This window comes from Paenibacillus sp. 01L418, assembly GCF_056400045.1.
Genome location: NZ_JBFTSN010000002.1, coordinates 1 through 57671 on the forward strand (window position 1 = coordinate 1; position 57671 = coordinate 57671).

At 45.0% G+C, this 57671-nt stretch carries 55 protein-coding genes and 1 pseudogene (1 of these 56 running past the window's edge); 35 read left to right on the forward strand and 21 right to left on the reverse strand.

The genetic code is table 11. The annotated features are described in order from the left end of the window. The 3 genes from AC1DSE_RS00360 to AC1DSE_RS00370 all read right to left on the reverse strand — a co-directional run. Positions 1–2070: YhgE/Pip domain-containing protein (locus AC1DSE_RS00360; protein ID WP_477527308.1), on the reverse strand; the 2070-nt coding region annotated here is incomplete at its 3' end. Between the two features lie 153 nt (positions 2071–2223). Beyond that, positions 2224–3243, reverse strand: coding sequence for an LLM class flavin-dependent oxidoreductase (locus tag AC1DSE_RS00365; protein WP_477509500.1), 1020 nt, complete (start codon positions 3241–3243; stop codon positions 2224–2226). Positions 3244–3344: 101 nt separating this feature from the next. Then, positions 3345–4064 carry a 3-ketoacyl-ACP reductase gene (locus AC1DSE_RS00370; RefSeq protein ID WP_477527309.1) on the reverse strand — a complete coding sequence of 240 codons (720 nt, stop codon included), beginning with the start codon at positions 4062–4064 and terminating at the stop codon, positions 3345–3347. Between the two features lie 276 nt (positions 4065–4340). Between AC1DSE_RS00370 and AC1DSE_RS00375 the strand changes: the two genes are divergently transcribed. The 3 genes from AC1DSE_RS00375 to hxlB all read left to right on the forward strand — a co-directional run bounded on the left by AC1DSE_RS00375 (position 4341) and on the right by hxlB (position 6006). Then, complete coding sequence (locus tag AC1DSE_RS00375; RefSeq protein ID WP_441910001.1) at positions 4341–4676, forward strand: winged helix-turn-helix transcriptional regulator; 336 nt, start codon at positions 4341–4343, stop codon at positions 4674–4676. 131 nt (positions 4677–4807) lie between these two features. Beyond that, the gene (hxlA, locus tag AC1DSE_RS00380; RefSeq protein ID WP_477509498.1) at positions 4808–5440 is read left to right on the forward strand and encodes a 3-hexulose-6-phosphate synthase; all 633 of its coding nucleotides are present in this window, start codon (positions 4808–4810) and stop codon (positions 5438–5440) included. 8 nt (positions 5441–5448) lie between these two features. Next, on the forward strand, positions 5449–6006 hold the full coding sequence (gene hxlB, locus AC1DSE_RS00385) for a 6-phospho-3-hexuloisomerase (protein WP_477509497.1): 558 nt from the start codon (positions 5449–5451) through the stop codon (positions 6004–6006). A 72-nt stretch (positions 6007–6078) separates the two neighbouring features. Here the strand turns inward: hxlB and AC1DSE_RS00390 are convergent, their stop codons facing one another. Then, positions 6079–7749, reverse strand: a complete 1671-nt coding sequence (locus AC1DSE_RS00390; protein WP_477509496.1) for a PucR family transcriptional regulator — start codon at positions 7747–7749, stop codon at positions 6079–6081. Positions 7750–7993: 244 nt separating this feature from the next. Here AC1DSE_RS00390 and AC1DSE_RS00395 point away from each other — a divergent pair, with 244 nt between their 5' ends. The 5 genes from AC1DSE_RS00395 (at position 7994) to AC1DSE_RS00415 (ending at position 12061) form a co-directional block, all read left to right on the forward strand. Then, the gene (locus tag AC1DSE_RS00395) at positions 7994–9241 is read left to right on the forward strand and encodes an amidohydrolase family protein (protein WP_477527310.1); all 1248 of its coding nucleotides are present in this window, start codon (positions 7994–7996) and stop codon (positions 9239–9241) included. Between the two features lie 98 nt (positions 9242–9339). Continuing rightward, positions 9340–10521 (forward strand): amidohydrolase family protein, encoded by a 1182-nt coding sequence (locus tag AC1DSE_RS00400; RefSeq protein ID WP_477509494.1) that lies wholly within the window; start codon positions 9340–9342, stop codon positions 10519–10521. Positions 10522–10722: 201 nt separating this feature from the next. Then, positions 10723–11049, forward strand: a complete 327-nt coding sequence (locus AC1DSE_RS00405) for a FlxA-like family protein (RefSeq protein ID WP_477509493.1) — start codon at positions 10723–10725, stop codon at positions 11047–11049. Between the two features lie 201 nt (positions 11050–11250). Next, complete coding sequence (locus AC1DSE_RS00410; protein WP_477509492.1) at positions 11251–11679, forward strand: SRPBCC family protein; 429 nt, start codon at positions 11251–11253, stop codon at positions 11677–11679. A 1-nt stretch (position 11680) separates the two neighbouring features. After that, positions 11681–12061, forward strand: a complete 381-nt coding sequence (locus tag AC1DSE_RS00415; RefSeq protein WP_441878476.1) for an ArsR/SmtB family transcription factor — start codon at positions 11681–11683, stop codon at positions 12059–12061. A gap of 324 nt (positions 12062–12385) precedes the next feature. On the opposite strand, the gene AC1DSE_RS00420 is transcribed toward AC1DSE_RS00415, so the two are convergent. The 8 genes from AC1DSE_RS00420 to AC1DSE_RS00455 form a co-directional block, all read right to left on the reverse strand. Continuing rightward, entirely contained in the window at positions 12386–13216 is an 831-nt protein-coding gene (locus AC1DSE_RS00420; protein WP_477527311.1) for a 1,4-dihydroxy-6-naphthoate synthase, read from the reverse strand. A gap of 1 nt (position 13217) precedes the next feature. Next, a complete protein-coding gene (locus tag AC1DSE_RS00425) occupies positions 13218–13925 on the reverse strand; it encodes a futalosine hydrolase (RefSeq protein ID WP_477509490.1) in 708 nt (235 codons plus the stop codon). Positions 13926–14012: 87 nt separating this feature from the next. Continuing rightward, on the reverse strand, positions 14013–15380 hold the full coding sequence (locus AC1DSE_RS00430) for a TrkH family potassium uptake protein (RefSeq protein WP_477509489.1): 1368 nt from the start codon (positions 15378–15380) through the stop codon (positions 14013–14015). Positions 15381–15416: 36 nt separating this feature from the next. Further along, a complete protein-coding gene (locus AC1DSE_RS00435) occupies positions 15417–17012 on the reverse strand; it encodes a histidine kinase N-terminal 7TM domain-containing diguanylate cyclase (RefSeq protein WP_477509488.1) in 1596 nt (531 codons plus the stop codon). 145 nt (positions 17013–17157) lie between these two features. Next, complete coding sequence (locus AC1DSE_RS00440) at positions 17158–19425, reverse strand: PAS domain S-box protein (protein WP_477509487.1); 2268 nt, start codon at positions 19423–19425, stop codon at positions 17158–17160. Positions 19426–19592: 167 nt separating this feature from the next. Further along, on the reverse strand, positions 19593–20078 hold the full coding sequence (locus AC1DSE_RS00445; protein ID WP_076266379.1) for a hypothetical protein: 486 nt from the start codon (positions 20076–20078) through the stop codon (positions 19593–19595). 173 nt (positions 20079–20251) lie between these two features. Next, positions 20252–20755, reverse strand: coding sequence for a hypothetical protein (locus AC1DSE_RS00450; protein ID WP_339205534.1), 504 nt, complete (start codon positions 20753–20755; stop codon positions 20252–20254). Positions 20756–20893: 138 nt separating this feature from the next. Beyond that, positions 20894–21655: a hypothetical protein gene (locus tag AC1DSE_RS00455; RefSeq protein WP_477509486.1), complete on the reverse strand. Its 762-nt coding sequence runs from the start codon at positions 21653–21655 to the stop codon at positions 20894–20896. Between the two features lie 284 nt (positions 21656–21939). Here AC1DSE_RS00455 and AC1DSE_RS00460 point away from each other — a divergent pair, with 284 nt between their 5' ends. From AC1DSE_RS00460 to AC1DSE_RS00540, 17 genes are all read left to right on the forward strand, one after another. Continuing rightward, the gene (locus AC1DSE_RS00460) at positions 21940–22158 is read left to right on the forward strand and encodes a hypothetical protein (RefSeq protein WP_477527312.1); all 219 of its coding nucleotides are present in this window, start codon (positions 21940–21942) and stop codon (positions 22156–22158) included. Between the two features lie 454 nt (positions 22159–22612). Beyond that, entirely contained in the window at positions 22613–24016 is a 1404-nt protein-coding gene (locus AC1DSE_RS00465; protein WP_477509485.1) for an MATE family efflux transporter, read from the forward strand. A gap of 196 nt (positions 24017–24212) precedes the next feature. Next, entirely contained in the window at positions 24213–24746 is a 534-nt protein-coding gene (locus tag AC1DSE_RS00470; RefSeq protein WP_441874582.1) for a YceI family protein, read from the forward strand. A 130-nt stretch (positions 24747–24876) separates the two neighbouring features. After that, positions 24877–26880: a GTP-binding protein gene (locus AC1DSE_RS00475; RefSeq protein WP_477509484.1), complete on the forward strand. Its 2004-nt coding sequence runs from the start codon at positions 24877–24879 to the stop codon at positions 26878–26880. Positions 26881–27018: 138 nt separating this feature from the next. Further along, positions 27019–28416 carry a UDP-N-acetylmuramoyl-tripeptide--D-alanyl-D-alanine ligase gene (locus AC1DSE_RS00480; RefSeq protein WP_477509483.1) on the forward strand — a complete coding sequence of 466 codons (1398 nt, stop codon included), beginning with the start codon at positions 27019–27021 and terminating at the stop codon, positions 28414–28416. 18 nt (positions 28417–28434) lie between these two features. Beyond that, positions 28435–28887 carry an NUDIX domain-containing protein gene (locus AC1DSE_RS00485; RefSeq protein ID WP_477527313.1) on the forward strand — a complete coding sequence of 151 codons (453 nt, stop codon included), beginning with the start codon at positions 28435–28437 and terminating at the stop codon, positions 28885–28887. A gap of 362 nt (positions 28888–29249) precedes the next feature. Continuing rightward, positions 29250–29708, forward strand: a complete 459-nt coding sequence (locus tag AC1DSE_RS00490; RefSeq protein ID WP_477509481.1) for a hypothetical protein — start codon at positions 29250–29252, stop codon at positions 29706–29708. Positions 29709–29735: 27 nt separating this feature from the next. Next, positions 29736–29909 carry a hypothetical protein gene (locus AC1DSE_RS00495; RefSeq protein WP_179089745.1) on the forward strand — a complete coding sequence of 58 codons (174 nt, stop codon included), beginning with the start codon at positions 29736–29738 and terminating at the stop codon, positions 29907–29909. A gap of 27 nt (positions 29910–29936) precedes the next feature. After that, the gene (locus AC1DSE_RS00500; protein WP_477509480.1) at positions 29937–30614 is read left to right on the forward strand and encodes a hypothetical protein; all 678 of its coding nucleotides are present in this window, start codon (positions 29937–29939) and stop codon (positions 30612–30614) included. After that, positions 30611–31267 (forward strand): ATP-binding protein, encoded by a 657-nt coding sequence (locus tag AC1DSE_RS00505; protein ID WP_477509479.1) that lies wholly within the window; start codon positions 30611–30613, stop codon positions 31265–31267. The genes AC1DSE_RS00500 and AC1DSE_RS00505 overlap by 4 nt, the downstream gene beginning before the upstream one ends. A gap of 132 nt (positions 31268–31399) precedes the next feature. Further along, a complete protein-coding gene (locus AC1DSE_RS00510; RefSeq protein ID WP_477509478.1) occupies positions 31400–31690 on the forward strand; it encodes a GNAT family N-acetyltransferase in 291 nt (96 codons plus the stop codon). A 283-nt stretch (positions 31691–31973) separates the two neighbouring features. Next, on the forward strand, positions 31974–33779 hold the full coding sequence (locus AC1DSE_RS00515; RefSeq protein WP_477509477.1) for a sensor histidine kinase: 1806 nt from the start codon (positions 31974–31976) through the stop codon (positions 33777–33779). Beyond that, complete coding sequence (locus AC1DSE_RS00520; protein ID WP_477509476.1) at positions 33757–34518, forward strand: response regulator transcription factor; 762 nt, start codon at positions 33757–33759, stop codon at positions 34516–34518. Before AC1DSE_RS00515 ends, AC1DSE_RS00520 begins: the two co-directional genes overlap by 23 nt. Before the next feature lie 105 nt (positions 34519–34623). Further along, positions 34624–35940, forward strand: a complete 1317-nt coding sequence (locus AC1DSE_RS00525; protein WP_441874592.1) for an ABC transporter substrate-binding protein — start codon at positions 34624–34626, stop codon at positions 35938–35940. Positions 35941–36019: 79 nt separating this feature from the next. Next, the gene (locus AC1DSE_RS00530; RefSeq protein WP_339205520.1) at positions 36020–36904 is read left to right on the forward strand and encodes a carbohydrate ABC transporter permease; all 885 of its coding nucleotides are present in this window, start codon (positions 36020–36022) and stop codon (positions 36902–36904) included. A 15-nt stretch (positions 36905–36919) separates the two neighbouring features. After that, positions 36920–37747, forward strand: a complete 828-nt coding sequence (locus AC1DSE_RS00535; RefSeq protein ID WP_076266365.1) for a carbohydrate ABC transporter permease — start codon at positions 36920–36922, stop codon at positions 37745–37747. Between the two features lie 29 nt (positions 37748–37776). Next, positions 37777–40017 (forward strand): FAD-dependent oxidoreductase, encoded by a 2241-nt coding sequence (locus tag AC1DSE_RS00540; protein WP_477527314.1) that lies wholly within the window; start codon positions 37777–37779, stop codon positions 40015–40017. An 86-nt stretch (positions 40018–40103) separates the two neighbouring features. On the opposite strand, the gene AC1DSE_RS00545 is transcribed toward AC1DSE_RS00540, so the two are convergent. Both AC1DSE_RS00545 and AC1DSE_RS00550 read right to left on the reverse strand, forming a co-directional pair. Continuing rightward, positions 40104–40331: a hypothetical protein gene (locus tag AC1DSE_RS00545; protein WP_477509474.1), complete on the reverse strand. Its 228-nt coding sequence runs from the start codon at positions 40329–40331 to the stop codon at positions 40104–40106. A gap of 14 nt (positions 40332–40345) precedes the next feature. After that, on the reverse strand, positions 40346–40666 hold the full coding sequence (locus AC1DSE_RS00550) for a heavy metal-binding domain-containing protein (protein WP_076266362.1): 321 nt from the start codon (positions 40664–40666) through the stop codon (positions 40346–40348). Between the two features lie 236 nt (positions 40667–40902). On the opposite strand from AC1DSE_RS00550, the gene AC1DSE_RS00555 reads away from it, so the two are divergent. Together AC1DSE_RS00555 and AC1DSE_RS00560 are read left to right on the forward strand one after the other, a co-directional pair. Continuing rightward, positions 40903–41412, forward strand: a complete 510-nt coding sequence (locus AC1DSE_RS00555; RefSeq protein WP_477509473.1) for an N-acetyltransferase family protein — start codon at positions 40903–40905, stop codon at positions 41410–41412. Between the two features lie 45 nt (positions 41413–41457). After that, entirely contained in the window at positions 41458–41898 is a 441-nt protein-coding gene (locus AC1DSE_RS00560) for a hypothetical protein (protein ID WP_477509472.1), read from the forward strand. A 151-nt stretch (positions 41899–42049) separates the two neighbouring features. Here AC1DSE_RS00560 and AC1DSE_RS00565 read toward each other — a convergent pair whose 3' ends face one another. From AC1DSE_RS00565 to AC1DSE_RS00575, 3 genes are all read right to left on the reverse strand, one after another. Next, positions 42050–42655, reverse strand: coding sequence for a YdcF family protein (locus AC1DSE_RS00565; RefSeq protein ID WP_477509471.1), 606 nt, complete (start codon positions 42653–42655; stop codon positions 42050–42052). A gap of 161 nt (positions 42656–42816) precedes the next feature. Continuing rightward, the gene (locus tag AC1DSE_RS00570; protein WP_477509470.1) at positions 42817–43290 is read right to left on the reverse strand and encodes a GNAT family N-acetyltransferase; all 474 of its coding nucleotides are present in this window, start codon (positions 43288–43290) and stop codon (positions 42817–42819) included. 117 nt (positions 43291–43407) lie between these two features. Beyond that, positions 43408–43677 carry a GNAT family N-acetyltransferase gene (locus tag AC1DSE_RS00575; RefSeq protein ID WP_477509469.1) on the reverse strand — a complete coding sequence of 90 codons (270 nt, stop codon included), beginning with the start codon at positions 43675–43677 and terminating at the stop codon, positions 43408–43410. 518 nt (positions 43678–44195) lie between these two features. Here AC1DSE_RS00575 and AC1DSE_RS00580 point away from each other — a divergent pair. Beyond that, positions 44196–44459, forward strand: coding sequence for a helix-turn-helix domain-containing protein (locus tag AC1DSE_RS00580; RefSeq protein ID WP_477527315.1), 264 nt, complete (start codon positions 44196–44198; stop codon positions 44457–44459). 346 nt (positions 44460–44805) lie between these two features. Then, positions 44806–45018: pseudogene (locus AC1DSE_RS00585) on the forward strand (IS3 family transposase); the annotation flags it as partial. 22 nt (positions 45019–45040) lie between these two features. Here AC1DSE_RS00585 and AC1DSE_RS00590 read toward each other — a convergent pair. The 3 genes from AC1DSE_RS00590 to AC1DSE_RS00600 form a co-directional block, all read right to left on the reverse strand. Further along, positions 45041–45625: a hypothetical protein gene (locus tag AC1DSE_RS00590; RefSeq protein ID WP_477511276.1), complete on the reverse strand. Its 585-nt coding sequence runs from the start codon at positions 45623–45625 to the stop codon at positions 45041–45043. A gap of 109 nt (positions 45626–45734) precedes the next feature. After that, positions 45735–46283, reverse strand: coding sequence for a hypothetical protein (locus AC1DSE_RS00595; RefSeq protein WP_477511275.1), 549 nt, complete (start codon positions 46281–46283; stop codon positions 45735–45737). 205 nt (positions 46284–46488) lie between these two features. Further along, on the reverse strand, positions 46489–46947 hold the full coding sequence (locus tag AC1DSE_RS00600) for a hypothetical protein (protein ID WP_477511274.1): 459 nt from the start codon (positions 46945–46947) through the stop codon (positions 46489–46491). A gap of 380 nt (positions 46948–47327) precedes the next feature. Here AC1DSE_RS00600 and serS point away from each other — a divergent pair, with 380 nt between their 5' ends. The 6 genes from serS to AC1DSE_RS00630 all read left to right on the forward strand — a co-directional run bounded on the left by serS (position 47328) and on the right by AC1DSE_RS00630 (position 57325). Continuing rightward, positions 47328–48611 carry a serine--tRNA ligase gene (gene serS, locus AC1DSE_RS00605; RefSeq protein WP_477511273.1) on the forward strand — a complete coding sequence of 428 codons (1284 nt, stop codon included), beginning with the start codon at positions 47328–47330 and terminating at the stop codon, positions 48609–48611. Between the two features lie 227 nt (positions 48612–48838). Continuing rightward, positions 48839–49087 (forward strand): hypothetical protein, encoded by a 249-nt coding sequence (locus AC1DSE_RS00610; protein WP_477511272.1) that lies wholly within the window; start codon positions 48839–48841, stop codon positions 49085–49087. 69 nt (positions 49088–49156) lie between these two features. Next, the gene (locus tag AC1DSE_RS00615; protein WP_477511271.1) at positions 49157–53452 is read left to right on the forward strand and encodes an endo-1,4-beta-xylanase; all 4296 of its coding nucleotides are present in this window, start codon (positions 49157–49159) and stop codon (positions 53450–53452) included. A gap of 206 nt (positions 53453–53658) precedes the next feature. Continuing rightward, positions 53659–54624, forward strand: a complete 966-nt coding sequence (locus AC1DSE_RS00620) for an ABC transporter permease (RefSeq protein WP_477511270.1) — start codon at positions 53659–53661, stop codon at positions 54622–54624. Between the two features lie 18 nt (positions 54625–54642). Then, positions 54643–55521, forward strand: coding sequence for a carbohydrate ABC transporter permease (locus AC1DSE_RS00625; RefSeq protein ID WP_477511269.1), 879 nt, complete (start codon positions 54643–54645; stop codon positions 55519–55521). A 106-nt stretch (positions 55522–55627) separates the two neighbouring features. Next, positions 55628–57325 (forward strand): extracellular solute-binding protein, encoded by a 1698-nt coding sequence (locus AC1DSE_RS00630; protein WP_477511268.1) that lies wholly within the window; start codon positions 55628–55630, stop codon positions 57323–57325. Positions 57326–57384: 59 nt separating this feature from the next. Here the strand turns inward: AC1DSE_RS00630 and AC1DSE_RS00635 are convergent, their stop codons facing one another. Continuing rightward, a protein-coding gene (locus tag AC1DSE_RS00635; RefSeq protein WP_441874611.1) for a response regulator transcription factor crosses the window boundary here: on the reverse strand, positions 57385–57671 show its 3' end. Its footprint extends 1327 nt past the window's final position; the window shows 287 of its 1614 coding nt (coding positions 1328–1614); its start codon lies off the right edge, out of view; it ends in the stop codon at positions 57385–57387.

Consider the following 57671-nt stretch of genomic DNA (forward strand, 5'->3'; position numbering starts at 1 on the left):
CAGCAGTGCAGCACCAGCAAAAAGGGCAAGAGCAATTAAATCTCTGGCAACGATATCCCATAAGATACCGCCCACCGCTTCGCGCATCATGCTGATCGCGTAGGTGAAGGGCAGGAAGGGGTGAATCGCTTGAAAAAATGGCGGTGTAACTTGAATTGGGAACGTGCCGCCAGATCCTGCAAGCTGAAGCACGAGCAGAACAATAGCCATCGCCTTGCCGACATTGCCAAATACGGATACAAGCGTGTACACAATCAGCATGAACACCGCGCTCAAAATAACGCCAAACAGCACAAACCATATTTTGTCGGCGACATAAGCCTTTAGCAGCCATATATCGCCGATCGTAACAAGCAGCGACTGTACAATCGCAATCGTAAGGAAGGTCAGGTAACGCCCAAAATAGACGTGATAGCTGCGGTATGCGGTTTCTGCTGTCGAATGGACGTCCACACTAAGCAGTGAAACGAGCAGYAGCGCACCAACCCATAGCGATAACGTTGTGAAAAATGGGGACATGGCTGAACCGTAATTCGGTATCGGATATAGGCGGTTCTCCTTCAATATAACCGGCTCAGCGAAAAAAGCACCCTCGCGTTCGGCGTCATTTTTGAGCAAATCAACAAGCTCATTTAAATTGCCTTCCTTCTCCAAGTCACGAATCCGCTGTGCGAGCCCTCTGATTTTTTGCTCTGCTGCGGGTAAGTTTTTTTGAATGTTGGCCATTTCCTTGCCGCCAAGCTCTAGTCCCTTAGCGGCGTCGCTTACGATGGATGCAGCACTCGGAATGACCTTGTTTGCTTCCGCTAATATGGACTCTGCGGTTGCAGCTGATTTTTTCGCTTTGTCAGCTGCTTGTTTGATATGCGGCAAAATTTCACTGTCATAACGGCCTAGCACATCCGTTAAGAACGAAGAGGTTTCCTTGGATAAGGTGCCGAGACGATCAATTAGCGTTTGCGCTGGCTTCTCGCCCTTTTCGACTGCTGACCGGATTTGCTTAACAATCGTAAGCTGCTGCTGAAACCTTGTGTTCACCTGTTTTAGTCGATCAATGGTCGACACGATTACTTTACTTGGTGCCAAATCATTCAAGCGATCGAGCAAATTCAGCATCCCATCAATGACGATGATGGAGCTTGTCAGGCGCTGCTCTGCCAGCTCCAAGCTCTTTTTTACCACTTCAGGATCTATATTCGTATCTTGTAATATGCCGACAAGCTCCTCCACCGAATTGGCCGTTTGCAGCAGCAGCTGCAAATCCTGCTTAATCAGCGGGCCAGCCGTGTCGAGGGACGATTTGCTTTGGTCAAAAAAAGTACCAAGCTGCTTGGAGAAAGCTTCGCCGTCCTTGGCGAGCTTGGCAGCTTTTGGTAGCTCCGTTTGAACGGTTGCAACGATTTTTTTCGATTTTTCAATATCGGTAACCGCTAGTGCGACGGCGTCATTAATCTGAGGAAATAAGGTTTCCAGCTTGAATACAGTACTGCGAACCTGCTCAATCGCTGGTTTGTTCTCCTCGAGCTCAATGCCTATTTGATTGAATATACGAAAAATCGTTTCGTTAGCGGTTTTGACGAAGCTTGCGCGAACCTGCTCAATGATGCCGCTCGCACCCTTCTGGGCGATTTTTGGCGATACGGCATTGATCTTCTCATTTACCGCGTAATCGAGCTCTGCTTGTTGAAGATTGTTCGATAGCACCGTGGCCATTTTGGCAGAAAAATCGGGCGGAATGGTGATGCTGGCATAATAGTCGCCATGCTTAACGCCTTCAATGGCCTTGTTGCCCTCTACGAACACCCAGCCAATTTTTTTATTTTCCTTCAAGGAGGCTATAATTTCGTCTCCAACTTTGATGGGCGTCCCATGCAGCACAGCGCCTTCATCGTTGTTCACGACGGCAATAGCAAGTGAACTGGTCTGGCCGTATGGGTCCCAAGACGCTTCAATGTTGAACCAAGCATATAAAGACGGCAAAAAAGCGAGTCCGACGATGACGATGGCAGCTGCGCTGTTCCGGAAAATACTGCGAAGATCTTTGGCGTAAATAGCGAATATAGGCCCCATGTTCTCCCACCTTCAACAATGATTTACTTAGTATTGCTGAATAGTCCAAAAACTACACCACAGAATTGTCGCTGGTATCCATGGGAGTACAGGTGAGCATAGAAAAAGCAGCATCCAAAGCGTTTTACGCCTCGGATACTGCTCTTGATTTGATTACTTCGCTGCTGAGCTTTCATTAAAAATTTCAGCGAGTAGCTCATAGGAGCGAAGGCGTGCCGCTTGATCATAAATTTGGCTAACGACAATTAACTCGTCAGCGCCAGTCTGTTCAATTAAGGCGTTCAGCTTGTCCCTAACCGTTTCTTTGGTGCCGGCAATGGTGAAGCTGAGCTGCTTTTGAACGATCATTTTCTCCTGCTCGTTCCATAGGCCATCCATGCTGTCAACTGGCGGGTTCAGCTGCCCCATGCGTCCTCTTATCAGGTTCAGGAAGGCTTGCTCCTGAGAGGTAGCTAGGAATTTAGCGGCTTCATCGGAATCAGCGACAATGACGTTCAAGCCAACCATCGCATATGGCTTATCCAGCACCTCCGATGGACGGAAGTTGTCGCGATACAGCTTCAATGCGGGCAGCAGGAAATCCGGCGCAAAATGGCTGGCAAAAGCAAACGGGAGGCCATGGTGACCAGCAAGCTGTGCACTAAAGCCGCTGGAGCCAAGCAGCCAGATCGGAACATCTAGACCCTCGCCGGGAACAGCCCTTGGCAATACGCCGCGTGATTCAGCGCTCGGATGGAAGTAATGGCGCAGCTCGTTCAGCTGCTCTGGGAAATCCTCGCCGTTGCTGCCAAGTCCGCGGCGCAGCGCGCGGGCTGCCACTTGATCAGAGCCTGGCGCTCTTCCAAGCCCAAGGTCGATACGGCCTGGATACATGGATTCGAGCGTACCGAACTGCTCGGCAATGACGAGCGGTGCGTGATTCGGAAGCATAATGCCGCCAGAGCCCACGCGGATTTTTTCTGTTCCAGCAGCTACGTAGCCTATAACAACTGAAGTGGCAGAGCTTGCGATGCCAGGCATATTATGATGCTCTGCCAGCCAGAACCGATTGTAGCCCCATTTATCAGCGTGCTGGGCTAGCTCAAGTGTGTTGCGGAACGAATGAGCGGGCGAGCTGCCGGTTACGATTGGTGCAAGATCTAATATCGAAAAGGGAATATTGTGTATAGACATCGTTGAATTTACCTCCCATGTAGCGCACAGCGGGATGCTGCTGTACGGATAGTTTAAAACCCCAGCGCCAGCAAGGGCGTGGGGCAATATGCTTAAGTCTATTATTGTGGGTTTGTTGTCCAGATTCCTGCGGCTTTAATAAAAACGCGGTCAGGCAGCTTCAACGTTGCAAGAACCAGCGCAGCCATATCCTCAGCTTGCATCATGCGATCCTCGTCACCAATTTTCAGGCCAGCGTTTGAAGCAAGCTCTGTGTTGACTGTGCTTGGTGTTAGGGCTGTTACACGAATATTGGATTTACGGACCTCTTGCATAAGCGCCTCAGTCATGCCCATGACAGCAAACTTGGACGCACAGTAAGCGGAGCCGGTTGCAAAGCCGCGTTCGCCAGCCGTAGAAGCGATATTGATGATGCTTCCGCCGCTTTGCTCCAGCATAGTTGGAAGTGCAGCGCGGGTTACATAATAGGTTCCGAGCACATTCGTTTGGATGATGCGCTCCCACTGCTCGTGATCCATTTCAAGCAAAGTGCCGAATGTACCGATTCCTGCATTGTTAATTAGAATATCGATGGAGCCTAAGTTCTCTTTGAGTGATGCAATCGCTTGATCGACATCCGATTTAACAGCGATATCGGCGGTTGCAATAAAGACCTTAATTCCGTAAGTGCTTGTAAGCGAGTCTTTCAACGTTTCCAAGTCAGCGCTCGTACGAGCAATGATGCCAAGGTTGACGCCCTCTGCAGCTAAAGCAACAGCAATCGCTTTGCCGATGCCTTTTCCTGCACCGGTAATGATAGCTGATCTATTTTTTAATTCCATGGTTATCTCTCCTCTATTCATTGTAGATTGCTTGATTCGTATGAAGCGGCATAGATATGATATCCTCATAACAAGGAATTTACTACGTTGTGTCTTATTATTGAGCTATATTCTAAGGATTGCAAGTACCAACTTAATATTTGAAAATAGGACAGAATGATGATGGCGCTTTCTCATAATGCCAGTTATCATGCGATTTTCTGGTGAATTAGACGGGCAGCGTAGTGATTGCATATGTAGATTTGTATAATGTTTTGACGAAAGGAGCCTCTCACATTGGGAGATCAGCATTTTAAAGAAACTGTAGAGTTGACTTTGAAAGTCATAGGCGGGAAATGGAAGCCAGTTATTCTTTGTCATTTGACTGCAGGAACGCATCGATTTGGCGAGCTGAAGCGGGAGATGCCGGCCATTACCCAAAAAATGCTTACGCAGCAGCTGCGAGAATTAGAGGAAGACGCGATCATTGATCGCAAGGTGTATGTTCAGGTGCCGCCTAAGGTAGAGTACTCTTTAACAGAGTACGGCTTAACGGTGAAGGAGCTGCTGAACGTCATGTCGAAATGGGGCGAGCAGCATCAAGAAAGAACGGCTGAGCTGCACGAAAAATGACAGAAATGGCTGCTCATAGTTCCCGAATGGGTACTACGTTACATAAAAGTGCGTACTTTTTTTTTCATCCGTAATCCTCTAGAATAGGCCTTGTCAGTGAAACAAACAGAACCTATGAGGAGTGAATATAGATGAAATTGCAATTAGCGCTGGATCTTGTTGATATTCAAGGGGCTATTGAAGTTGTGAAGCAGGTTGAATCTTATGTAGATGTCGTGGAAATTGGTACGCCAATCGTAATCAATGAAGGCTTGCATGCGGTCAAAGCGCTTAAGGAAGCTTTTCCTAACCTGACCGTACTTGCGGATTTGAAAATCATGGACGCAGGCGGCTACGAAGTGATGAAAGCTTCTGAGGCTGGTGCGGATATCGTAACAATTCTTGGTGTTGCAGAGGATGCGAGCATCAAGGGTGCCGTCGATGAAGCGAAGAAACAAGGAAAACAAATATTGGTTGATATGATTGCCGTTAAAAACTTGGCGGAGCGTGCGGCTGAAGTCGATGCACTCGGCGTTGATTATATTTGTGTTCATACGGGCTACGATCTGCAAGCGGCTGGTCAGAACTCCTTCGAGGACTTGCGCACTATTAAAGCAGTGGTAAAAAATGCGAAGGTAGCTGTGGCAGGCGGCATTAAGCTGAACACCTTGCCGGAAGTTATCGCTGCTGGTCCTGATCTTGTCATCGTAGGCGGCGGCATTACGGGACAAGCCGATATTAAAGCAGCAGCTGCCGAAATGCAGCAATTGATTAAGCAAGGTTAATTCGAAGGATGCCAAAAGAGAATAATCTAGCTGCTATCATGCAGGAGCTGAATCAAGCCTCGGGTCAGCTGTCAGAGGATCAATTGGAGCTGTTTTCTGAAGCTGTTGGCTCGGCAAGACGCGTATTCGTGGCAGGAGCTGGCCGCTCGGGACTGATGATGCGGGCGTTCGCGATGAGACTGATGCATCTCGGCTTGGATGTGTATGTCGTTGGTGAGACGGTTACGCGCAGCTTGAGCAAAGGTGATTTGCTTCTAATTGGCTCCGGCTCTGGCGAGACAAAATCGCTGGTGCCGATGGCGGAGAAAGCGCGAAGCTTGGAAGCTGCGGTAGGCGCGTTAACCCTCTCGCCGGCATCGACGATCGGCAATTTGGCTGACATCGTCGTCAAGCTGCCTGGCGCCCCGAAGGATCAGGCAGCGAATGAAGCGGCTACGATTCAGCCGATGGGCTCATTATTTGAGCAAATGCTGCTGATTGTATGCGACGCTATTATTTTGCGATTGATGGAGAAGCAGGCGTTAAGCGGACAAGCGATGTATGGCAATCATGCGAATTTAGAATAGCTGTAGTTTAGAAGGGACTTTCTCTAGGGCGCAATGCGGCCGGGGATCGTCCCTTTTTTTATTTCTAACTTTCTAACGACTAGGATCTATTCGCAATAGCGGCTCGATAGCGAAGGCGATACGGAAGCGAAGGCTTTCAGTGGGATCTTTGAGCTTGATGCCCATCAGCTTCTCGCATTTGTCCAATCGATAAATAACCGTATTGCGGTGCACAAAAAGCCGTTTAGACGTTTCGACGAGCTGGCATTGTGTATCGTAATACATATTCAGCGTCCGCGTCAGCTCCTTTTGCTCGGCTTCATCAATAGAAGAGAAGCACTGAAACGTTTCCTCGTAAAACTGCTTCAGCTCGTCATCGGGAATCATACGGAAGAGATAGCTGATATCCTTGGATTGATAGGACTGAACAAACCTCGTTTTTTTCATTTGGTAACCGATTTGCAGCGCTTTGACTGCCTCATTATACGACAGCCCGATATCAAGTACGTTAGTAACCGGATTGCCGACGCCAAGCGAGATGCTAAGCTGGGATTGCTCAAACAGCAAAGACGTCATAGCGGATAAATGCTTGAGGAACGTATCCTCCTCCCACTTGGACTCTTGAATGAACAAGAGCATCCCAAACAAATCATTTTTGGTAAACATAACAAACACTTCACCCAGCAAGGAAAAATGGCGCTTAATCAGCTCATATTGCACATCCCGCTCAGAGATCAGGCGCTCGTCGAACAGAGCCGCAGCATTAGTTGTTTGGCTCTCTCTAGGATTTGTCTGCTCATCCTTCTTTGCAGCTAAAAGCAGATATTTCCCTTTTTGCTTAAGGCCGTATTTTTTGCCGCGATGCAAAGCCTCTTGTTCAGAACCGATAAAACCATCAATTAAATCGGAGAAAAATTCATTTTTGTACCGACGTGAACGCTCCTTTACCGCCTGCAGCTTCGACATCTCCATGCCTATGACGTTCGAGGCCTGCTCTAGCGTTAAGTCATGTTGGTTTGATGGGGCTTGTTTTGGCTGAAAGGTAATCAAATAACCCTCATGCCTATAGGTGAATATCGGATAGATCGCTACATGGCGGTATTCGTGTAAAGCGGGATCAAGCAAGCAGTGGTGTGCTGCAGTTTGAAGAGAGGGCCGGCTGCTTAGAATGGTTTCGACTGCTGATACGAGAGGCAGAAACTTAGGCAGCTTGAAGTGATGCGAGTGAGACGTAACCTGCAGCTTGCTGTTAAGCAGCACAACAGGCGAGTGAAGCAGCTGCGTAAGGGCAGTTACAATTTCGGGAATACCGTTTCCTTTCATGATCATTGAAGCAAATTGTTTGTGGACGGTCAGCGAATGCTGCAGTTCATCATTTTTATTATCTAAAATAACGCTGGTCGAGCGCTGCAAGATTTCTCCGAGCGAATGTTCAACCGAAGAGATTTCGATAATCGGAAACGGGATACGATCGGCCGCATCCTTGATCTCTTGGGGAATGTCGAGGGCAAAACGTCTCGTCTTTACCGCCAGGCCAGAGCATTTCAATTGATTCATCTTCAATATCAGATCGAGTAGAGCTTCAGGATTTTCCTTCATAAAGTAGCCGTTTGTAAGCAGCAGCTCGCCAGGCTTTAAGAAATGAATGATGTCGGGGGCATCCATAATATTAACGGTTTCAACGACACGGGATAAGCCGCTGTGGCCTGCAATGACCGTTGATCCAGAAAATATTGGGTGTAACAGCAATTGTTCGAGCAGCATTCTTATTCATCCCTCTCCGGTTTAGTTCCTGATATAAAAGCTAGCAGTATTCAAGAATGCTGTAAAGATTATGTTAGACGTTTCATCTAAAAATATAATTAAGATTTGTATTGAACGTACAATGACAGTTCGTAGGCAAGCAGGTATGCTCTTTTCAAGGGTTTACATGCCAAACAACAACTGATGGGTGAGCCTCTCCGCAAGGTTTGTCTCATCGTCCACATGATAATCGGAGGTGAGGACAATGCTGGATTTACTTCTCACACAAGTTCGTTTACAGAATGAAACAAGGCTCATGGATATTGGAGTGCAGCAGGGAAAGATCGAGTATCTAGCGCCAAGCGGGAGCGAATGTGTACCCGAAGCACAGCTCATAGAGCTCGCTGCTGGCGGGATGCTGCTGCCGGGTTTTGTAGAGCCACATATTCATTTGGAAAAGTCTTGTCTGCTCTCGCGAATGACTCAGGAAGCAGCCTCTTTATCTGGGGCGATTCGCATGACCGCAGATATGAAGCATGACTTCACCCCGGCAGATATGAAGTCGCGTGCGCTTGCTGTTATTCGTGAAGCGATTCGCAGCGGTGTCACGCATATGCGCTGCCATGTGGAGATTGATCCTATCCTTGGTTTGACAGCCTTTGAGGCTGTGCTTGAGCTGAAGGAGAAGGTGAAACACGCCCTTGATATACAAATTGTAGTGTTTCCTCAAGAGGGTATATTCAAAAGTCCAGGTACGGCTGAAATCATGGATGAAGCCATGCGTTCAGGAGGCGATGTGGTAGGCGGCATTACGTATCAGGATGATGACCTTGAAGCGCATCTGCAGTATGTATTCGAACTTGCGGAGAAATACGGCAAGCCGATCGATTTTCACGCTGATTTCTCGGATAACCCCGAACAGCTTGCAATTGTTAAAATTGCTGACAGAACGATTGCAGCAGGGATGCAAGGCCTTGTATCCGCAGGGCATGTAACCTCGCTCGGTTCGCTGGAACGCAGGCAAGCGGAAGTTGTTGCTGATCTGATTAAGGAAGCCGATCTTCATATCATGACACTGCCGGCCACCGACTTGTTTATTGGCGGCAGAGGTGATCAGGAGAAGCAGCGACGCGGGTTAACGCCAGTAGGTATGCTGCTTGAGAAGGGGGTGAACGTTGTTGTCGGTGTTAACAATATACGCAACCCGTTTACTCCGTTTGGCAAAGCCGATCCGCTGGAGATCGCATGGCTGCTTGCAATAACCGCATATATGGGCGGTGAAGGCGATGCTCGCCAATTGATTAAGATGCTGACAGAGGGAGCCGCAAGAGCGCTCGGGATCAAGAGCTATGGACTGCAGCTGGGCTCAGAAGCTGATATGGTGTTATTTGCAGAACCGTCCGAACGGGACATTCTACTCGGTAAGCCGGAGCACAGAACGGTATGGAAACGTGGTGTTAAGGTGGCAGAGACCCATGTCACGAGCAGCTTGCAAGGTTTTTTACAAKCCTAAGCTTTGATCTCGAATGTCCGTATAATTACAAGGTATTCGTATGATAACAGCCTAACTAGGCACATATTAATCCAATAAAATGGTAGAGGGTGGAAAAGATGAACATCACACAACTAAATCGAGTTCTTATTAATGATCGTTTATTTGATATGACACTAGACTTGCAGAAGGGTACGATTTCAAAACTAACGCCAAGCAATAATGATTCTGCTGGCGTGAACACGGGTAGCGTAAGGGATGCTGAGGGATTGCAGTATTTGCCGGCGATGACCGATATGCATATCCATTTGGACAAACATTTTTTGGGTGAGCCGTGGAAGCCGCTGCAGCCTTTTATCACATTGCCCGGACAATTGGCGTTTGAGAAGTCCATGCTGGCTTCACTGCCGACTACGGCAGCCGAGCGTGCGCGTCGTCTTATCGATTTGCTCCTCAGCCATGGCACCACCAAAATTCGGACGCATGTAGATGTTGATCCAGAGCTCGGCATCTCCCATTTGGAGGATGTGCTAACCGTACGGGAAGAGTACCGAGGAATTATGGAAATGGAGATCGTAGCTTTCCCGCAGCAGGGACTACTTCGATCGGATTCCTTGCAGGTGATGAAGGAAGCTTTGCGTGCTGGAGCCGAATATGTCGGCGGTGTTGATCCGGCGGGGCTTGATCGCAAAGTCGATCGGAGTCTTGAAGCTATGTTTGAGCTTAGTGCAGAGTTTAATGCGGGCGTTGACCTTCACTTGCATGATCCCGGCCACTTAGGTCTATATACGATAAGCCGCTTTGCTGAACTGACGGCACAAGCGAATAAAGGCGGAAGAACAGCAGTTAGCCATGCGTATTGCTTAGGGCAAGTGAGCGAAGCAGAATCCAAAGAGCTCGCTCAGCAGTTGAAAGCAAATGACGTAGCAATCATTACGAGCGTTCCACTCGATAGACCAATGCCTCGCGTAGATCAGCTTGTAGCAGAAGGCGTTCGCGTACACGTCGGCTCGGATAATATTCTCGATGCTTGGAGCCCATTCGGCAACGGCGATTTGCTAGCAAGAGGTGCGAAGCTGGCAGAAAAATTCGGCTGGATACTTGATGACGAGCTACTGCAAACTTATCCGCTTATTTCAGCGGGGCCACTTGCGCCCAAGGCAGGCGATCCTGCCAGCTTTATGCTGGTAGCTGCGCTGAATGCGAAGCATGCACTGGCTTATGCTCCGGCTCGCACCGCGGCTTTCTCTAACGGGAAGCTGGTAGGCGGCAAATGGGCGGAAGCGATGACCAAGGCATAGGAATAGGAATAGGAATAGGAATAGCCTTAGTTAGAGATAGAGTCAATGGCAATGACAGAGTCAGAGACAATCACAGAGACAAAGGACTCACAATATAAGGCTGGTTCACTGCTCAGTACTGCCGCTCGTTCATATGGTGTTCATTATTTTTCTGTATGCTTGGCTTTCAAAGGTAAAGCGAGCATAGAGAGGAAGTAAACGATGAACCTATCATCTGTAACGAGCGGCAGCAAAGTATCCTATTCGGCGGTATCAACGGATACATCAAGCTTGGAGAAGCAGGTGACGAGCCTGCAGGCAGAGCTGGAAAAAGTAAATGACAGCAAGGATGACCAAGCGACCAAGGACAAGAAAGCGCAGGTTATTCAGCAGCAGATTCAGCAACTGGAGCAGGAGATTTTAAAGCAGAAGGGGAAGACAAGCGCTGCTTTGGCTGCTCCTTCCGAGGAAGCTGTCAGCGCACTGGCGCCAAAAGCTGCGATAGGGCAAGTGGCAAATTCGGATCGGACGTTCGACATGCGTGTTTAGTTTAAAATAAGCAGTCGTTTGGTGCACTTCACTAATAATACGATATGAAATAAGGGAAGAGTTAAATGGGTAAACTAGCGATTGGCTTGGTTTACCTATTTGACGTGCAACCAAAAGGTGTTATATAATCTCGTTACGAAACCAAATGGTTTCATATCGTTGTCTATAAACTGCCAAGATACATTAAATGGAGGTCATGAGTTGGAAAACAATAATACACAAGGTACGCTGTCTGATATTAGACAAACGCTGATATTTAACGCGCCGATTCAAAAAGTATGGGACGCTGTTGCAACATCCGAGGGTATTGCCGCATGGTTTATGCCGAACAATTTTCAAGCGGAGCTCGGTTATGAATTTCATTTGGAAGCGGGGCCTTTCGGAAATTCCCCTTGCAAAGTAACCGTGCTTGAACCGCCGACGCGCCTTACCTTTGAATGGGGCAAGGATTGGTCGCTCAGCTTCGAACTGTCTGATTTGCAAGGTAAAACGGAATTCACCCTTGTTCACTCTGGCTGGGATGCGAACAAAGTTACTGAGTTCGGACAGTCGCATGCAGAGGTTCGTGATCGCATGTCAGGCGGCTGGGTTGGTCTTGTTCAGAAACTTAGCACTTATGTAGAGGCCTAATATGGCTAAGCCCGCACCAAAGCATGATGTGTTTCAGGCTATTGCTGACCCAACGCGTCGCAAGCTGCTGCATTTGCTTGGGGATGAGGAGCTGCCGGTTACCGTTATAAGCGGTCATTTCACGATGAGCCGTACGGCGGTTTCGAAGCATTTGCGTGTTTTGGCGGATGCTGGGCTTGTGAAGGATAGGAAGGTTGGGCGGGAAACGCGTTACCGGCTCGATCCTGAGCCTCTCCTTGAGCTGAAGCGATGGCTGGCCTATTATGAGCGTTATTGGGAAAATAAACTGTTTGCGCTTAAGCGCTTTGTCGAAGCAGATGAAGATTCATCTGCGGACCCGTTTGGCCCGCTTACGGTTATAGAAAAGGATTCCAGCAAGTAAGGTCAGAGTGCAGCTGTGGTAGAAGAGGATGCTCCTAACGTAGATTTTTCTACTTTAGGTGCAGCCTCTTTTTTTAGTGCGGACTAAACAGATCGGTTCGCGTGCGAAAACAAGGTTAGTGAAAAGTAAGGCAGCGCTTTTGCTCTGTTGAGGCCATCATAATAGAAAACCCCCAATTCGTCGGAATTGGGGGTTTTGTTGTTCATTTTGCTGCAAAAAGCGCAGCTCACAAGCAGCCTGCAGATGAGTTTCTACATTGCAAGAAAATGCAGTGTAGATGGGAGCGGGTCTGCTGCGAAGCCTTCGTTTCTAAATAGCTTTACACTAGCGCAGCAGTGACAAGTCGAAGCTTGGGACGAGCCCTTCTTCAGCAGCACGGCCAAGCAGTGCAGTTATCGCGGCATACCCGTCGTCACCTAGATTTCCAGTAAACTCATTGACGTATAAATCGATGTGCGCCTGCGCAACGTCTGGTGAGAGCTCCTGCGCATGCATCATAATATAGGGGCGAGATTCCTCGGGATTAGCCCAAGCATATTCAAYGGATGCGCGAACCCAATTGGTAATCGCATCTGTGTCCAATGAGCGCTTAGCGATGATGGCCCCAAGCGGAATAGGCAAGCCTGTGTCTGATTCCCACCAGCTGCCAAGATCAGTCAGCATGCTGAGTCCATATGTGGGATAAGTGAAGCGGGCTTCATGAATAACGAGCCCCGCATCGATTTGACCATCGCGAACTGCAGGCATAATTTCGTGGAAGGGCATGACGACAATTTCGAGATCCCCGTTCGGAATATGCTGAGCCGCCCATAATCGGAATAAAAGATAAGCGGTTGAGCGCTCACTTGGTACAGCTACTCGTTTGCCTGCTAGATCAGCAGCACTTTTTATTTCCCCAGCAGTTAATACGAGTGGCCCGCAGCCTCTGCCCAGCGCGCCTCCACAAGGTAGAAGCTTATAATCTTCCAATACCCAAGGGAGTGCAGCGTAAGATATTTTCATGACTTCGGGCCCTTTGCCTTTTGCAGCCCAATTGTTCGTAATATCGATATCGGCATAGGTAACGACCAGCTCAGGTGCACCCGGAATAAGCCCGTGCGCCCAAGCATGGAAAACGAAAGTATCATTTGGACAGGGTGAATAAGCGATATTCATTTTAAAAAACCTCCCGTATGGCTTTACTAGCTGCTTCTAATGAGGCTAATGCTTCTCCAATGCGCCACGCGGAGCGATCCCGCGGTCCAACCGCATTGGATATCGCGCGAATTTCAGTAACTGGAATACCAAGTGCGGACGCAGCTACTGCTACGCCATGGCCTTCCATTCCTTCCGCAGACGCACCGCTGATTCGCTTGCTTAGCGCAGCAGTGGTCTCAGCCGTACCTGTTGCTGTTGTAACGGTAAGAATAGCGCCGCTGCAAACCGTTAAGCCCGCTGATTGAATAGCAGCATACAAACGATCATTCCAAGTCGTGCTTACTGCAATACGTGCTGATCCGAACCCCAGCTCGTCCAAGCTAAGGAAACCATCCTGCGTCTCGGCACCTAGGTCAGCAGCAACAATGAGGTCGGCAACGACTAATGAGCCTATCTCTGCTTTTCCGACAAAACCGCCGCCAATGCCTGCGCTTATGACCAAATCGTAGGATTCAGCTGCAGCAGTTAAGTACGCCGCTGTGCGTGCTGCCGCCGACGCTGCGCCTACTCCAGCTGTTATGACGTCGACACGGTTTAACCCATCTAGCCCACGGAGAACCGCATCGCGCTCGGCATCAACCGCAGTCACGATCAGCACTCGTTTACTGCTATGGCGCCATTCCTCACGAGATTCCAGTATCGAATCGTTATGTGAATTTTTAATCATGATGACGTTAACTCCTTTAGTAGCCTTCCGGAACGACTAGCCTTTAGCTATCGTATCATTCACTAGATTATTGATGCAAATGCGAGCTTACCCAATCGTGATCTTGCCTTCAGGGTAGCGGTAGAGCTCTTTTTTGGTACGTGTGTTAAGCGCAAAGGCCAACGTGACAGGCCCTAGCCGTCCGACAAACATAAGCAAAATAATAATAATTTTTCCGATTTCGCTCAAGTGGCTCGTTAGTCCTGCTGACATGCCCACCGTACAGTAGGCTGAGGTCGCTTCAAACAATATGGCAAGAAAAGACCCTGTCTCCGTGATGGAGAGGAGCATGGTCGCCCCGCAAATAATCGAGAACGCAATCATGGTGAACATAATCGCTTGATGAATTTGGGTTTTGGAAATGCGATAACGGAACAAGACGACATCTTCTTTTCCTCTCATCATCGCTACGATTGCTCCAATGAGAATAGCGAAGGTCGTTACACGAATACCGCCGCCCGTTGAGCCGGGGCCCGCGCCGATAAACATAAGCAGGATGATGAAAAACTGTGTAACCTCTCGCAGCATGCTGGGATCAACCGTACTTAAACCAGCTGAACGAGCTGTAACCGATTGGAACAAGGCGCCAAAAATTTTTCCGATTGCGGATAGCGGGTGAAGCGTACTGGAATTGGAAAACTCCAAGGCAAAAATAACAATCGCGCCAACTACGGTGAGAAGGCCGGTAACTGACAAGACAACCTTGCTATGTAAGCTGAGCTTTCTGTTTTTTGGATAGTTCACGAGCTCTGATATGACGATAAACCCGATTCCGCCAAAAAAGATCAGCAGCATCGATACGATATTTACAAACGGGTCCTCCACGTAATGGATGAGACTACTTGCCCGTTCGGGAAATTGGGAAAACAAATCAAAGCCAGCATTGTTGAAAAAAGAAATACTATGGAAAATGCCAAAATAAATCGACTTCCCGACCGGCATTTCCAGCATGAAATAGCTGCTAAGCAGTACCGCTCCGGTTAACTCGATGACTAGAGCGTAGAGTAGAACTTTACGAATCATGCGTACGATGCCTTCTGTCGAACCATAGTTCATGGATTCTTGCAGCACGAGCCGCTCCCGAAACGAAATACGCTTGCGAAACAGCAAAGCAAATAAGGTTGCCATCGTCATAAAACCTAATCCGCCGATTTGGGCTAATGCGATGATGACAACCTGACCGAATGTGGAAAAATGAGTGCCGGGATTTAATACAGTAAGTCCTGTTACGCAAATTGCGCTGGTGGACATAAACAAAGCATCCAGATAAGAAAGCGAAACGTCACTCGAATAAGATATAGGCTGCGATAAGAGCTCGGCGCCAATCAATATAAGAAATATAAAGCCGAAGGTCATCACTTGCGGAGGACTTGGCCGAAAACGCAAAATGTCGCGCAAGGCGGCAAATTTAAACATGAAGTCATCCCACCTATCTCTTTCATGCTAGTATGGTTATTTTTGTTGATTTGCATGTACACGGTCCTGATTGGATAAATGCACAGCGTTTCTTCCGCTATGCTTGGATTGGTAGAGTGCCACGTCTGCTTCACTTAATAGCGCTTCAAGCGGAACATCGGCGGATTTTGCCTCAGCGACCCCGAAGCTAGCGGTTATGGATATCGCTCTAGCCGCGCTGTAGAGCGGATTTCCGGCAATGGCTGCACGGAGCTGCTCAGCGATTTGACCAGCTTGTACAAGTGATGTATTCGGCAAGCTTATAGCGAACTCTTCTCCGCCATAACGTCCGAATAAGGCATCAGCCGGGAGCGTTTGCTGGCAAATCATTACGACATGCTGTAATGCAAAATCGCCTAAGCTATGCCCATAACGGTCGTTGATTTGTTTGAAATAATCGATATCAAACAAAATAAACGAAAGCGGCTGCTTCGTTTGATGGGCAGAGGAAAGAAGCTGTCTGCTTTTTTCCATAAAGAAGGTTCGATTATAAATAGAAGTAAGCCCATCAATTTCCGCGAGATGGCGCAGTTTATTCTGAAGCAGCGTGTATTCCGTCACATCGATCATCACGATGGTTCTGCCAGCAAGCTGGCCATTTGGCTTTAATAGGTTGGAGGCTCTTATCCGGTAGTAGAACGTTTCCCCGCCTCGAATCCATTTGAACTCCTGCTCGTACTCTCCGGTTTCGTCCATTCCGAAGGAAAAGGCGCCTGATTCGGCTCCGCGCTTCCAAATGTGATCCAGCTTCTGGCCAATCGCCAAAGGAGTAAGCGCAGGAATAATCGTTGTGGCTGCGCCATTAAAGTCCATGATTTGGTTTTCTAAATTAAGAACGAGAACGCCGTCGCGCATGCTCTCAAAGATATGTTCCCGCGCGATAGGCGCAACGGTCAGCAGCGCAGTCGAGAATATGGATGTGACATACAATATGGAGGTCACACACATAAGAATCGGAACAGGGTCCATCCCAAGCGGAGTTTGACCAAGCACATACATAAGTGCCCCTAACATAGGGAGCGAAATGCCTACTGCCAGTGTGAGCATTTGCTTGCGATAAATGGATTTTGTCTTCTGCCAATGACGCGCCAATATAAACAAGCTGGCGAGCATAGATCCAAAAGTGTATCCGCCATGTACGTAATACCAGATGCCAGGCACTACATCCACCACTGTTGTAGCAACATGAGGCCGCAAATATAAGTTTTTATAAAAGAGATTATGATATTCGTTGGTTGTGACCATGAGCAGCGTTATGGCAGGAATAACGAATAAGACCCATGATTTTTTGAACGTATTGAATTTATTTAGCCCAACATAGTGCATGATGAGCAGGAGGCTGTAAGGAGCGATAAAGGGCATGCCTATATATTCAATGTTTAACCAAAAGCGAATTTCTTGAAGCGAATCGCTGGCAAGCTCAAATGCGAAAGCAAAGGTGTATACGGCTGATAGAACGGTCATCCACATAAACACGCTCATGCCTGAAAATTTATTCTTGTTGTAATAAGCATATATGGCAAGCAGCACGCTAAGAACGCCTGAAATAATGACAATAATAATGTACTGTGACATAGGGGAATTCATAGTCATGACATAAGCGACTCCCAATGTAGCGGAATGATAATACGTACTTATTAAAAAAAACTATGGATGGGTAATAGGCTACGGACACATTTTACCATAGTAGCTTAATTTTCTACAAAATAATATAAAACCGGACAGCAAGGTCGTTATCCTAGCTGTCCGTTGGCAATGATATTTCAACGCAGGTGCCTGAGCCGAGCTCGCTGTGGAACACAATGGTGCCCTTATGCGCAGCGATAATCTGTTGGCTTACCATAAGGCCGAGACCATTTCCGCTCGTTTTATTCGTAAAGAAAGGCTCTCCTAGGCGAAGCAAATCACTCTCGGCAATTCCGCAGCCTTGATCGATAAATTGCAGGATGATTACTCGATTTGCATCACACGCCACCTTCACGGAGAGTACGCCGCCGCTGGTCATCGATTCAATGCCGTTTTTCATAATATTTACGAAAACCTGCTTCAGCTGATTAGCCTCGCCAATCACCTCAGGAAGCTCGGCTTCCGCGAGCAGGGCAAGCTGCACATTGCTCATCTTTGCCTCTGAATCGAGCAGCATCATAATATCGCCAACGAGGCGGATGATATTCACAGGCTGATAGATCGTGGCCTGCGGCTTAGCGAATACGAGAAACTCGCTGACGATCATATTAATCTGATCGAGCTCGCCAAGCATAATCTCAAGATGAGCTGGCGATAACGAGCCGGTCTGCTTGTGCAACTGTACAAAGCCACGCAGTGTCGTAAGCGGATTGCGAACCTCATGCGCCACGCCCGCAGCAATTTGCCCAACGACCGATAGCTTCTCAGACCGCCTAATGATCTCTTCTGTTTGTTTGCGTGAAGTAATATTCCGAGATATAGTGGCAATCGCAATAATGGTGCCCAGCTCGTCGCGAATAGGAGAAATCGTAATGCTGAGATCGATGAGATTGCCGGATTTACTGTAACGCACTGTTTCATAATCCGTTACAGAGCCGCCTCGCAGTACAGTGGCCTCAAGCTCTTGGTGTGAGCTTAAGTAGCCTCGCGGAACGTTATCAAGCGTGATGCCAAGCGCTTCTTCTTGGCTCCAGCCGTACATTTTTTCAAAAGCGATATTGACCTGTATGACATGGCCTTCCAAATCAGTAACATGAATGGCGTCCGATGTATGATTGACGAATGATTCCAAATACTGCTTCGTGCTTTGCAGCTCTTCTGCAGCAGCTTTAAGCTGAGTTGTATAATGATTTAGATTATTGCCCATCGTATCGACACGAGAGGCAAGCAAGCCTAATTCGTCCTCGCTGCGAATCGTAATGACTTCCCCAAAATCTCCTGCAGCAATCGCGTTTACTTTACGTAAAACTTGATTGAGACCGCGCAGCATGAAGCCGGCTATGAAATAGCTCGCAATCATCGTAATAAGCACGAGTCCAAGTGAAATGACAAATTGCATAACCAGCAGCTGATTAACGGGCTTTTGAATCGCTTTCTGATCAAAAACGACGCTAAACACATAGTTTTTGTTCGTCTTAATCGGGATAAAGTTTTTGATAACCGGAACGCCGTTGATGTTTCTTTTGACAGTAAGGCTCTTACCGGTTTTATTGACTTGTTGAATATTTAAAAAATCGTTTGATTGATCCTGATAGTTATAGTCGCCAAACGGGATGGCTCGAACGTCGAGGTTGTAAACGGGAATGCCTTGTTTGTATTTAATAATTTTGTCCTTGCCGTAAAACTCAAGGTCGAATCCGGTAACTTCTAGAATATCGGATTGATCGGCAATGATCTTGTTAACGATTGCATCTGTCCCAATGGTATAGTCGAAATCAAGCAGCACTTGAGCGTTGACGTATGGATTGATGATATAGTTTGTTGAACCGTCATAGTAATAGCCCCATTTGCGAATTTCGGACGGATCCGACGTTGAGAAATTAAACGGGCCTGACCAGAAGTTTTTGAGCTTCTGACCTTGCACAATGTTTACTTCTTGTTTGTCGAAAAGCTGTAAAAAGGCAACATGCCAGTAATCCCAGGTTTTTGAGCTCATATTAATTTCATTGGGGTCTGAGGAACGTTTCGCAACAACATCGTTTCCAAAGCGCTGCCATAATGTAATATGATCGACGCCAAGCTGAGCGCTAAGCTTTACGAGCTGCTCATTTGTTACATTTTTAATTTCGGGATCCAGCTGTGACTTTGCCGCTAGAGAGGCAATGCGCAGCTTGTCGCCAAGCGTGTCCTCCATGTACTGGCGGGCGTTCTCTGACGCTTCGACAGTACTGCTTATTTGCTTTGCAATATTAGTAAACTGAACTTCTAGATTAGCCTCAGCTTCAGTTTTTGTTGTGTAGTAATAGAGCAAGGTGCTTAGTGTCAGTATGACAGCTACTATTATGGATATGGAGAAGGATAGCTTAGCTTTAATCGACAAAAATAATTCCTCCCACGGTCTAAGATGCTCCTACTTACAATTAGACACGGAATGACAAAAATCCTGTTTAGGCGCACAGAAAAAAGGAGAAACAGCAATCGTTTCTCCTTTTATGAAGCAATACGGATTTTGGTACCTATGAACAAACATTCGTTGCCATGTATCGGCTAGGCACGTGAGAATTGCTCTTCTTCTAAGTACTGCTCAGCTTCCTCGTAGGTCTCGAAAGCGGATTCCAGATTCAAGTCGGCATATAGATACCAAAGATCTTCTTCGAACAGCAGTGTTAGCACAGCATTGTCCGGTCCGATCCAGCGCTCTTCTTGCGGTGCCTTTTGCTTTTTCTTTTTCTTCGATTCCGGTTTCTCTGGCGGTGCGATGGATAGAGAATGGATCGATTTCTCAATAAGCGAGCGAAGCTCTTCCTCGTTGAAATCGCGAATGTTGACTAGGCCTTTGTCATCGGTTGCTACACCTTTAACTAAGCCAGCGAAAACATAACCGTTTCCGTTCGGATGCAGATGGTGCACGACCGACTTTTTCTCATGTGCGCTTTCTTCGTAATGGAAGTTCGTGCGGCCAAGAGAAACATCCTTCCGTTCTAATTCAGGAAAGCCTTCAATTATTGCAAGCTTTTGTTCAAAAGACAACATCTTTTATTTCCTCCTAAAGGTTTGCGAAGCAAACCACCTCGTAAGCATAATCTTAGGTTTGCGAAGCAAACCACCTCGTAAGCATAATCTTAGGTTTGCGAAGCAAACCACCTCGTAAGCATGTGCTTAGGTTCGCGATGCATGTGATTATACCATACCATAAGAGGGAGTTGTTAGATGTCTTTCTTCTTCGTCAGCAGGATGACAGCGCCGCAGAGAATAAGGATGATCGCAATGATCGGCTGGCTGAGTAAAAACTTGCTGTAGAGGGAGCCAATGGAGAAGACGGCGAAGAAGAGAATAGACAACACAGTCAAAATGTTAATGGGAATAAGCAGCCATTTGTTCCGATTGCCGAACCAATAAAATTCGAACAAGCCAATGGCAACGGCGAGAATAAAGCCCGGCCACATGTACCCCCAATTGTTGAATAACATAGCGATCTGACAAACGACACCTGCAGTGAACAAAATGCCTCCCGGAATTAATAGGCCTGATCCACGTCTGCCAATCATGGAGAAGTACAGCCAGTGGAAGAAAAGCCCAACGGGTATGACGAATAACGATGGCCAGAAGTAGGCAAATATTTTGCCTGGGCCAAATTCTTCGCCTTGGTTTAGAAATAATACAGCTCCGAGCAGCAGGAGGACAAACCCGCTAATGGTTTTTAGCTTCATTGTTTTATTGCACCCCAATCAACGTTTTATTAGCTGAATTCAGCATAGCATACATTGAAATTAACTGTCCTCCTGCTGTAGGTAAAATGGTTAGCTGGACTAAAGTCTAGTACTCACTCCTCCTCTGCATAGGGGTTGTCAGTGCTGGATGACAATTTGGCGCTCCGAGGGATGCAGAGAAAAAGCTTCATCTATTCCGTCGGGGATGATGCTTAGCCGCTCAGACAGGCGATTGCCCTCAAAGGCCATCATAAAGGGAATGCCCAGTATGGCTAAAACAACGAGTAGAACGCCAGTATGGCGCAATTTGCGCAGCCAAGGGCGGTAAACAGGTGGTGCCTCCGCTGCAAGTTGGTTGCGGTGAGTTTGAAGCATCCAGACGATGCAAGCAATAAACAAAAAGAAGGTGGTCGTCATTGTCACGAAAGACCAGCGGAATGAATGAGGCGGAATAAAAGCAAAATAAAGCATGGCAAATGAGCAAAGCGGTGCTAGCTGAAAGGGAACAATAAGTACGGGATCGGATGCTTGGCGGCGCCGTGCTACATCATTAGCATTATCAGTCCGGGCGTTCGTTCGCCGTATGAGCCTGCGCATTTTTGGGTAAGAACCCAGCCAAATGAGCAGCACTGGAATGATAGCAAACGGCGTGTGAATGAGCAGCCGATGTGTCCAAAACTGAGGATGCGTCATCGAAGCCAGTATTAAGTCTGCTGCAGCAATTCCCACCGTAAGGAAGCTTAAGCAAACAGACCAAAATAACAGCTTGCGTGTTTTGTAATTAAGCTGCTGCTCAGTTTGGCTATAAGCCAGTTTAGATGCTTTGGCAGCAACTATTAATGAAAAAATGACAAAGAGCATTAACGTGCCGAGTTCAAAATAAATGAATAAATAATGCATGGAATGAGCCCCCTGAAAGTAATGATAGCACCTTATACAGTTATATTATAGAAGCGATTTTACTAGTCGTTATACATCTTATCTAGTTCATCTGTTATGCAAAACCGCCGTAAGTCGGAACGAAGTACTAGACCTCTGGCGGGGAAAAAAAGTCGAAGAAACGCAAATGGAATCGAACAATACAAAATGCGGAAATAGTTCCTATGAAACGACATTTTACACCTCTTGTTTAGTTCTATGAAAGCGCTACAATTAAGGTAATAAGAAGTAGGAGGTGAATAAACATGAGCCAAGAAGAAGAAGTAGTTCAAGAAGGCGTGGAAGAAACCGCTGRACTGATTTCGGAAGAGGCTCCAGCTGAAGAAGTAGTAGAAGCTGTTGAGGCTGAACTGGAAGAAGAAGTGGAAGAAGCTGCTGCAGCTACGGAGGAAGAATCCTCTGAGGAAGCAGAAGAAGAGTCAGCTGAAGAAGAAGCAGCTGAGGAAGAGTCTGAAGAGCAATAATGATATCTATCATTTTATATTATAAAGAGAAAGACTGTTCTTAGGTTGCTTTGGCGACCCAAGTACAGTCTTTTTTTATTGTAAAAAAGGCTGGATTATACTTATTTCTTAGATCTATTTTTAAAAACCACGATTAGACCGCCAATAGAAATGCCAACTATAGCCCACGCTGCAATAAACAATATTGAATTCATGAGGTACACTCCTTATTTGTTACTGTATCGTTGAATAAAATTAGACACTAATTATAACATGTTTAAAAGTTGATTTTTCTTTCTAACTGTGAATCTTCTGCTTCTAAAAAGGTAACGACTCGGCATTATAGGAAGATTGTTTTAGTAGAAGAAATACAAAAAAATTATTTATGTAAAGGTACGATTCTAACGTGCAATAAGCTATTTTATATGCTACGATACCTTGTGTTTTACTTTTTATAATAGAAGCAGGTGACAGCATGACAACAGCAGAGGCTGGTAATGGAACAGGGCAAAAGGATCAGAAGGGCTTAAGCTTATTTTTTCTGACATGGCCCATATTTTTAGAAATCTTTTTGTTTATGCTGATGGGTATTGCAGATACGCTGATGCTGAGTGCAATTTCGGATAATGCGGTATCCGGCGTTGGTGCATCAAATCAATATTTGCATATAGCAATCTTACTATTAGAGGTAATCGGCAACGGGGCATCCATAGTCGTTGCGCAATATATCGGTTCTCGCAAGTATGTAGAAGCTGCCAAAATATCAGCGCTCGCAATCTCGCTCAATCTAGTAGTCGGGATTTTTATAAGCCTTATGTTCGTGTTGTTCGGCGGACATTTGCTGCAAACGTTAAATTTGCAAGGTGAAATACTTGAACATGCGAAAAGCTATTTAGCCATTGTAGGCGGCATGATTTTCCTTCAAGCTATCATCAACTCGATATCTGCCATTATTCGTGTACACGGTTTTACAAAGGAAGCGATGTTCGTATCGCTTGGCATGAATATCGTTCATATTATCGGAAACTATTTGCTTATTTTCGGGAAATTCGGATTTCCGGAGATGGGAGTTCAAGGTGCGGCGTTGTCATCAGTCATTAGCCGTGGTTTAGCGCTCATCGTCTTCTTCTGGATGCTGTACCGGATTATGTCAGTACGGATTGAAATCAAGTATTATATTGCATTGTCCAAGGAGTATATCCTTAAAATACTGAGAATCGGCATTCCGTCTGCATTGGAGCAAGTGATGTATCAGGCATGCCAAATCGTATTTTTGTATTATGCTACGTATCTTGGCGCGGCCTCCTTGGCGGCGAAAAACTATGCGAATAATATTTCGATGTTTACGTACCTGTTTGCCTTCGCAATTGGCATGGGTACTGCGATTATCGTAGGCAGGATGGTCGGTGCAGGCGAGCAAACGATTGCCTACCGTCAAGTATGGAAAAGCGTGCGCTGGGCAAGTGCCGTAACCTTGCTTGCCGTGTTGCTCGTTATTTTGTTCCGCGAGCCGCTCATGCGAATGTTTACGGACGATGAGGAAATTGTTCGGCTGGGCATAAATGTGCTCCTGCTAAGCATCGTGCTGGAGACTGGCCGTACGATTAATATCGTGCTTATCAACTCACTGCGTGCATCAGGCGATGCAAAGTACCCTCTGTATATCGGAATGGGTTCTATGGTCGCAATGAGCTTGCCGCTTGGCTACTTCTTCGTATTCCAGCTTGATATGGGCCTCGCTGGTATTTGGCTGGCGATTGCAGCAGATGAATGGCTGCGAGCCGTTATTATGTTTTTCCGATGGAAGAGTAGAAAATGGGAGAAATATGGGCTCGTTAAGCGTGATAATAAGGAGAAATCCGCAGTTTTGCAGGGTTAAGATGAGCTAAGGCAAAGCTGCTCGCTCAAATCATAATGAATAATGGACATCAGAGAAGTTTAACCACTTCACTGGTGTCTTTTTTTTGTAAATACAATTGACATAAATAGGATTACGCAATAAGATATAAATATACATAATATAAGTTAGTAAGTTTTAAAAAGTAAGTTAATATTTTATTTGGAGGAATTTTAAAATGGCAAAATCACAATGGACGGTTGATTCCACGCACAGCAGCATCGATTTCTCGGTAAAGCATATGATGATCGCAAAAGTAAAAGGTACTTTTCATGCGTTTGAAGCCAATATTTCCGCTGATGCGAATGACCTGACTTCAGCTGATATCCAGCTTACGATTGATCTTGATAGCGTGGACACACGCAACAAGGATCGTGACGCACATTTGCGCAACAATGATTTTTTTGATATCGAGAAGTTTCCGAAGCTTGTATTTACTGCAACGGCAATCACAAAAACAGACGACGGCGAATATTCCGTTGTTGGCGATGTGAGCCTTCATGGCGTCACACGTTCCGAGAAATTTGCAGTCAGCTTCGAAGGCGCAGGCAAAGACCCTTGGGGCAACGATAAAGTAGGCTTTAGCGCGACGGGCAGCCTGAAACGCAGCGACTACGGCTTAACGTATAATGCTGCTCTTGAAACGGGCGGCGTGCTCATTGGCGACGAAGTGAAGATTTCAATTGATATTGAAGCGATTCATCAAGGCTAATGGATTAAGAAGCATATTTATTAACGGCTCATCGGGCATTTGCCCGGTGGGTCGTTTTTTGTTGCTGTAAAACGCTTTCAGCGGTAGGATAAGGAAAGGAACAGCTAGTGAGAGTAAGGGGATATGCAATATGGAGCCAAATGCTTCAACACATATAAGGAACATCGGAATATTTGCTCACGTTGATGCGGGGAAGACGACTACAACAGAGCAGATTTTATTCCATAGCGGTCGCATTCGTTCGCTTGGCAGCGTGGATGCAGGCACGTCACAGACGGATTTTCTAGAAGTGGAACGCTCAAGAGGCATATCGGTACGTGCAGCAGCAACCCGTTTTACTTGGCAAGGAGTAACGATTAATCTGGTCGATACACCGGGGCACGTCGATTTTCTCTCTGAGGTCGAACGTTCACTGCGCGTCATGGATGGAGCGGTGCTTATTCTGTCGGCAGTTGAGGGTGTGCAGGCACAGACAGAAGTCATATGGCATGCGCTGCGCGAACGAAACATTCCAACGCTTATTTACGTGAACAAGCTGGACCGAATCGGTGCAGATCCAATAGGAACGATCCAGCAAATTAAGCGTTTGTTATCCAATCAAGCAGCGCCAGTTCAGGCTCCGCTTGGTCTCGAGGATAGTTTCAGCGGTGGAGTTAGCCTGCTCGTTTCGGGAATAGCAGGGAGTGAGACGGAGGAAGCGCAGCGTTATTTGCAACTGTTGGAGGAAGCTGTGGCAGAGCAAGATGAAACGTTGCTTCTTCAATATTTAGACAGTGGCACACTGCCCAAAGCAGAACTGAATCAACTGCTGCCTGCGCTTACGCAGCGCGGTGAATTATTTCCAATTCTTTTTGGCGCATCGAATCGTGGGATAGGCATCGAGCCTCTCATGCAAGCAATGATTACGCTGCTGCCGCCGCCCCAAATCGTCTCAGACGGTCCGGTGTCGGGCGTCGTCTTCCGTATTGAGCGCGATGCAGCGATGGGCAGAATCGCCTATGTCCGCCTGTACAGCGGGGTGATTCGCAATCGTGATTCCGTCCGCAATGAGACGCAGCAGATCGAAGAGAAAATTACGCAGATTCGCAAAATCGATGGGCAAAAGGCCGAGGATGTAGGGCTGCTCGCGGCAGGCGATATTGCAGCGGTTTGCGGCTGGACTCAGGCGCGCATTGGCGACATTATAGGCAGCGCTGAGTTTGTTCCCGGTGAGACGCGGATGGCTGTTCCGCTGCTGACGGTACAGGTGCGCTGGAGCAACGAAGCCGAATATCCGGCTGTCGTTGCGGCGCTGCATGAGCTTGCGGATGAAGATCCGCTGCTCGATTTGCAATGGCTGCAGGAGCAGCGCGAGCTGCACCTGAAAGTCATGGGGCCGATTCAGATTGAGGTGCTGACGCATGTGCTGAACAATCGGTACGGCTTAAAGGCTGAATTCGATCAGCCATCGGTTATCTATAAAGAGACGCCTGCTCAATCAGGCGAGGGTTTCATTGCCTATACGATGCCGAAGCCATGCTGGGCAATTCTGCGGTTTCATATTGAGCCTGGTGAGCGCGGGAGCGGGATAACGTTTAGCTCCGTTGTCCGATCAGAGCGGCTGCTTGACCGCTATCAGAACGAGGTGGCAAGAAGTGTGCCCGAAGCGCTTCAGCAGGGGTTATTTGGCTGGGAAGTAACGGATATAAAGGTTACTCTTATTGAGGGCGAGCATCATGTGTGGCATACGCATCCGCTAGATTTTGCAGTCGCAACCCCGATGGGCATTATGGATGGTTTGTCGCGCATTGGAGTAAAGCTGCTGGAGCCGATGCTGTCCTTCCGCCTCTCTGCCCCAGAAGAGACGGGCGGCAAGCTGATGAACGAGCTCATTCTAATGCGAGGCGAGTTTGATACGCCAGTCGTCAGGCAGGAGAGAATGGAAATTGAAGGGATCATTCCTGTTGCTACGTCGCTTGAGTTTCCTGCGAGATTTGGATCGCTTACCAAGGGCAGAGGTGCGCTTGCAACCTTCTTCGCCGGATATCGCGAATGTCCGCCTGATGTAAAGGCGGAACGGGTAAGACGAGGCGTCAACCCGCTGGATCAGTCAAAATATATATTAGCTGTTCGAAATGCGCTTTCCAGCTCATAGCCGCAAGCGTTTTTGTTCATTTATATAGCACAGGGCATATATTTAGGAACGGAAGGGAAATACGAGCGAAGTATTTTAATTTAAGGTAAAATATGGGTATCTGTACAAGTGTGTAAACCTGATAAAGGGAGGATTTTAATGATCATACGTTCCCTTGAAGAAATTACAAATATGTCTGATGGTTATGCGTTGCAAGATAGCTTGTTTGGATTCTTGGATCAAAAGGTCCATGGCGTATCCATTGATACAAGAACGATTCATCCTGGCAATTTGTATATTCCAATCGTACGGATCGACGATGGACACAAGTACGTTAAGCAGGCTTTTGAAAAGGGGGCAGTTGCTTCTTTATGGCAAGCAGATCATATCCCGCCACCTGAAGGCTTACCGATTATTATAGTAGAAGATACGTTAAAAGCACTGCAAAACATCGCCATGGCGTATCGAAGCCAATTAAACTGCAAGGTAATTGCTGTAACAGGCAGTAATGGCAAAACAACGGTTAAGGATATGGCCTATACCTTATTGAGTACAACGTTTAACGTTCAGAAAACAAGTGGAAATCCCAATGGCGAGTACGGACTTCCGCTCTCTTTATTAGAGGTTAGAGATGATACAGAAATCGTTGTTTTAGAAATGGGCATGAGCAACAGAGGTGAAATTAAAATTCTGTCTGAAATTGCAAAGCCTGATGTTGCTATAATTACAATGATTGGCGTTTCTCACTTGTCGAATCTAGGTTCTAGAGAACAAATCGCTTTGGCCAAGTTGGAAATAATTGAGGGACTAAACTCTGAAGGGAATTTCCTGTTTAATGGCGATGAGCCGCTGCTCGTTAAGGGACTGGAGGAGAGAGGCTTTCCGTGGACAGGAGCAACCATTCGATTCGGTCTATCTCCATCCAACGATTATTTTCCTCTGAATATAGAGCACAAGCAATCAGATCTCTTATTCACATTAAAGCAATATCATATGCCATTTCGATTGCCGCTCCTTGGTAGCCATAATGTGGCCAATGCCATTGCCGCGATTGCTGTTGCAAACCTTTTTAAAATCGATGAAGAACATATTCAATTAGGGCTGAGCAATTTAGAGATTTCAGGAATGAGAATGGAGCGGATTTGGTCGGCCAAAGGTTTCTTAATTATTAACGATGCTTGGAATGCCAGTCCTGTTTCTATGCAGGCGGCCATTGAAACGGTTCAAAACTTAGAGGGATTCCATAAAAAAGTATTAATATTAGGGGACATGCTCGAACTAGGAGATGCCGAGGCAGCGTTTCATGAAGAAGTAGCCCGGAGTGTGGATTTATCAAAAATTCACTCGGTGTTTACTTTCGGTCATATAAGCAAAATAATTTCGGATACGCTTCTCGATAATGGTTTTGAGGGAGAAGCCAAACATTTCACATCAAAAATAGCTTTAACTGAAGAGTGCATGCGAATCCTGAGTAAAGATGATGTTGTTTTAGTAAAAGGATCTCGCGGTTTGAAGCTAGAAGAGGTCTGTCACCTTCTAGAAGATAAGCAGCAATAGGCAGAAGGAGAGGATTTTATGTTGAAGAGAGTGAATGAGCTTCCGACGGATAAAAGAATCGCTGGCATACATAGTATTCCTTTGCTCGAGGATGGCTCTATCGTGATGGTGTGGGATCGCAACGAGCAGACGCTAACGACGGTTGGCGGAAGAATTGAACCGGGCGAGAGCATCGACGAGGCGCTAGATCGGGAGACGGTGGAGGAAGCCGGACTGCTGCTGATGCCGGAGAGAATACCTGTTGCCTGCTGGTATTGGACGGAAACAGATACGTATACCGTATTTGTTGTCGCGAAGGTTCATCGCTGCGTTCCGATGCCGGAAGGATTTGAGACCACGGGGCGCGTCACCTTTAATTTCGAAACGGCTAAACAAGTCGTAAATCGATTAGAGGGGCATGGCCAACGTATACTTATATTAAATTATGCGGAAGAAGCTGCCTCTCACATATTCACAACCCAAAACCCATGATCTTTACTCTAACGAACTGTACTATGCTTATTATGCAAAAAACTACGTTTGTTTCATTTTAACGAACCTAATTGACGTTATAGTAAGTTATGTAAGGTGTTAGGATCTATTTTTCGCAAAATAACGATTCTGGAGTTCGTTGTAATTTTAATTCATTACGAATGGTTTAAATAAGAGTGATTAGGTTCGTAAGCGATAGAGAAAATATGCTTATGCTCCTTCAAAAAAACAAAGCAGGGTCTGTTTCAAGCGTAGGTAATCCTACTTCTGAGACAGCCCCTTATTTGTTTATTATGATTCTCATGCAACTCTCTCTCTATCTTTTCGTCATAATAAGATACAATACAGGGAGGTTAGACCAAATGAGGAAGTTTATGTTTTTAATAAGCATTTTTTTCACGGTAAGTACATTTATTGCGTTAGGGACTGCTTATGCGGATTGGGCGTATCGTTTCGTTGTGAACGAAGGCAAGTCTTACATTGTTTCAAATACTCAGGTGGAATCCGCACAGATTGGCTCTAAAATCGGTATGGTTACTTCCTATTCAGACAAAGAAGGAACGTACTCTGGCAATTTCTCAAACGTTTATCCGAAAGGAACGGAATACTACGCAATCAAGGATATATCGATAAATGAGGCCATTGCGATAAAGCAGGACGATGGTTCTTTCATTAAGGCAGCGTATGGGAGCGAATATGAAGGAAAAGCAATTAATTTAAAAACAGTGCTGTTTTATATAGGCGGCCTATTTTTGTTGATTATCGTTTTTATGCTTGTGAAAAATAATTGGAAGCAAAGCGAGAATTATTTTACTAAATAACTCGTTTTGAGAAAAGAGGCTGATACGATGAGCACAAAACATTATTTTGCTATATGGTTAGTTATCCTGTTTTTCGAATTAGGGTATCTGTTCGATTTAACCCATCGTGTGCATGATACTGAAGATACTCTAGTAATTATTGTTGTTATCGCCGTTACGCTTGTTGTGGGCAATACCTTCATAAGAAGTGTGAAAAAATAATGGCTCTGTCCGAATAGAGGGAATTGTATGGTAACCAAGGTAGTATCAGTGCTGCTGGGACTTCTATTTTATCGCTCCCCTGTATTTAAGTTCACAGAGGACGAGGTCAATGAATATGAAAGATTGTATTCGGATGCTGTCCGCAATAAATCTGAAATAATGTACGCCAGCACTTTTCCCAAATTCCGTTTTGTTCAGTATATTGCAATGACAAAACCAGTCATAATGCACGGGTCAAATCATAAAAATATTGAACAATTCGAGTTAAGAAAGCAGACGCTTTTTAACGGTAAATATGTAGAAGCCATATTTGGCACAAAAGATGGCATTTGGCCGTTGTTTTATGCGGTTTTTGATCGGAGTAAAGTGGTAGGCAACTTTCGAAATGCTTGTTTAAAAGTGAAGGCATCTCAGAGCTATTATTTCTTCTCTATCACTAGCGAGACTAAAAATAAAGCACCTTGGACGAGCGGAATGGTGTACATTTTACCACAGGATACGTTCAAAATGGTTAGTCATTCTGTCGTGTCTTTTGACGAGTGGATTAGTGAATCGCCGGTGCTGCCCATTACAAAAATAGAGGTAGGTCCCCAAGATTTTTACTTCATAGATAAGGTTGCAAGCCATAAAGCAGAGGAATCGCTATTCATTTCATGGATTTCCTATAAACGCAGAGTTAAGCGGAATGTGAAGGTGTTATCATGACAATTATACATATGGAAGGTGCGAGTGCAGTTGGCAAGACGACCACCTCAAGCGCATTAGCATTAAAATACGGCGGTTATCATATTCCCGAAGTGAATACGTTGTGGAAACGCCCAGAAAACGAGTATCCTGAATGGTTTTTTGAGCGTCAGCTTGATCGCTTCAGAATAGCGCAGGAGAAGAGTAAGGACCATCGTTTTGTTGTTATTGATATCGATCTATTTCAGCCTTTCTGGTACAACTGGGCTTTTGGGTATACTCTCTTTGGCGGACAGTCGCTTGAGTTCCTAACGGATTATTTCCGTAAGCAATTGCTTGCCCGCAAGATTGGCTTTCCAGATAAGTATTACCTATTGAGCATAAATGAGGCTGAGCTGCGTAAACGCAAAGAGGGTGACGCAACCAGGGGACGCAGCGGGTTTGAAATGAATTTAACATTTATTGAACCGCAAAAGCACTATTTTGAAGCTTTAAATTCATTTATTCCGGGTTTGGTCAGTTTCATTGAATCCGTATCGATTGAAAATAATGTACAACAAATTGTAGAGACAATGCCCTCAAGACCCCAAGAACACACGTATTCTGTAGAGTTGTTTGATTTTATGATCAGTTGGCTTCGCGAACATAAGGCTTCTGGTTTTCTAAAAGGATAAGAGAGGTTGGGTGTTAATATGGAGCTATTGTATGACCGGTATGTAATAAGCGATGATAAATCAATGCTTAAGTTTGACACCATTTGTGGCTTCTTAGCTAGAAGCTATTGGGCGAATAAAAGGTCATTAGAAATGATAAAAAAATCTATAAATAACTCGGTCTGCTTTGGCGTGTATGATGGGGACAAGCAGGTTGGTTTTGCTCGTGTAGTGACGGACTTTGCGACTATGTATTATCTGTACGACGTTTATATTGATGAGGAATATAGAGGCGCCGGGCTAGGGAAGAAATTAGTAGAAGTGATAACCGAGCAATTTGAAGGAATGATGGGTCTACTTGGTACGCTCGATGGTCATGGACTATACGAAAAGTATGGCTTTATGAAGAACACGGAACGTTTTATGAATAGAATGCCTCGTTAAAAAAAGGACTCTCTATAAATACAGAATTAAGCGGAGCACGAAGGTGCTTTCAAGAAGATAATTTACGGTATGCGACAACACGCCATTTGAGGGAGCCCCTAAGGGCTCTTTTTTTTCACTGGGCGCAAACACCGCAAGTTAGGTCAATCCATTCGTTTATGTCATGATGAAGGAGAGTTATCCGCTTTATTTTCAAGCTTGCTCCTACGGACTATTCGCGTTATCTTGAGAGGTATGTCGAATCAATTTTTAAACAGATGAGAGCACTTGGGAGGCATATCGCGTGAACAAATGGATTAGAGGCTTAACTCCAGAAACGTTCAAAAACAGAATATTGATGGCTTTTTTGCTGCTAGTGCTAGCTCCGTTCGTTTTATTAGTTATTTATAATTTCAGTGAAACGGAAAGAGTTCTGCAGGAGGAAGCCTCCGCCAAAAACGAGGATCAGCTTCTCGATATCGAGAAGTCTTTCCTGGATGTGCTCGGGCTTGTTATGAAGACAGGCCTGCTATTAGAACAGGATGACACCATCCGCTCGGTTATGAAAAATCCGGAGCAGAAAGATCCGCTAACGCGGAAGGAACTGGTGGAGAATAAGTTCGCAAGCATTGAGAACAGCTTCTTCCTGACTGGTGCAACGGTGTATTATACGCTGGTAGATAAACAAGGTTATGCCTATACCTCCTTTGCTCCTCGTGAGCCACTGAATTACTCCTCGATTACGAGTGAAGCATGGGTAAAGATGCTTTCCTCCAATGAAGGGGAAAGCTCCATTTGGAATGCAAGCGATACCAATTATGTGAGTCCGGTTATTAAACCCAATCAAAATATGCTTAGTCTCTATCAGATGCTCCGCGATGAGAATCTTAAAGAGTACGCCTATGCCCGTATCAGCATCGATTATGAGCAATGGTTCAACAAGGTGATGAGAGATAGGCAGCGCGAAGGCATTTATTATTTATTGGATCATAGAGGAAAATCAATGGTGCAGTCCGATGCCGATGAAGCGATTGATCCCGCCATTTTATCAGCGATGCTCGAAGTAAAAGAGCCCTCTGCATCCGCTTCCATTGTTAGCCAAGATGAGAAGGTATTGTATACGTTCAGCCATATTGCTCAGTTAAATGGATTTATTGTGAAAAAAGTACCCTTGTCCTTGCTGTTTGAAGAAGTGGAAACGTTGAAAAAACGCTTTTTCGCCATCTTCGGGTTGATTACGCTTGTGTTTGTCATGATGACCTATTTTATTTCTTCAACGATTACTGTTCCTCTAAAAACGCTGCAGCGAAAGATGGAGATATCGGTCAAGACTAACCTCAAAGTAAAGCTGCCAGAACAAGGGCGAGGTGAAATTCTTGCACTCACGCGAAGCTTCAATACCATGATTGACGATATAAATGGCTTAATGGAACGGCTTCAATTAGAGGAACGTCAGAGGCAGATCGTCCGCTTTCAGGTTCTCTTATCTCAAATGAACCCGCATTTTCTTTTGAATACGCTTAATGTTATTAAAAGCATAGCGCTTGAGAAGGATGAGGATGACATTTATGAAATTTGTGTTTCGCTCGGAAAAATATTAGAGACGACATTGAATGTAGAGGTCGACCTTATATTGCTGAAAGATGAGATTGCGCTTATCGATTCCTATATGCGCATACAAAGCGCTCGCTTCGGTGGGCATATTACAGTCAGCTATGAGCTAAGTGACGAGCTAAACTTTGCACTGGTTCCGAAATTCTGTCTTCAGCCTTTGGTAGAAAACGCCATTATACATGGGTTTGGAGGGAGACGGAGTGACGGCCGAATTGAAATCAAAGCAGAGGCGAGACATGATCTTTTGTATCTTGAAGTGGCGGACAATGGAGTAGGGGTAGAACGTGCCAAAGAGAAGAAGGTGTTCCGTAAGCGGAAAAGCATCGGTATTCAAAATATTCGAGAAAGCTTGGAGCTTCTTTTCAAAAATCAGAGTACGGGCTTGTCCCTTGCCTCATCAGAAGAGGGAACAAAGGTTATGATGCATCTCCCTCTATTATTATCGAAACCCTATTTAAAGGAGACTGACAGCGATGTGGACCGTATTGATCGTTGATGATGAACAGCATGCAAGAGCGAGTCTCAGCAAGCTGATGAGCAAAGCTAATCTTCCTTTTGAAATTATAGCCACTGCTAATGACGGCGAGGAAGCGTTGCAGGTGATTCGAGAATTGCGGCCGGACGTGGTCATTTCCGATATTGATATGCCCATGATGGATGGAGTAGAGCTGCTGAAATCTGTCAGGAAAGAAGGGCTTGATTGCCGATTCGTTATGCTTACCTGTATGAATGAGTTCGAGTATGCAAGGCAGTCGCTGGAGTTCGGAGCGTCCAGCTATTTACTTAAGCTTTCAATGGATGTGAGCGGGTTGACGCAGGCACTAGAGAAGGTAACCCTTGAATTAGAGCAGCGAGAGCAATTAAGGAAAGCAGCCAAGTGGTTTCCTAAGAAGAATACGTCTGAACCTACGGATCATCCTGAGATGAATAAAATTATCCGCCATATTGAGGAGCATTACGCTGAGGAAATCACATTAAAACGTGCAGCTGAGCTCATCTCTATGGATGCAAGCTATGTGAGTGATTTGTTTAAGAAAAAAACGAGCCAAACCTTTATTCACTATGTACAGAACCGCCGAATCGAGGCAGCAAAGATGCTGCTTGAGGAAACAAGCCAATCAATAGGCGAGATTGCAAGGCAAGTAGGATTCGAGAATGACAACTATTTTATTAAAATATTTAAACGATGGTGCGGCATGACGCCAAGTGAATATCGCAAAGAGCAAAATAAATGATCCAAAGAATGTATCATGAATCGCCAAATATCGTTCCTTACCCCGCGAAATGCCCGGTGATAAGATTTAACTAAGCAATTAAACAAGTTTGTAGGGGGCAAAGAAATGAAAAGAAACAGAATGTTGATCAGTGCTCTTTCTCTTATTCTTGTCATGGTTCTGATCGCTGGATGCGGTGGGAACAACAAAAATAATGTTTCGGGGACACCAACAAACAGCGGCGCCACAACAACCAAAAAGATTAAGCTTACGCTATGGGGCGGCGTGCCTCCTGAAGCGGGACCTCAAGCAGTTGTTGACGCATGGAATGCCGAGAATCCAAATGTACAAGTGGAATATGTTCGGTTCGTTAATGATGATGCGGGCAACTTAAAGCTGGATACTGCTTTGCTTGCCGGGCAAGATGCAGATATTTATATAAACTACACCCTCTCTCGCCTTCAAAAGAGAATAGATGCAGGTGTAGCCGTAGATATGAGCGCAAAGACGGATTACAACATTGATGAGCAAATGGGTCCTGAAGCTAAGCAATGGATGATTAATGACAAGTATTACGGCATGCCTACAAAGAAAAACATGGCGTTCATCTGGTTGAACAAAGATATGCTTGATGCGGCAGGTTTGCCTATTCCTCCGCTAGATTGGACATGGTCTGATTTACAGGAATATGCACTGAAATTGAAACAACCTAATGTATGGGGCTTGCTCCAGCATGATGCTGCATTTACTACGCAATTCGACGGCACGATCGGTGGAGACGGGTACGTGAAAGCAGACGGCACATCCAACTTCGATAATGCTTATTGGAAACAAGGGTTTGAAATTTTGCACAACATGATGTTCAAGGATAAATCAACTCCGGAATATGGCGAGCAGCTGACCAGCAAGATGCCGGTGGATACGATGTTCCTAAAAGGCGAGACAGCGATGCTGACAGCTGGTGAATTTATATTCCGTAATGCGAACAATCTAGTCGATTTCCCGCATGATTTCAAAATTGCTTTTGCACCAATTCCGCGTATCTCCAAGGATCAAACCAACTTCAAATATCCAGGCGGATTGGGCGACGTGATTTCGGTTAACGCGAAATCCAAAAATCAAGAAGCGGCTTGGGAATTTGTGAAATGGTACGCTGATGGCGGAATGCTGCCAATGGCTCCGGGCGGACGTATTCCGTCATCCAAAAGTGTAGACAGCACGGAAGCGATTGATTTGCTCCTAAAAGGGTATGAAGAAAATTATGATCGGGATTCTCTTAACAAAGTGGTATTCGGCAAATTCGAATCATTCCAGCTTAACGTGCCTCAGCAAGTGATCGATGCGCGCAAAGAAGAATATGAGAAGTACTTCCTCAATAAGCAAGATATCGACACGACGTTGAAAAATATGGCAGAGCGGCACAACGAATTCATCAAGAAATAAGCTGCGTAAAGAAAGTAAGAAGGAGCAGCCTTGTCCTTCTTACTTTTTTTTACGGGTGAACGAAGAAAGGCGGGTTGTTATGAGTAAAACGAGCTGGATGCGCAAGCAAAGCTGGTTGGGTTATGTGTTTATTCTTCCGAATATGTTGGGCGTATTATTGTTTTTTGTCGTACCTGCGTTATTTTCCTTTGGACTGATTTTTACCGATTATCAATTTTCGAATCCAAATGTCTCGTTCACGGGAATGGACAATATAAAGCGAATGTTTCAGGATGATCAGTTTTATAATGCGATTAAGAATACGGCGATATTCCTTCTTTCTGTTCCAGTATCGCTTGGACTATCCTTTGTCGTCGCTCTCGTTCTGAATAAGAATGTATATCTGAAAGGGCTGCTGCGGGGGATGTTTTTTCTTCCCTATATTTCTAGCGGGGTAGCTGTTGCATTCGTTTGGATGCTCTTGTTTCAACCCTCTCAAGGGCCGATCAATGAAATACTTCGCTGGATTGGCATTGTATCGCCGCCAGGCTGGTTCGCTGATACCGAGACTGCGATGTATGCGATTGACATCATACAGATCTGGTTCTTGTTAGGCTACAACATGATTATTTATCTTGCTGCGCTTCAAGAAGTGTCGCCTGAACTGCTGGAAGCAGCGAAGATAGACGGCGCGAAGAGCCGGACTGTCACGTGGCGAATTGTATGGCCGCTTGTTAGTCCGACTACCTTTATGCTGCTCATTACGGGCTTAATCATGACGATGAAATCCTTCTCCATCATTCAAGCGATTACACAGGGCGGTCCGAGCGGAAGCACGACGATCTTGTCGCTATACATTTACAAAACAGCCTTCAGCTATTATGAAATGGGCTATGCTTCAGCGATATCATGGTTCTTGTTCGCTATTATTATGGGGATAACCGTTATTCAATGGATTAGCCAGAAGCGCTGGGTCCACTATTAGAAAGGGGAGTTTTCAATGAACAATCTAGTCAGCTCTGTCAAAACCAAGATGCCGTTAACTGTACTCATGCTCATTTGCGGCGTGTTCATGATACTTCCGTTTCTATGGATGGTCAGCACGTCCCTGCAGAGTCCAAGTGAAGTATTTACAAGATGGCTGCCCTCTAAGCTTGATTGGAGAAGCCATGAACGAATTTGGACAGGTGACTATAACTTCATCACCTATTATTTGAATTCACTTAAAATCTCCATTATTAGCACAGTCGGCGCAGTGTTTCTATCCGCTTTCGCTGCTTATGGTTTTGCGAGAATCGAGTTTAGAGGCAGGAATGCCATGTTTCTCGTCTACTTGTCCATGATGATGATACCGCCACAGGTTATTTTTGTTCCGAAGTTCATCATGTTTAACTGGATGCATATATACAATACGCATTGGGCGCTTATATTGCCGGGCTTGTTCTCGATTTTTGGCGTGTTTATGCTAAGACAATTTTTTATGAGCATTCCAAAGGAAATTACGGAATCTGCTTTTATAGACGGTGCTGGTCATTTTCGCATTTTCTTTAAGCTTGTTCTGCCTTTAGCGAAGCCGGCACTAGCTACCTTTACGATTATCGACTTCTCGTGGCACTGGAATGACTTTGAGAACGCGCTCGTATTTTTATCCAGCCCCAATTTATATACGATCCCGCTTGGCTTGCAAAATTTTATTTTGGAAAATAACGTCGATTACAACGGCATGATGGCTGCGGCAACCGCTGCGATTGTCCCTATGATCCTAATTTTTATCATCGGTCAAAAATATATTATTCAGGGCATATCGGGCTCTGCCGTTAAGGGCTGATCACTCACAAAGAAAAGGAGCGTTATGATATGAGATCTGAAATTATAAAGACAGAAGTAACCGTCATTGGTGGCGGGCTCGCCGGCGTTTGCGCTRCCATTGCTGCGGCAAGACTAGGACAGACCGTATCCTTGGTACAGAACCGACCTGTCTTGGGCGGCAACTCCAGCAGCGAGGTGCGCGTTTGGGTATGCGGTGCTACAGGGCATGGCGTGAATCGTTATGCCAGAGAAACGGGTATTATGGGTGAATTGTTCGTAGAAAATCAGTATCGCAATCCTGATGGCAATCCTTATCTTTGGGATCTGATCGTATTAGAGGCCGTTAAAGCGGAGAAAAACATCGAGCTGTTCCTCAACACAGATGTACATGAGGTTGAAGCAACAGGCTCAGAGGTGGATCGTCAGATTCATTCCGTGACAGGCTGGATGATGGGATCTGAACGCAAAATTCGCTTCGAGAGCAAAATGTTTTTAGATTGCACCGGGGACGGTCTGGTCGGTTTTCTAGCAGGAGCAAAGTTTCGAATTGGACGGGAAGCGCATCATGAATTTAAGGAGGATTGGGCTCCTGAAGTTGCGGATGACATCACGCTCGGAAGCACGATTTTATTTTATACAAAGGATGCAGGCCAACCAGTCAAATATATCCCGCCAAGCTTTGCCAAGGATATTTCCCAAACCTCCATACCGGTACGCCGGGTAATGCGAAGCGGAGATTCGGGCTGCCACTACTGGTGGATTGAATGGGGCGGGGAGCTGGATACCGTTCATGAGAATGAGAGAATACGGGATGAGCTGTGGTCCGTTATTTATGGCATCTGGGATTATATTAAAAACTCAGGGAAATTTGAAGCGGATAATATGACTCTGGAATGGGTAGGATCTCTTCCAGGCAAACGGGAATACAGGAGATTTGTTGGTGATTATATCCTCAATCAGAATGATATCGTGGCGCAGGAGCAATTTGAGGATCGAGTAGCGTTCGGTGGCTGGTCCATCGATTTGCATCCACCAAAGGGAATGTATGCGGAAGAGAGCGGCTCCAAACACTTCCATGCAGATGGTACGTACCATATTCCGTTCCGTTCGCTGTATTCCAGCAACGTTAATAATTTATTGTTCGCCGGCAGAAATGTTAGTGCGACACATGTTGCTTTTGGCACGACTAGAGTAATGGCTACTTGTGCGGTAATGGGAGAAGCGGCCGGGACGGGAGCTGCCATCTCTGCTATGAAGGGAATTACACCAAGAGAGCTAAGTCAGTCTCATCTTGCAGAGCTGCAGCAAACACTCCTTAGACAAGATGCTTCCATTATTGGTATTCGCAATGAGGATGCCGGCGATTTGGGGAGAAGCGCCAAAGCAGCTGCTTCGAGTACGATGAGAAACGTGCATATAGATGATGCGTCTAAGGTTTATTCTTTACTGAATCCGGTCGGAATAACGTTCCCGGTCACTTCGGAGCTAAATAAGCTGTCTTTGCTTGTTGATGCTTTGGCGAATACAGAAATGACGATTGAAATACATTCTACTGGAAAAAAAGAAAACTATATTCCAATGGGACTTATCTCCAAGCATACCGTGAAAGTAACACAGGGAACGAAGCAGTGGGTTGATTTTGCGCTTGATTATAAGGCGGAAGAAGCGATCAATTTATTCGTTGTCATTCAGTCGAACCCGGAGCTGCAATTGTATACGTCTGAAACGCCGCTTTACGGTGTGTTGTGCTTCGAGAACAAGATCGATTCATCCGCTGATTTCTCTAGTTACTCGGATACGCAGCAGACCATGGCTTGGCAAATGAAAGGGCTGCACAGAACACCTTTCTGCTTCAAGGCATTCCCTGAGACTACAGCATACGAAGCGGTATCTGCTATTGATGGCTATACAAGACCTTATGGCGGTCCTCATACATGGGTTTCTAATCGAATGGAGAGCAATAAGCCAGAGTGGCTTTCTCTTGAGTGGGATTCCTCTGTTTTCATATCCAATATTCATATTACCTTCAATGATGATGTGAATGAGGATCTAATCAACCTGCACCATCATAGAACGCCATTTGAAGTTATTCCTGAGCTGGTGAAGGATTATCGAATTGAGGCTTTTGTCGATGAGCAATGGAAGGTATTGCTGCGTGAGACGGATAATAGAAAACGTAAACGGACGCATCAGCTGGAGCCTATCCGTACCAATAAGATCCGCGTTGTAATTGAAGCTACAAATGGATGCCCTTATGCTGAAGTTGTTGAAATACGGGCTTATGAGTAGTCATGCTGTGGTGCGCTTAGCAGGACTCTAATTGAATTTTAAAAAAATAAGCTAATTCAAGGCAGCTTTAACCACCGTGAATTAGCTTATTTTTTATTGTTATCTGTTCTTTCATAAAATCTTTCTCCAGTACTAGGGTTAAACCATACTTGCTGCTGAACGCCCGTTGTCGGATCAATAAATATTTCATTCGTTATCTGGAAACCAGCTGGAGGCTGAAGCGTGCGTTGCTTTAGCCGCCTACGGCGATATATAAACGTACTAATAATAGCGATAATAATAACCAACAATTGAAGGGCGAAGTAAATGCTCATGAAATAGGGCATCGCTAATTTTTCTCAGCCACAACTGCAGTACCATAAGCGACGATTTCAGACATCGTTTGTCCGATTTCACCAGAGTCAAATCGCATCATCACGATTGCATTTGCTCCCATGGCATGTGCATTTTGAATCATACGGTCTATAGCGACCTTACGGGCATCTTCAATCATTTCAGTATATTCTTTAATTTCTCCACCGAATATACTTCGCACAGAGGCTGTAATATTTCCTCCAAGGCCGCGGCTTCTTACTACTACACCAAACGTGTGGCCTAATACTTTATCAATATGATAACCAGGAATATTTTCTGTAGTGACAACTAACATTTTGGTTCCTCCCATTCTAATTATGTACTGAACATAACATGCTTATCATAACAAAATCATTATTACATTCTTCTTGCGATATAGAAGTCATATCAACTAAAATCATAGTATCACTCATTCCAATAATATCCAATGGAAATATATATAAAATGAGAGGCTAGTACTATGATTTATGTTGTTAGGCATGGCAAACCGATTTATAAAGTGTATTTTGCGCGATAAGAAAAGAGGATCATATGCGGATTCGACTGGCGACGATTGACGATGTACCTGATATCGCTCATGTCCACGTAGAGAGCTGGAAATCCACCTACAAAGGGATAATCTCGGATGATTATTTGACCAAGCTTAGCATCGAAAGTCGTATTAAAAATTGGTTATGGGTATTTAATCGCTCGAACCCTGATGAAGTGATTTACGTTATTGAAAATGATGAAGGTACGATAGTAGGATTCGCAAACGGTGGGAAGTGCAGGAGTGAGCAATACGACTACGACGGAGAGCTTTACTCCATATACTTGCTGGAGGAGTACCAGGGGCTCGGGTTCGGAAAAGCACTGTTTTCCGCTGTGGTCGATCATTTGAGAATACATAATTATCAAACATTAATGGTATGGGTGCTGGAGAAAAATAGTGCAATCAACTTTTATTATCGATTAGGGGCGAAGGCCTTTACGAAAAAAGATATCCAAATAGGCAATGATACCGTTACCGAATTAGGGCTTGGCTGGGATGAGCTCCTGTAACTTATTTCCTTATTTACACGTCATAGCAGTCAAAGGGGCGATGTTATGAGGAAAATGGTTATGATCGTTTGTATGATTTGTTTAGTCGTTACAGGCTGTGCTTATGGCGGCGGTTCGAACAAAAGAAACGAAGAAACGATAACATTGGATCAAATAAAGAGTGTATTTGAAAGCCATGGCATCCCGTTAACCGCAAAAACCGATATAAACCCGGGTGCTGTATTTTCTAGAGCCTATAACGATATAAAACCGGAGCAATTCAACTATAATACGAGTCAAAGTATTAGTATTTATATTTATTCATCAAGCAAAGAGGCTAAAAAAGGCTTAGAGGATTTTGCTAATAGCTGGGCAGCGGCGGATTTGGCGTCTTATCGTTCCCACCATGTAGCCAATGTATTGTTTTTTTACGGAGCAGAAACGACATTGGGAGAGGAACACATCACGATGGCGATCGAGGAGTTAAAAGCTCTGACGAAGAAATAGGTTAGAATGCATATAAAACAGCCCACCATAGGATATGGTCCAGCCCCAATATTGTAGACAATGAAAAAAGCCCTATGAAATGAACTGTTAAATGACAAAGCGGCAGACCAAATTCTGGTCTGCCCTTCATGATTAAACTATCGAGTCCCCTTTAGCTTAATACCTGTTCCTTCTGATGGACCCAATTAGGAATGTGATGTCCAAAATATTTCGTGACTTTTTTTGCTTCAGTGAGAACTGTTTTTATTCCAACTTCATCAAGAAACCAGTTTTCTTTGTTATAACGTAAATCATCTTGCTTAACTTGGAAGGTTACGTTCGGAGGGAATACGGTTTGATAAGTCATCAGTGCCCTCCTTGAGAAAAAGGACTTGCAAACTAATATCGCACGTCTTACTTCAATCTGCTGCTCCATGATAACATTCCAGGAATTTCTTGCATTTTCGAATGTGTTTTTCGCTTGATCTTCTTTAAGTATTCGATCTTCCGGAACACCTAAAGATATACCAATCTCCTTTTGAAATTCCCATTCTGTTTTTTCGATTTTTACATTATAGCCACCTGAAGGTAATATGTAATTTGCCATCCCTGAATGGAATAACTCCGATGCAATCTTCATTGGTTTAGTGTGACTGCCACCAGGAACCAGGATAATATCCGCTGGTATAATCTCTTCTTCAGTGACAAATATCAAATCTGTAAGACAATCAAACGGATATTTCAACGATGCTGTAGTTCCAACATGATTGGTAAACAAAAAACGTCCCTTCCTTTCCATTGTCCCATGAAATCCCATTTTTCAATTATATCATCTGTTTGAGTTATTAACGATAAATCCAGCTAGTTGAGAAAACGGCAGCTGATCATCATTTGATCGGCTGCCGCCGTGTCTTTATACCACTATCGTTACCCGATAGCTTAATGATCATCACCGATGTCTCGTTTGACACAATAACTAAGTACAATTTCCCCGTCTTCCATTTCACCAGTCTCTTGAAAGCCGAGACTTTTATATAAACGATTCGCGGCGGTGTTATGTGGTACATGATTAACCCTAATTTGCTTACAATCAGGCCTGGCGGATAGTATCTTGATGACCTCTCTTATTGCCAACGATCCGTAGCCTTTCTTTTGGAAACGTGCATCGACCATGAATCGCAGTATCCAATAGTACCCGTCCTTATAAATTTCATTGTCAAAGAGCAGGAAACCAACCATTGTATCGTCAGTATAAATACCAAAAGGCTTGGATGTTGGTTCTTTCGTAGCGTGTATAATGGAATCTGCATTGGGAGCTACCAGATCCTCCTGCTTCTTTTGGGGCTTTAAATTGATGCACTCAGTTTCGTTGTCTTTAGTTATAGGTCGTAACTGAACCACGTGATCAGTCATAAAATTACCTCCTTCTCGACAAAATACTGATAAACGCCCACTAATCTGCCCGTTAGCGGAGCGAATTTCCAGGATTGCAATACGCTAGTCTATCGTTCCTCTTGAAAAATATTTATACTATAATTTCTTCTTAAAGAAAAATTGTTTTATATCTTCTGGGTATTCATCATTAACGGCAAAAATCTCATAACCCATACGCTTATAAAATTCCGGCGATTGATACGTGAATGTGGAAGTATGAGCAAATATACAGCCAAGTTCTTTCTCTAGCCGCTCAGCTTCTGCTATCATGATTTTTCCATATCCTTTGTTTCTGTATTCATTAGCTATCCAAAATACATCAATATACAAACCGTAAGACCAGGTTTCACAAAATAAACCGCCCACGACTTTGCCTGATTTATCTTTTAGATATAAATTAATATTTTGCCTGGCTTTTTTAGTAACCCATTTGTCGCACGAACATTGTACTCATATAAATTATTACATACCTGATTGTAATCAGTGTCATTTGAGTCTACTGTAATCTTGATATTGTCTAAAGTTATATCAGTCATAGGTCTCCCCAATAGGATATTTGTGCTTAATCATTTATTTGTATAAACTCTCTCAGACATGTATTAACTAACAAATAATACCACAAAGAAGTAATAATTCATTGGTAAAGAACAATTAAAGCTAATTAATCCTACTCATTAGCTGATATGCTCCCCAAATAGTAGACAGGTGAAATAATAAAAAACCTGTTGCTATGAGGGGAGCATTTTCATGTCTAAAGTTATATATTCCGTATTAGAGAAACCTACTATTATCGGAGAGATTGAAAGTGGTGAACTAGGCCTTATGGCCGCTACCTATAGCGGTGTTGGATTACCTAAGAACGGATAGAGATTGTTCAATATTGCCTGACAAATAACGATGACTATGGGAAGACTGCGGAGCAACATCAGGTTTCCTACCAACAGGTATATCAGTGGGTGAAGAAATACCAAGACGGCGGGCAAGATGCGCTGCAGGATGGACGTGGACGTAAAAAGACCGAAGAAGAGTTAACTGACACAGACCGCCAAAAGCTTGCCATGAAGAAGATGCAGGCTGAAAATGAACGTCTGCGCGCAGAAATTGCATTTCTAAAAAAGTTAGAGGAACTCGAAAGAAGGCGACGCTAAGTCAAGTACGTCAAGAAAACATCTATCTTGCCATTCAAGCTGTACAGCAAGACGGGCAGTTCAGCATAAAGATACTTTGTGAAATTGCAGAGATTCCACGATCCAGCTATTACAAATGGTTGAACCGCAAGCCTAGCGTACGTGAACTAGAAAACCAGAAACTCACAAGATCGATGATCTCGCTGCATGAGAAGGTAGGCGGTATCTACGGGTACCGTCGATTGACCCTTCACTTATGCAAAGAAACGGAGCAGCAGATTAACCACAAGCGCATCCAGTAGTAGACCGATGCTTTCAATACACTTCCCTACGGTTCAAAAAGTCATTTGGCAAAAAATTAACCCATAGCATGTCCCTCGTAGGGAGCTGCATTGATAACGGACCCATAGAATCCTTCTGGGAAACCCTGCAGTGCGAAAAATTTTATTTGCATACATACCGAACTTTTGATGAGCTTGAACGGGACATTGAAGCTTACATTCACTTTTACAATTACGAACGATTACAGGCAAAACTAAACGGCCTCAGACCAATGGAGTTTAGGACTAAGGCCGTTTAACAGTTTTTATTTTTTGTAATGTCTACTTGACGGGGGGCACTTCAGTGCTACCAACTTCTAGATTAACGGCAATAATGCCGTATGCTTGAGGCTCCTCGGCTGATGCTCCAAACCAAAGCTCACCGTCTCCGACCATCACGCCTAGATCGCGTACGAACAAATCCTCCACCTTCTGAGCGGCTAGCGCATCCTTCACGGGTTTTGTCATAATGGCATCATATTTCTCTATAAACTCTGCTTTGGTTGTAATCTCCATCGATGTTTTTCCATTTACTCGAAGCGGCAGCAGCACTAGGTCTGCAACGGCCTCTTTATCATCAGCGGCAACAGCTGTCTTAACCGCTTCAAACATTTTGATAAAAGCTTTAGGATCGGTAATGCCAGCAGCGGCGAAAGGGTTATCCTTCTCTGAAGCAGCATTTGTTTCTTCGGTTTGATTAGCGGGAGCGATTGCAGCGGAATCTGGATTAGGTTGAGCACCCATTTCACTCGTTCCTGTTTGACTGCAGCCAGCTAATAAAGTCATCGTTATGCCAAAAGCGGCGAAAGCCGCAAAACCTTTCCGCCTTTTATTTGTACGCGGTATTGTTGTCATCTCATTCAGCATGAGAAGCCTCCTTCATGAAGGGCTTGTATAATCAAGCCCATCAGTTATGTCTCCATGTTATTTTAAACGAGTTGTCCTAATCTCAATCACAAATCCCCAAAATAATGCATCAGCGTCGTCCTAGTTTCCCTTTACGTTTCAATAGAAGGAATACGGTGACGATAACAGCGGCAGCAACGATGGGAATAATAATAAAATAAACCATGTTAGTCATCTTTTTATATTCATCTATCGCTTCAAGATCGTAACTTGCAAGCGACAATGGTTTTGTTCCGCCGCACCAAGTATCAGTCGCTATTTCGCCTGGTTCAAACTTGTATAAGTAATTTTTCTTTGTTGTTTGATAAGCATATACTAGATAGTCTGTGCCTTCAGTAAATTCGCTGCCAGCAGTCGTGACAATGGTTACTTTATCGCTGGAGGTGCCTTTTAATGTCGACTTCACTTCAAAGGTTGTCCTGCTTTTGGGATTCATACTGCCGGCTTCCTCATAGGTGGTCTCCATGGCTTTAGCAATATATACAAAATCATGTTTTTTAAACAATTGCTTGGGTGCATCGCTCTCGGCACATGACCATGCGAAGCTTTTGGAAGGTGCAATCGTTAGAGACAGGGAGACGAATACGATTAAAAAGAGAAGAGAACGGAACATTTTCATTACTGTATGACTCATTTTTTTCTAATATAAGAAAAGACCAGTATCCAGAAAATGCATCCGAGCAATATTTCAACTCCGCTATCCGTAACATCTCTACCCGTTCCAGCAAGCAGTATGCCTGAAAAAAAGCCTAAAACAATGCAAATTAATACTTCGAGTAATTTGGATTTCATAATATGCTCCTTATACGTTTGTCATGAATCCGTTATTTTAAAATAGTACTCAGCGTTTCTGCATCCTCTTGCGACGTTTTTTTATAAGAATGAATGCCGCTTATATAAATCTCAGCGATGTCGTTCGTAAACCAAACCTCATATAATACCGCTTTTGCTTCTGAGCCATCGGTAGGTTGGAAATGCACTTTATAATCGGATGGTCTTGTCATTAGGAATTTAACTTCTTCCCATTCGCCTTTGTTTAAAATGTTCCTCACTGTAGAAACGGATTTCTTTTCGATTATTTCCTTATGATCTTCGTATTGGTTTTCCATGCCAACTCTTTTGGCAATGATCAATTTATCGCTTGATTTGGACAACGATTCCGTCAGGTGATCTTTGTTCACCTGCTCTGTATGAGTGGTTAAGCCATTGTTCGCTCCGGAGCTTTCGCAGCTTGCCAGCCCAAACAGGATAAGTAAGAATGTAAGTAGAAGACCATATCTCAACAAATGCACCTCCCCTTCATATAACCTACTGACTGTTAATAAGTGGATAAAGTTGCATATGAAACACACTAAAAAGATGAATTGGAATTTTATTTCCACAATGACACTTGTGTTGGCCTTATATAATGTGTTATATTACTACAAAATTAATTATCGGATCACGCCAGTGAAGAGAATCCAACTCGGAGGCGTTCTCGTCAAGGGGAGGGAAGCACCTTCCCCCTAAGTTTACCGGGCCCGCCCGTTATCGCGGAACAAAGAGGATTAAACAGTGCGTCTGTTTAGTCAATTTGGGTGGCACCGCGAGTAAAAACGCTCCTCGTCCCATTGGGATGAAGGGCGTTTTTTGTGTTTTTCTAATGAAAAGGAGCGCGGTTAGCATGTTGGACATGAAATGGGTTAGGCAAAATCAAGAGCAGGTACAGACGGTTGCGAATCAGAAGGGGATTCAGATTTCTATTGCAGAGCTGATGCTCTGGGACGAGAAGAAACGTCAGCTCATGCAGGAATCGGAAGCTTTACGGGAAATTCGCAACAAGCTCTCGAATCTTATCGGTACACTAGTGAGGCAGAATGCTCAAGCTGAAGTGGAAGAAACGAAGTATAAGGTCAAGGAAACAAATGAGAAGCTGGGCACAGTGGAAGCAGAGCTTGCGATAGTAGAGCAGCATGCAGCTGAGCTCATGGCGTTGGTACCTAATATCGTATCGCCAGACACGCCAGATGGACGATCGGACGCGGACAATATAGAGCAAAAGCGTGTTGGCGAAGCCCCGAGTTTTCCTTTTGAACCAAAGGATCATATGGCGCTGGGTGATCTGCACCAAATGATTGATGTGCAGCGAGGTGTGAAGGCAGCAGGCAGCCGCAATTATTACTTGAAGGGGGCAGGCGTTTTGCTCCATCGTGCCGTGCAGCAGCTGGCTGTCGATTTGCTGCTGAGAAAAGGCTTCACACTGCTGGAAGTACCATTAATGGTCCGCACCGAAGCGATGAAGCATACTGGCTTTTTCCCGCTTGGTGAGGATCAGACCTACCGGATTGCAGGCGAGGATAAATGGCTGGTAGGCACCTCGGAGGTACCTATGGTTACCTATTACGCGGACGAAATTATAGAGGTAGGAGAGCCAATCAAGCTGGCTGCTGCATCGGTATGCTTCCGCAGCGAGGTCGGCTCGGCTGGCAGAGATGTTCATGGTCTATACCGTGTACATCAGTTTGCCAAGGTCGAGCAGGTTATTTTGTGCGAGGCTGATCCGGCGTTGTCGGAGTCGCTGCTGCAGGAAATAACGGCTAATGCCGAGGAACTGCTTCAATGCCTTGAGCTGCCCTATAGAGTCATGGCAGTATGTACTGGCGATATGTCGCAAAAAACGTATAAGCAATACGATATTGAGACATGGATGCCAAGCAGGCAGGCCTACGGGGAGACGCATTCGTCGTCGAACCTGCATGATTTTCAAGCACGCCGCTCGAATATACGGTACCGTGCAGAGGATGGCTCGTTAAAATATTGCCATACGCTCAACAATACAGCAGTGGCTAGCCCGCGTATTCTCATTCCACTCATCGAGAATCATCAGGAGGAAGACGGCTCGATTCGTATCCCAGCTGCACTTCAGCCTTATATGAGAGGGCTGGAGAAAATAGCAATTAATGAATAAATTGAAAATGCGGTAAGGAGATGCTCAGCAGCATTTCCTTATCGCATTTTTTGGTTCTATTTACTTTGATAATGAAAAAAGGTTACTCGATTAGGGACAAAGCTAATAATTTGTTATGTGAGTGATGTATTTGTTATATGGAAACGCTTACCTTAGAGCTATACTTCAACTATCCGGTTGTAGTACATGAAGTGAAGAGCGGGATTTATATACTAGGGGGAAAAGCATTGAAGAAGAGAGGGGGGGCGCTTTGGATGCCCCGGTTGAAGGGGCGTGGGATATGGTTATTGAGGAAGCCAACGCATCAAGGTGCGGAGTGGATGGCTGAAGAATATGGAACTAGGGGAGTTTGGCGTCTATCGCACGGCAGACATGGCTTCCCGAGTGGTTTGGACGGAGACCGTACGCTTGGATGCAGAGCGACTAAGCATGCCTTAGGCCTACTGGGAATTCGGTGCCACCTTTGGTTTATATAATCGCACAACAAAAGAATGGAACAAAGAGCTAGTTGCAGCGCTATGATCATCACATTAAGGAGGATTTATATGAAATTTACTAAATCGTTCGCATTATTTATCGCTTTTGTCATGCTTATCACTATCATTCTTCCTCCCTCTCAGCAGGTGTTTGCTAACGAGAGTAGCACAACCATTCTCACTTCAGATTTTGAGAATGGAACAACACAGGGCTGGGCGCGTAAAGGAAACGAGTCACTAATAGTCTCAGGCGATGAATATCATAGCGGTTCTCATAGCCTATATATATCGGGGAGAAGCGAGGATTGGGAGGGACCCAATTACGTTTTAACGGAATTATTGGCTCCTAGCAGCACCTACTCCATTAGCGCTTGGGTTAAGCTAACCCCCGGTACAACGCCAGCTGATATTAAGCTTACAATGAAGAGCCGCATTGACGGRCAAAACCACTGGGAGCAGATAGGCACGGCGGATCAGAATGCCGCATCGCAATGGACCTTAATTAAACGGAATTATACGACAGGGAGCAAGAATGGCCAATATGATCTTTATGCAGAAGCCACGGCAGGTACCTCCTTTTATTTTGATGATGTTTCCATAGAGCTTGTTCCTGATTCAGAGGGCCCGGTGGGCGATGATCGACTGCTTATCGATTTTGAAGATGGAACGCTTCAGGGGTGGTTGCCGCGAATCGGACATGAGGCGCTGACCGTTTCCGCAGCCGAAGCCTATAGCGGCAGCAACAGTATGTTGGTAGAAGGGCGGAGCCGTACGTTTCATGGGCCAGCACTTGAGCTTAAAAATCACCTTCAAAAGAACAAGGAATATGAATTAATAGCCTATGTTCGATTAAAGAAAGAGCCAGCCTCTGACATCAAATTGCAAATGACGGCCTATAAGAAGTCCGGATCGGAGAGCTGGAATGCACTAGATACCATTACGATTAAGAAATCGGAGTGGCAGCAATGGTATGAGCTTAAGGGACAGCTTAATTACAGCGATTCTCCTTCGGAGCTAAAACTATTCATCGAAACGCCTTACATTACGGAGAATACTTCAGATACGCTATCTTTTTATGTAGATGAAGTAACAGTAGTCCCTGTTTCGGCGCTATCGATTCAAAACGATATCGTGTCCTTAAAGGATTATTTTAAGGATGACTTTCCAATTGGTGCTGCCGTCTATACCTGGCAAATGGAAGGAGCCTATGGGGAGCTTCTCAAAAAACATTTTAACAGCATAACGGCAACGTATGAAATGAAACCAAAGTTTATTTCCCCAGCTGAGAATCAGTATACATTCGATGCAGCCGATTATTACGTGAAATATGCTCAGGATAATGGAATGGGGCTGCGCGGACATGCTCTTCTATGGCATATTGATGCGGCCGAGTGGATGTTTACGGACAGCAATGGACAGCCTGCCAGCCGTGACTTGCTTCTGCAGCGCCTTCAGTCTTATATAGAGACGGTAATGACACGTTATAAAGGGAAAATATACGCATGGGATGTTGTAAATGAAGCTATCGCTGACAATGGGGGAGATGCGGACGGTGTTAGAATTTCACCGTGGTATACTCTCATAGGTCCTGATTACATCGAGAAGGCATTCGAGTTTGCTCGTGCTGCGGACCCTGATGCCAAGCTGTATTATAATGATTACTTCACAGAGGTTCCGGAAAAAAGAGAACATATCTATCAATTGCTAAAGCGTCTCAAAGATAAAGGTCTGATCGACGGAGTAGGCTTGCAATCTCACTATGGRTTGGTTACGCCGCCAATTGAGGAGGTTGAAAAGACAATCAAGCTGTTCTCTTCGCTAGGGCTAGATATTCAGGTTACCGAGTTGGATGTTGATAGCGGAGTGAGCATGGGTACGCCTATGCCTGATGACATAGCTGCAAAGCAAGCACATAGATATAAGGAATTGTTTGACTTATACAAAACCTATAAGGACAAGATTTCCTCTGTAACGATTTGGGGACTGCAAGACGAGAAATCCTACAATAATCAGGCTATGCTATTCGATGCGAATCTCCAGGCTAAGCTAGTCTACTGGGGAATTGTAGATCCACTTACACTTCCTATTATTACAAACCGTACGGTATCACTCATGGCAACGCCAACGGCGGGCGATCAGAATTCTACAGATTCCGTATGGAAAAAAGCTGTACAGACGCGGCTTAAACGCAGCGGCAGCGAGGCTGCAACGTTCCGTACCATATGGGATATGACCAATCTTTATGTTCAAGTAGAGGTTAAAGATGCTACCCGTGATGCAGCGGACAAGATAGAGCTGTTTGTGGATGAGAATAATGGAAAGTCGGCGGTTTACGAGTCAGATGATCGTCATCTTACTTTTAATCGGTCAGGCGCTGAAAATGGCGATAGCAGCTATAAAATAAAAGAAACAGCAACTGGTTATAAACTAGAAGCCGTTATTCCTTGGAAAGGCTTAGCGCAAGGAACGGAAGAAATCGGATTCGATATTCGTATTCAGGATGCATCGACAAGCGAGGTACTGCCGGTTTATTGGAATGACAGCACATTAAGTCAAGATCTGGACACAAGCAAGTATGGCGTCATTCAGCTTGCTAGTATGCCAAAAAGCGCACAGTCGATAAAAGGCACTGCACGTATTGATGGACAAATGGAAAGCGAGTGGGAAAAGGCAAAGCCATTCGCTGTGGATCTAACTAATAATAACAGCAAAGCAACGGCTCAAGCTCGCTCTATGTGGACGGATGACAGTCTGCTGCTGCTAATCGACGTAACCGATCCTTTGCTTAAATCAGACGATCCGCAGCCATGGCTGCAGGATTCAATCGAAATTTTCATCGATGAAAATCATCATCGTACATCGGCTTATCAATATGACGATGCACAATATCGGATAAATATTGATAATGCGGCAACTTTTGCTGGAAATGCTTCTCCTTCTCGTCTGGAGAGCGCAGTTGTAAAAACAGAGAAAGGCTACCGCATGGAAGTGAAGATCGCGCTGCCTGAGCTTCGTCCGAATAAAGATAGTGTAATAGGTCTGGACATTCAGGTGAATGACGATCAGGGCGAAGGAGTGCACAGCACCGCCAAATGGAACGATCCAACAAACGATTCATGGAGAAATACTTCTCAGTTCGGCATTTTGACTTTTGCCGAGTCAGAAAAGAACAGCGGTATCGATAATGGCGGTGACAAACCTGGAAGCTCTGGGCAATCTGGCAGCACTGCTAATCCTGTGATGACCATTACTCAGGAGAATTTTCAGAACGGGTCGCCTAATCAGGTAAGCATTAGCGTACCAGAAGGTAAGCATCATGTACGGCTGCCCCTTCAATTAGCTGGTCTATTAAAAGGCAGAGAGCTGGAGCTAGCCAAGGGGTCTGCTACACTAACAATTGATTCAAAAGTGCTCCAGCCCCTCATTGATCAGTTGAAGCCTGAATTGCGGAATGGAGCTGAGCTGTCGCTTCGTATGGAGCCTGCTAAAGAAGCTACAGGCAGTCAGCAGCTAAAAGGAGAGCAAGGGTTATCTGCGAAGTTTATTGGCGGAGAAAGCTGGTCCTTTGAACTGTCCTTAATAACGGGTGATGGTCGTGAGCTGAAGGTGGGCACATTTGATGGAGCTGTCACCTTATCTTTCTCCTATTTAGCGGAAGCCAATATGCAGAAGTCGCTCTTAGGCATTTACATGCTGAATGAACAGACCAATAAGTGGGAGTATGTAGGCGGGAAGAATGACGAAAAAACGAATCAGATCTCTGTTGATCTTGCGCATTTCAGTAAGTACGCGCTGCTTGAATATGATAAGATCTTCAATGACGTTAATTCAAGCCACTGGGTATACGAGCCGTTGAAGGTGCTGTCTGCAAAACAGAATGTGAATGGCCAAACCGCTGCTCTCTTTGCTCCAGACAAATCTATTACGCGAGCGGAGTTTACCGTTCTATTGGTACGCCTGCTTGGACTTAAAGAGCAAGGGGCCTCCAGCTTCAAAGACGCTGCGGAAGGAACTTGGTTCTCGTCGGCGGTTAATGCTGCCTTTCACGCAGGAATTGTTAAGGGTGTRTCAGCGGATCGGTTTGCTCCGCTTGCAAACATTACCCGTGAAGAAATGGCGGTTATGCTTGCCAATGCGTATGCATACCAAGCAAAAACGAAACCTGAGGAGACTAACGTCGAGCTAGTATACGTAGACAAAGCTAACATCTCAGCATGGGCGGAGAACGCTGTTTCTATTGTTTCTTCGCATGGAATGATGAAGGGCAAGGATGACCATCGTTTTGTTCCTAGTGAGCATACTACTCGAGCAGAGTCAGTTCAAGCTTTATATAATATGCTCATGATCCTGAATACAAGCAAATAATGAATGGATTTAATGACGCCAAGCTCTCTTCTATAGAAGGGGGCTTGGCGTTTTATTTGTATTCAAACAGCGTCAGCTCGGATATTAACAATTTGTTATCGATGCTTATGATTTATCATAGTAGCGTCTCTAGGCGCCACTTATAATGAGAACAGACGATAGGACAGATAGGGTTTATGTCATTCAAACAGAAGGGAAGCACACAAATGAAGAAATCAATAACGCCAGCAGATGCCCTTGCAGAGACCGCTCCACAGCTGTCTAAACGCACGGATCGCCGCTCCAAATGGCAAAGGGCGTTGGTGCTGGATGCGATGCTGCTGCCAGCGGTTATCCTTACTTTAATCTTTGCTTACATTCCAATGTTCGGACTCGTAATTGCTTTCCAAGATTTCAAGCCTTGGCTAGGATTTTCCCAATCCAATTGGATTGGCTTGGAGCACTTTCGTTACCTTTTCAGTACGCCAGAGTACGTACAAGTCATTTGGAATACCGTTATTATAGCCGGAATGAAGATGGTTTCAGGACTCATCGCTCCGTTTACCTTCGCTCTCTTGCTCAATGAAGTGAGAAAGGCGGCTTTCAAACGGACGGTACAGACGCTGGTTTACTTGCCGCATTTCCTTTCTTGGGTCATCATAGGGGGCATCTTGCTGGACATGCTGTCCAGTGAAGGACTCGTCAATCAGTTTCTAGGCGCGGTGTTCGGTTTAAAACCGATATTCTTCCTCGGCGACGGCAATTGGTTCCGATTTATCGTTGTTGTAAGCGATGTCTGGAAGGAGTTTGGATTTGGAACGATCGTATTCCTTGCTTCACTAGCAGGAATTAATCCGTCATTGTACGAGGCGGCGGAAGTAGACGGAGCGAACAGATGGCATCAAACCTTGTTCATTACCATCCCAGCACTTATCCCAATTACAATCGTGGTTGGAACACTCTCTTTAGGCAATATATTGAATGCGGGCTTTGACCAAATATTCAATCTGTATAATGCATTGGTTTTCGACAAAGGGGATATTATTGATACGTTTGTCTATCGTATCGGTATCATAGACGGCAAGTTCGGATTCTCCACAGCAATAGGGCTTTTCAAATCGGTCGTAGGCTTCGTGCTTATCGTCGCAGCTTACCGCTTGGCTTACAAACTGGCCAATTACCGTATTTTCTAGAAAGGATGAACCGACAGTATGTATCATAAATCGAACACCTACAAATTATTCACAGTGATCAACTATACGTTCCTAACTATATTATCTATTGCTTGTATTATTCCATTAATTCATATTTTAGCTGTTTCATTCAGTGGGAAAGCAGCTGCGAACGCTAATTTGGTCGGATTGCTGCCCGTTCAGTTCACGGTTGAAGCCTATAGCAAGACATTGGAGAATGAGAATTTTATTCGCTCTCTGTGGGTGGCTGTTCAGCGTACTACATTAGGCACGCTGATCAGCATGGTACTCGTTACGCTCGCGGCGTATCCATTATCTAAAGAAGCTTACCATTTTAAACGCAGAAGTATTTATACGTGGTTTTTCGTATTCACTATGCTGTTCAGCGGTGGCTTGATTCCCTTCTACATTCTTATTCAAAAGCTGAACATGATGAATACGCTTTGGGTGCTTATCATTCCTGGAGCTGTATCAGTATGGAATATGATACTCCTTCTTAATTTCTTTCGTGGGGTGCCTAAGGATTTGGAGGAAGCCGCATTCATCGATGGAGCCGGCCATCTGAGAACACTATTCAGTATTTATTTGCCAGTATCGATGCCTGCAATTGCTACACTATCGTTATTCTCAATGGTTGGTCATTGGAATTCCTGGTTTGATGGTCTAATCTTTATGACTGATCATAAAAACTATCCACTTGCGACTTTCCTGCAGACCATTATCGTACAGCAAGACTTCAGCAAAGTGACGGTGCGTCCTGAAGACTTGGAAAATATTTCACAAAGAACCGTAAAGGCTGCTCAAATCTTTATCGGCATGGCACCCATTCTCCTTGTGTATCCGTTCCTTCAAAGATTTTTCGTCAAAGGAATTGTACTTGGTGCCGTGAAGGAATAATGGATTTGCTTCATGAGAGGGGTGTTGCTGCACAGTAGGATCTATCTATGATTTGGTTGGAAGGGTCAAAGCAAACCAAATAAATTCCATTGGGGGAAATAAAGATATGCTAACTAAATTGAAAAAGCCGGCTGTTATGGTTATGACAGGGGCAATGCTGATGGCATCGCTTGCAGCTTGCGGCAGCAATAAAGACGATCAAACAGAAGGAAAGGCCGATAATGATTCCTTTTATTCAGCGAAGTTCGACAATGGAAAATATGTGGAGCCTGTTTCCATTACGACGGTCTTCCCTATTACAACCAATTTGAAATTCAAAAATGGCGAAAATATTGATAATAACGTTCATACAAAGTGGGCGAAAGACACTTTGGGTATTGATATTAAGTACTTATGGACGGTCAGCGATCAAAACAATGCCTACCAAACGAAGCTTAGGCTGATGCTTACCTCGGGGCAGGAAATGCCGGATATTATTTCATTCAGGGGCGATCCAACGCTGATTGCTGATTTAATTTCGAGCGGGCAGTTTGCGGATGCAGGAGAACTGTTCGATAAATATGCTTCCGATACCTATAAAGAAGCAATGGCACAGGACCCAACGGTTTGGAACCCGTACATGCGTGATGGAAAACGAATGGGAATTCCGATTTTGGAGAATGCCTACAATAATGATCCAGTCATGTATATTCGTGAAGATTGGTTGAAAAAATTAAACTTGAAGGCTCCTCAGACGATCGATGAGCTTGAAACGGTAATGGAGGCCTTTACTAATCAGGATCCAGACGGTAATGGCAAGAAGGATACCACAGCTTTATCCGTTGGCTTTAAAAACAATTTGAATACTTGGATGTCCGAGACAGGATGGGTGTTTGGCATGTTTGGCGTAATGCCAAACCAATGGAACGTAGGGGCCGATGGCAAGCTTGCCTATGGTTCTATTCAGCCAGAGATGAAGCCTGCACTCTCCAAGCTGCAGGATTGGATGAAGAAGGGCTACATTTCGCAAGAGTCGGGACTGTATGATGAAGTAAAGGCTTCAGAAGCTTTCACAGCTGGCAAATCAGGTATCATTGTTGGCCCTTATTGGATGACAGGCTGGCCAATTCCCGATTTGAAAACAAATGTCCCTACTTCTGAATATAAGCCGTATCCGCTGCCTGCTGGTCCTGATGGCAAGGTTGGCCGTCATGGAACTCCAATTAGCACAGGTGCGGTTCTTATCAATAAAAACATGAAAAATAAAGATGCATTCTTCGTCTATCAGAATTACCTATTTGACAACTGGGCAAACCCTGATGGGGATGGTCCATTCTCTAAAGGCTTCGCAAAAGGGTATGACTATGATATTGGCCCGAACGGTGAGATTTACCGCGAGCAGGATAGTGATAAAATCCCTGGCGGTTGGGTAGATGCCATACGATATACACTAACCTTTGATGGAGCCATCATTCCTTTTCTTCGTATCAACGGGTTAGCAAAACTAGCGAACGGCGAAAAGCCGTCCACGCCGTATGAAGAGACGCTTACTACCTCTATTCCAGAGCAAATGCAAGCGGCGAAGATTGTTGTTGATCAGAAGGATGCTATTATGCCTAGTATGTTTACTGGTACTCCTACGGAGACGCAGCTATCCAAAGGCGATATGCTAAGCAAGCTGGAGAAGGAAGTACTGAACAAAATCATTTATAATAAAACCTCGGTTGATGAATTCGATGCTTTTGTTGAAAGATATAATTCTTCAGGCGGAGCGAAAATAGCGGAAGAAGTCAACAAATGGTACGATGAAATTAAGTCAAAATAAATAACAGCAAGAAGGGCGGCTCATTTATGGGCTGCCCTTCTTGCTGTTATTTAATTCAACTAGGTCTTATCCCGAAAATCCTGAGGGGTCATACCATGCTGCTCCTTGAATACCTTAATGAAGTATTGTGAATTTGAATAACCGAGCTTATCCGAAATTTCGTATACCTTATCGGTTGAATTTCGGAGCAAAGCAACGGCATGCTCCATCTTCACACTGAGAATATACTCACTCAGGCTGCTGCCGCTCAGCTGCTTGAACAGCTTGGATACGTAAACAGGATGGAGGGATACGCAATCGGCTATCGATTGCAGGCTGACTGTCGACAGATGAGATGAAATAAATA

Excerpts from the sequence above, each read along its gene's own strand:
- AC1DSE_RS00495 (WP_179089745.1), top strand. The coding sequence starts at position 29,736 with ATGAGCACAAAACATTATTTTGCTATATGGTTAGTTATCCTGTTTTTC.
- hxlB (WP_477509497.1), top strand. The coding sequence starts at position 5,449 with ATGCCAAAAGAGAATAATCTAGCTGCTATCATGCAGGAGCTGAATCAA.
- AC1DSE_RS00450 (WP_339205534.1), bottom strand. The coding sequence starts at position 20,755 with ATGAAGCTAAAAACCATTAGCGGGTTTGTCCTCCTGCTGCTCGGAGCT.
- AC1DSE_RS00620 (WP_477511270.1), top strand. The coding sequence starts at position 53,659 with ATGAAGAAATCAATAACGCCAGCAGATGCCCTTGCAGAGACCGCTCCA.
- hxlA (WP_477509498.1), top strand. The coding sequence starts at position 4,808 with ATGAAATTGCAATTAGCGCTGGATCTTGTTGATATTCAAGGGGCTATT.
- AC1DSE_RS00625 (WP_477511269.1), top strand. The coding sequence starts at position 54,643 with ATGTATCATAAATCGAACACCTACAAATTATTCACAGTGATCAACTAT.
- AC1DSE_RS00630 (WP_477511268.1), top strand. The coding sequence starts at position 55,628 with ATGCTAACTAAATTGAAAAAGCCGGCTGTTATGGTTATGACAGGGGCA.
- AC1DSE_RS00390 (WP_477509496.1), bottom strand. The coding sequence starts at position 7,749 with ATGCTGCTCGAACAATTGCTGTTACACCCAATATTTTCTGGATCAACG.
- AC1DSE_RS00555 (WP_477509473.1), top strand. The coding sequence starts at position 40,903 with ATGCGGATTCGACTGGCGACGATTGACGATGTACCTGATATCGCTCAT.
- AC1DSE_RS00415 (WP_441878476.1), top strand. The coding sequence starts at position 11,681 with ATGGCTAAGCCCGCACCAAAGCATGATGTGTTTCAGGCTATTGCTGAC.
- AC1DSE_RS00365 (WP_477509500.1), bottom strand. The coding sequence starts at position 3,243 with ATGTCTATACACAATATTCCCTTTTCGATATTAGATCTTGCACCAATC.
- AC1DSE_RS00470 (WP_441874582.1), top strand. The coding sequence starts at position 24,213 with ATGGCAAAATCACAATGGACGGTTGATTCCACGCACAGCAGCATCGAT.
- AC1DSE_RS00405 (WP_477509493.1), top strand. The coding sequence starts at position 10,723 with ATGAACCTATCATCTGTAACGAGCGGCAGCAAAGTATCCTATTCGGCG.
- AC1DSE_RS00560 (WP_477509472.1), top strand. The coding sequence starts at position 41,458 with ATGAGGAAAATGGTTATGATCGTTTGTATGATTTGTTTAGTCGTTACA.
- AC1DSE_RS00500 (WP_477509480.1), top strand. The coding sequence starts at position 29,937 with ATGGTAACCAAGGTAGTATCAGTGCTGCTGGGACTTCTATTTTATCGC.
- AC1DSE_RS00525 (WP_441874592.1), top strand. The coding sequence starts at position 34,624 with ATGAAAAGAAACAGAATGTTGATCAGTGCTCTTTCTCTTATTCTTGTC.
- AC1DSE_RS00520 (WP_477509476.1), top strand. The coding sequence starts at position 33,757 with ATGTGGACCGTATTGATCGTTGATGATGAACAGCATGCAAGAGCGAGT.
- AC1DSE_RS00455 (WP_477509486.1), bottom strand. The coding sequence starts at position 21,655 with ATGCATTATTTATTCATTTATTTTGAACTCGGCACGTTAATGCTCTTT.
- AC1DSE_RS00545 (WP_477509474.1), bottom strand. The coding sequence starts at position 40,331 with ATGAGCATTTACTTCGCCCTTCAATTGTTGGTTATTATTATCGCTATT.
- AC1DSE_RS00485 (WP_477527313.1), top strand. The coding sequence starts at position 28,435 with ATGTTGAAGAGAGTGAATGAGCTTCCGACGGATAAAAGAATCGCTGGC.
- AC1DSE_RS00430 (WP_477509489.1), bottom strand. The coding sequence starts at position 15,380 with ATGTTTAAATTTGCCGCCTTGCGCGACATTTTGCGTTTTCGGCCAAGT.
- AC1DSE_RS00490 (WP_477509481.1), top strand. The coding sequence starts at position 29,250 with ATGAGGAAGTTTATGTTTTTAATAAGCATTTTTTTCACGGTAAGTACA.
- AC1DSE_RS00480 (WP_477509483.1), top strand. The coding sequence starts at position 27,019 with ATGATCATACGTTCCCTTGAAGAAATTACAAATATGTCTGATGGTTAT.
- AC1DSE_RS00465 (WP_477509485.1), top strand. The coding sequence starts at position 22,613 with ATGACAACAGCAGAGGCTGGTAATGGAACAGGGCAAAAGGATCAGAAG.
- AC1DSE_RS00370 (WP_477527309.1), bottom strand. The coding sequence starts at position 4,064 with ATGGAATTAAAAAATAGATCAGCTATCATTACCGGTGCAGGAAAAGGC.
- AC1DSE_RS00435 (WP_477509488.1), bottom strand. The coding sequence starts at position 17,012 with ATGACTATGAATTCCCCTATGTCACAGTACATTATTATTGTCATTATT.
- AC1DSE_RS00535 (WP_076266365.1), top strand. The coding sequence starts at position 36,920 with ATGAACAATCTAGTCAGCTCTGTCAAAACCAAGATGCCGTTAACTGTA.
- AC1DSE_RS00550 (WP_076266362.1), bottom strand. The coding sequence starts at position 40,666 with ATGTTAGTTGTCACTACAGAAAATATTCCTGGTTATCATATTGATAAA.
- serS (WP_477511273.1), top strand. The coding sequence starts at position 47,328 with ATGTTGGACATGAAATGGGTTAGGCAAAATCAAGAGCAGGTACAGACG.
- AC1DSE_RS00475 (WP_477509484.1), top strand. The coding sequence starts at position 24,877 with ATGGAGCCAAATGCTTCAACACATATAAGGAACATCGGAATATTTGCT.
- AC1DSE_RS00590 (WP_477511276.1), bottom strand. The coding sequence starts at position 45,625 with ATGCTGAATGAGATGACAACAATACCGCGTACAAATAAAAGGCGGAAA.
- AC1DSE_RS00570 (WP_477509470.1), bottom strand. The coding sequence starts at position 43,290 with ATGACTGATCACGTGGTTCAGTTACGACCTATAACTAAAGACAACGAA.
- AC1DSE_RS00425 (WP_477509490.1), bottom strand. The coding sequence starts at position 13,925 with ATGATTAAAAATTCACATAACGATTCGATACTGGAATCTCGTGAGGAA.
- AC1DSE_RS00400 (WP_477509494.1), top strand. The coding sequence starts at position 9,340 with ATGAACATCACACAACTAAATCGAGTTCTTATTAATGATCGTTTATTT.
- AC1DSE_RS00510 (WP_477509478.1), top strand. The coding sequence starts at position 31,400 with ATGATAAAAAAATCTATAAATAACTCGGTCTGCTTTGGCGTGTATGAT.
- AC1DSE_RS00445 (WP_076266379.1), bottom strand. The coding sequence starts at position 20,078 with ATGTTGTCTTTTGAACAAAAGCTTGCAATAATTGAAGGCTTTCCTGAA.
- AC1DSE_RS00530 (WP_339205520.1), top strand. The coding sequence starts at position 36,020 with ATGAGTAAAACGAGCTGGATGCGCAAGCAAAGCTGGTTGGGTTATGTG.
- AC1DSE_RS00595 (WP_477511275.1), bottom strand. The coding sequence starts at position 46,283 with ATGAAAATGTTCCGTTCTCTTCTCTTTTTAATCGTATTCGTCTCCCTG.
- AC1DSE_RS00505 (WP_477509479.1), top strand. The coding sequence starts at position 30,611 with ATGACAATTATACATATGGAAGGTGCGAGTGCAGTTGGCAAGACGACC.